The organism is Novosphingobium sp. MBES04, assembly GCF_000813185.1.
Taxonomy (GTDB): Bacteria; Pseudomonadota; Alphaproteobacteria; order Sphingomonadales; family Sphingomonadaceae; genus Novosphingobium; species Novosphingobium decolorationis.
Map to the genome: position 1 here is coordinate 1,624,529 of NZ_DF850489.1, position 55,480 is coordinate 1,680,008.

Consider the following 55,480-nt stretch of genomic DNA (forward strand, 5'->3'; position numbering starts at 1 on the left):
CGAACCGCCCATCGCGATATCGAGGCTCATCGCGTTCTCGAAGGCTTCGAAGCTGGCGATGGCGCGCGGCAGGACGCTCTCGTCCTCCTGCTCGTAGTAGCGCTGGCACAGGTCCACGGCAAGGCGGCCCGCTTCCTTGAACAGGCGTTCGCGGTCGGCGTGGGTGGCGAGCGTCGAGCCATTGCCCGGCAGCGAAAGGCCCAGCGCCTCGGTCAGGCAGTTCATCGAGTTCGCCGTAAACATGCCCGAGCACGACCCGCAGGTCGGGCAGGCCGAACGCTCGATCGCGGCAACTTCCTCGTCGGAGTAGCTCTCATCGGCCGCGGCAACCATCGCATCGACGAGATCGAGCGCGGTTTCCTTGCCCTTCAGCGTCACTTTGCCCGCTTCCATCGGGCCGCCCGAGACGAAGACGACGGGGATGTTGATGCGCATCGCGGCCATCAGCATGCCCGGCGTGATCTTGTCGCAGTTGGAGATGCAGACCATGGCATCGGCGCAGTGCGCGTTGACCATGTACTCCACGCTGTCGGCGATGAGATCGCGGCTGGGCAGCGAATAGAGCATGCCGTCGTGGCCCATGGCGATGCCGTCATCGACCGCGATGGTGTTGAATTCCTTGGCGACACCGCCCGCAGCCTCGATCTCGCGTGCGACCAGCTGGCCCAGGTCCTTGAGGTGGACGTGGCCCGGCACGAACTGCGTGAACGAGTTGACGACGGCGATGATCGGCTTGCCGAAGTCGCCATCCTTCATGCCGGTCGCACGCCACAGGCCACGCGCGCCTGCCATGTTGCGGCCGTGGGTCGACGTGCGGGAACGAAAGGCGGGCATGGGTACACTCCGAAAGGTCTGGCCAGCTACCTGGCCGCAAGGTCTGGGCTATGCGCGCCGGGACGTTCTCCCGCGCGCGGATCATGTGGCGCCCCTACGCCAAAAGGCGGATGGCCGAAAGGCATAAAATTTCACACGAAGGGCCAACGGCTTGCCGGATCGTACCCAAGGACGCGGCCTGCCTGCCGGGCTGCGACCGGGCCGAATAGTCAAATCCCACTGCCCAGCTTAACCCCATTGTGGACACTGCGATAGCTTGGCAGGATACCACGATGCCGAAGCCGACCGCAGTTTCATTCCTTCTTCTGGTACTTGGCGCATTCACATCTGGTTGTGACAAAGCGCCGGACCACTCGATGGCCTACAAAGAGTATCGGTATGAGGAGCCGAACTGGAAGAAATTTCGCTCGGTTCCGTTCAAGCAACGTACGGTAGAAGCGCCCGCGGGCTATCAGCCTGTCGAAGGCCGCTTCGTTTTCGCCGACCTCAAGTACGAAAGCGACCAGAGCCTTTCCAAACGCCTTGTCGGCGCCCTTTCCACAAGGATAGGCCTTGTCGATCGACACGTCGACAGATGGCAATACTACTCAGCAGATGATGACCCTATACAGCACATCACCCTTTTCGCTCGACCCGAGCCTTGGGGGTCGGCCTTCGGATTGTGCAGAAGCGAAAAATATGAAATTTCCTTCAATGATGACGGTACTATAAGCTCCGTAGACGTATCGCCGAGGTACGGTGTCGAAGGTCCAATTTTCCAAAAGGACAACTTTGATTGGGAGGACTTTCGGGGGAGAATGTGTGATGAGGTTCCAGCCAATCACACCCGATCATATTTTCCCGGAAGCGATAGCGTTCTTGACGCCCAAGACCTCGCCATTCTGCTCTCACTGGCGATTGATGAAGCAGGTCGAGATGGCATACTTCCGTATGGCCTCTCGTGCGCCACTTATGACGACAGAAAGTGCCTGGATGACAGCAGAACTTTTCTGAGTGGGCTCAGATTGCACGAAATAAATTCAGTCAGTTCGAAATATTGCACTGGAGATGCGTATGACTGCTTTACTGTCACGGTCAGAGAGGATCGGCTCGGGCCAAACCCGAAGCATATCACCATCAGAGGCACGTCCCACATGAATGAGTGGCATGTTCAGTCGATCAGCATCGTCGAAGGCTTTACCATGTCCTGAGCGGGTCATGCCCGCTTTCCACCCAAGCCCGTCGATCGCATCGCCGCAAGCAGCGCTGCCCCTCACTCCCGGAGACGCGCCCAGGGTTGCGAACAGGACAGGAGATCATGTATCCCCATCATCCGCCCCAAGGCTGGGTTAGCGCCCCCGCTGCACCGTCCAACGCATTCGCATTCCTAGGGGATGTCGCGCATTTTGCATCGCAGCAGATAGTTCGCTATCCTCTCTGCATGGAACCTGTCGATCGCCTCGTACTGGAACCGGAAGAGCAGGAGTGGCTGGACCTTGCGCGGGTCTGGATCAAGGGCCACTTCGCCAGCGATCCCGAAGATGCCTATTCCTCGGTCGATGGGAAACTGGCCGTGGTGCGCGCGAACCTTGCGCAAGGCTGGGTCGGCCCCGACGACACCTGGAAACTGCAGTCGCTGGGCATCGCTATGGGCGATGCGCTGGCGCAGGATCTCATGCTCGACTGGGTGACCATCGACGACGAGTTCGGACGCCAGCCCGCGCTGCACTGGCCGGGCACCTCGATCGTGTGCTTTCCCCTCACCATGATCGCCCAGCGCATCGAAGAGGGCGAGCATGTCGATATCGACACCATGTACGAGACGACCCGCGTGCAATTGAACGAAATAGCGTTCTCGGGCGATGTCGAATAGGCATTGCGATATACCGGCACTTGTATTTTCGCATGCTTCGTGTATATAAGGCGTCAAGTCGCCAATAATCGCGGTGACGATTGCCGAGATATATCACGATTTCGGCTTTCCCCTCTCGCCAGTTGAATTTGCCTTGGAGCTAGGCTCCTCGCAGATTTTTTATACGCCACGGCAACCACTTGGCGACAGACGCGTTCACAACACGCCGGAGCCTGATCCACCCGGACAGCTCCACCTTCCAGCGGACGTTCCGACCGTTTGCGCAGCGCTTTACGTGCCCGACCGCACCAGATGGGTCCATCCCGGTTCGGCTCGGTCTTGCAACACAGCTGCAAACAGGCTGTCATCCAAACGTCCACGAAGGCTGCTACACAGTCCTTGAAGACACCCGCGCCCGACACGGCGCACAGACCATTGAAGAAGGAGGCAGGACGAACCTGCCGCACGAAACGAATATGAAGTACAAGAACATGCACCTCGAGAGGAACTCCGCCCTGCCCCACCACCGCGCGATGGTTCGCGCCAGTGCAGCGCAGGATTCCAAGGGCAGCCCCGCGCTGATCCCGACGTCCGAACTCCAGCGGCTCGTTGCCGGGATGGTCGACTGACCAGGCCCAGCACCTGCCCCCTCGGACACAGCCGCTTCATCCGCCCATCCCGCCCCGCCAACCAGGAGAACACGACATGGACCTCAACAAGGCCTACGCCGCGCACCAGCGCGCCCTGATGGCGGCGGGCATGGCCACCGACCCGCAGGCGCGCCGTGAACGCCTCGCCGATGCCGCGCGCATCGCGACATGCATCGGCAGCTTCCAGCAGGACCTCGGCGCCGCCGCGGCCCAGGCCTGGATGCACACGCCCAGCGCTGCACCGGCCCACCTCGAAGCCGGCCTGCACGGCGCCGCCGCGCGCTAACGCACGGCCGGAACCTGCAAAGACCAGACGACGCGGACGGCCCGACCGGCACCCGCATCGCTGGCGGCACGCCCTGACGCCGTATCATAAGGCGCCGGAAGCACGACTTCCCGGCGCCTTATTCGTGCCGTCTGCACCCCCGCCTAGTACAGATCGCTGCGCAGGCGGCCGGAGTGGCGCGCCTCCTCGAGCCAGTCCTCGGACATCGATGCACGCAGAACCGCAAGCGCGGCCTCTCCCATGGCGAGCCGACCGCACAGCACCACGGCCCCATCCGGGGTCAGGAAATCGCGAAGATCGGCGCTGTTGGCCGCAAGGATGTCGGGAACGCGCACACCGTCCTGACGCGAGAGAGCCAGATCGAGGCGGTGAAAGCGTCCCTCCTCGTGCCACGCGCGCATTTCGCCAAGGAGACCGGAGGCATCCGCCTCAGCCCGCTCACCAAAGATGAGCCAGCACGCCCGGCCACTCGCCATGGCCTCGAGCAGGTGCGGGCGCAGCCCCGCCCAGCCCGAGCCCGCGCCGACAGCCAGGAGTGGACCTGTTCCCGGCGGTGGCCGGAAGCCCGCATGAGCGCGTATCCGGGCGCGGACACGGCCCGTCCCCACTGGCAGCGAGGTCAGCAGACCCGAACCGCGCCCGGGCACCCCCTTGTCGATCACACGGCGCACAAAGAGAACTAGCTCCTCTCCGCCGCACCGGTTGGCGATCGAGTAATCCCGCAGGTGCCCATCGGGCGTATGAAGTTCGAACAGGTCGCCGATGCTCCATTCGGGAAGGAGGCCATCTTCGGGGCGCAGGGCCAGGCGAAACAGACCTTCGCTCGCGCCTGTTTGCACCCCCTCGCCGAGGGGCCCGGCCACGCACGCACGCGAGGCGATCTGCCATTCGCGCGGCGCGCTATCGAGGGGGCCTTTGGCCATGCCCCCAACACCTTCCTGCATGAGCACCGCGTCCCACTGCGCCAGGTCATCGGGGGCAAGATCGTCCACCGTGACATGGGCGGTCACCTCGGCAGCCATGGCCTCGCACCAGGTCCTGAGGCGCTCCCCGAAGGCGCAGAAGTGCGTATAGCGTCGATCCCCCAGCGCCAGGATGGCCACCTGCACTCCAGTCAGATCGACGTCGTCCTCTGCAAGAGCACGGTCAAGATCCCCCGCATCGTCGGGCGCATCGCCCTCGCCACTCGTCGCGACCACGAAGAAGACCCGGTCTGCTCCGACGAGATCGGCCAGGTCGAGACGGTTCGCACACACGAGCCCCGCCTCCGGGTCCACACGAAGCACGGCCGCGTGCGTCGCCTCGGCTATTTCCTGCGCGTGCCCGGTCTGGGAGGCGTAGACGACGAGGTGGGATGCCCCGCCAAGCGCCACGCGCGGGCGCTTGCGCAGGCACAGCCAGGTCAGGCCCAGCCATAGAGCAATCAGGGCGGCGAGAATGAGCCAGTCGGTGGGGGTGTCACGCATGGGCCGGAAATGTCCTCAAGGCAGGAACGTAAGGGTGCGGTGGCAGGCGATCAGCCCCTCGGGGAAACACGAACATGGCCCAGCTCGCGGTGGCCCTGCGCGGAGGCGGCGCGGACCTGACCGCCCCGGATGACAACGGGCACGTTCACGACTTCGCGGCCCGCCTTCTCGCGTGCGGCCTCGACCACAAGTCGGTAGGTGCCGTCGCCCAGCCCGGCGAGGCCCTTGATCGCGATGGTATGGCGTCCCGCCGCGCGGGTGGGCGCGGAGATGCCGTCCGCCGGCATGGTCATGTCCCGCCCGCGCTTGCGCCACCACGTGCGCAGCTCAGAGAGCCAGCGCGACCCGATTCGGCTCTGATCATGGAGTACCGCAGAGACCGCCAGGGGCTTGCCGCTGGCCTCCTCCAGCCAGGCCGCGAGGTAGGGCTTGCGATAGTTGGGGTCCGAAACGCGGGGAAGCTCAATCGTGACCGCCCCGCTCTGCGCCTGAACACCGGCAGGAAGCGTGAAGGCGGCCGCCGTCAGGGTCGTGGTGGCCAGGGTGGTCTTACGCATTGAGGTGCTTTCCTTGAAAATGTGATGGAGCCGGAGCGATGCGGAGGCCCGGAATGCCCCGGCCGGACATAGCGTGGAGACGCCCGGGTGCCCCGCTGCGGTTCTCACCCAGCCGACGCGGCCCATCCTTAATATGCAAATGCGAGTCACTTGCATTAATGCGAGGTAGCTATCCAGAGCTGGAATTGAAGTCAACGTCCAGCCGGCCCACGGCGCAGCAGACCCACCCGCCTGAGCCTGTCGCAATTTCGGTGCGACGCCATCACTTGGGCCCCGCAGCCGCTCCTGGATACTCCCCGACCGTTCATGACGGCGTCACAGGTAAAAGCGGGCCCTGACATTCGCGCCTCCTGCAAGACCGACTTCGTCGGGTGCTCCCGCCACCAGCCCAGCCGATTGGACAATCGCCATAAATGCTCTTGCGAGTCATTATCACATATGTGTACGTGAACGTAGCTAATGCGAATCACTTGCCCTATTTTGACGGCCCGCCAGCATTCGGGCTCAGGGGGAAACACATTGCGACCTGACCTTCGTTCCGCCGCCACTCTTGGCGTTTCGGTTCTCGCTCTCGCGTCCATCGCGGCGCCCTCGCTGGCCCGCGCCCAGGACACGAACGAGCGGTCTGCCGAGCAGGCACGCGAGAAGGCGGACGGCGAATTTCTGGGCACGATCGACATCGGCGAAAGCACGCGGGCCATCCGCACCGACACCGCAACGCCCATCACCTCGATCAACCGCGAGGAAATCGAGGATCGCCAGGCCAATACGATTGCGGAGCTGATCGACTCGATCCCCGGTGTCACGATCGTCAACGGCTCGACCCCGATCGGCTCGGGCATCAACATCCGTGGCTTCGGCGCGACCGGCACCTACGGCACCGACCAGAAGGTTCTCGTCCTCGTGGACGGCGCGACCAATGGTTCCGAAGAGCTCTACCGCATCGGCACCCAGCTCTTCACCGACCCGCTCCTCTACAAGAGCGCCTCGGTGCTGCGCGGGACAGTGGGCAGCTTCGAATACGGGTCCGGCGTGATCGGCGGCACCGTGATCCTCGAGACCAGCGACGCCTACGATTACCTTGGCGGCAAGACCGGCTTCACGGTCAACCAGAACCTTTCGGGCGCCAGCAACGGCGGCGGCTTTGCGACCTCCACCACGCTGGCCGCGATGCCCAGCGAGAACGTCGAGTTCCTGGCCAACTACAGCTACCGCACGAGCGGCAACCAGGAAGATGGCCACGGCGAGCGGATCGAGAACAGCGCCTTTTCACTCCCCAGCTTCCTTGTGAAGGGCGCGCTCCACTTCGGCGCGGACAACGCGCATACCCTCAAGGCCAGCTTCAGCCAGACCACGACGGCCGAGCGCGACAAGCCCTACGACAGCTTCGGCACGACCGGGGGCGTCTTCGGCAACGTCGATCGCGACACCAAGTCCAGGAACCTTGTCGTGGGCTACTACTACGAGCCCCTCGGCACCGACGCGATCAACCTCAGCCTCGTCTACACCCGCGCGCAGCAGGACATCGAAAAGTCCTACATTCCCTACTCCTCGCCCGTCTTCGGAGAGGTGGGGACCCCGGTGACCGATGCCGACCAGCGCTATGTCACCTCCAAGGTGACGCTCAAGAACGCGGCGCTCTTTGCAACCGGCAACGTCCGCCACAACCTGCGCGTCGGGCTGGAGTACATCGACAAGGACCGCCTGGACGCGAGCTCCGCCCCGGGGGGCACGGACCGGCGCATGGCGGCCTTCGCCGTCGATGAAATCGGCCTCTTCCGCGGCTTCACGGTGACGCCTGCGGTCCGCTGGGAAACCTCGAACGTGAAGGGCGAGCTCGATGACGGCTCGAACGCCAGCTACACCAACGAGGGCCTGATGGGCGGTGTCTCGGCGCGTTACGAACTGCCCTTCGGATTTTCCGTCTTCGGGTCCTGGGCAAAGACCCGTTCGATGCCGATCATCGATGACCTCGAAAACGTCGCCTACATGAACCAGCCGGAAAAGAGCCGGAGCTGGGAAGCGGGGGCGGCCTTTGACCGCACGGGCATCTTCACGCCGAATGACCGCTTCGCCATCAAGGCCAACTATTACGACACCGACCTGACCGACAACACCTCGTATTCGGGGGTGGCCGAAGTCTATCTCGAGGGTGTCGAGATCGAGGCCTCCTATGCAACGCCGAGCGGCTTCTATCTCGATTTCAATGGCAACATCGTAAGCGGCACCCAGCTTTCGACCGGGGGCGCGCTGAGCGACTGGGGCAACCTGCCCCAGAACACCTACCAGCTGGCCCTGGGCAAGCGCTTCGGGGACCACCTCGACGTGCGCTGGGAAGGCGTGCTGGCCGAGGATCTCGATACCGATGGAACGGTCGAGCAGGGCTACGACGTGCACAACCTGCGCGCCTCGTTCTCGCCCGAAGTCGGCTTCCTCAGGTTCCTGACCTTCCGGGTCAGCGTCGAGAACATCTTCGACACCTACTACGTGCCCGCGCTCGCCACGCGCCCGGCCCTGGGGCGCAATTTCAAGGGCGCGGTTTCCGTCCAGTTCTGAGCGACAAAGGAGGCGCAGGCGATGTATCCGGCACAGGCATCACGGTGGGATCGGCAGCGACTGGCGGGGCTTGCCGGCTCGGCGCTGGTCAACGGCGGGGTCCTCGCGATCTTCGTCGGCCTTGCGAGCGGGGCCGTGCACGATACCGGCGCGGGCCCCTCGCTGACCGTGATCGCCTTCAGCCAGGCCGGGGAGACACAGGGCGCGGCCCAGAGCGCCGAGACCTCTGCCGCCGCGCCCTCCGCGCCGCGCCCTCCGCGCCCGCAAACGGCGCAGCCGGAGGTTTCCCAGACCGCTCCTGCCCGCAGCGCGCAGGCCCCTGCCCTCCCCGACCGGCGCACGAGGCCCCGCAGCGCGAAGATCGACCCGTGCGCGCGGACCTCGCCCTGATGCCCCCCGCCGTGCGGATCGCAGCCCCGGCCCCTTCACCAAGTTCCGCCAGCCCGCACGAGGTCGACGCCAAGCCCCCCGAGCCCGGGGCGGCCAGCAGCCGCGCACAGGCCAGCACGAACCCAGGCGAAAGCCGGGCGCAGGTCGGCGGCGGTGCGGCGAAATACGCAGCTGCCGTCATGCGCCACCTCATGCACTACCGCAGGCAGAATACGGTCGGGGCGGGCGCGGCCTACATTCATTTCACCGTGATCGAGGACGGGCGCTGCCGAGACATCGGCGTAGCGCGCAGTTCCGGCTCGTCGCGCTTCGATCACGCCGCGATGCAGCTGGTGCGCCGCGCCGCGCCCTTCCCCCAGCCCCCGCACGGTGAGCCCCGCAGCTTCAATTTCGAGATCACCGGCTCGTGAGCCGTCCCCCCAACACCAGGAGATTTCCCATGATCGCCCCAAGAGGCATCCGCTACGCGCGTACGCCCCTGGCGCTGGCCGCCTTGGCCGCGCTTCTTCCTCTTCCGGCGCTGGCCCATACCGGGTTCATGCTGCCCAATGTCTTCGTCGCCAACACCGAGCGCATGGTGACGCTGGAAAGCGCCTTCACCGAAGACTTCTTCCATCCCGAGATCGCCCTGGAATCGGAGGACTTCCATGTCATCGGGCCCGACGGCGAACGCACCGCCTTCGACCGGATCTCGGGTCACAAGCAGGTCACGATCCTCGAGGCCGGGATGGAGGGCGAAGGCACCTATCGCTTCACCAGCGGCGTGCGACGCGGTCGGACCGGCAAAATGGCCATGGCCAAGGGCGAATGGGTGCCGGTGCGCGGGGATGAACTTCCCGAGGGCACCCAATACGTGAAGACAAGCCAGACCGAGACCGTCTCGGACGTCTATGTCTCGAAGAAGGGACCGACCCGGGCGCCGGTCGATGTCCATGTCGGGCGCCTGGAAATCCACCCGATCACGCATCCCAGCGATCTCTATGTCGACGGGCCCTTCGCCTTCGAGGTGCTGTTTGATGGCAAGCCGCTCGCAGGCCAGGAACTGAGCCTGGACAGGGGCAACGCGCGCTACGAACAGGTCAAGCCGCACAGGGCCCTGACCACCGACGCGGACGGGAAAGCCGAACTCAGCTTCGAGGCCCCCGGTGTCTACATCCTGATGACCCGCCACCGCGCCGATGCCCCGGCGGGGGCCGAGACGGATATCCGCAGCTACACCACCAGCCTCACCTTCGAGGTCCAGTCCTGATCCTTTTGCGCACGGCGCGCCCCCACACACGAAGGAAGTATCCCATGACAACAAAGACAACCAAAGCGGCGCTGGTCGCCCTCACGGCCCTCGCGGCCCTGAGCGGGCCTGCACTGGCCCAGGACAGCGAGAGCACCGCCATCGGCACGCGCGCGACCGCCAGCGGTCACAGCAAGACCAGCTTTCTGGAGACCTATGACACGAATGGCGACGGCAAGGTCTCGCTGGCCGAGTTCACCGCCGGGCGCGAAGCGAAGTACAAGTCCTTCGACCTCGATGGCGACGGACAGGTCTCCGAGGCCGAGTACGTCGAAGAGTATCGCGCGCGCCTCGATGCCGAACTGGCGCGCCGCCGCAGCCTGCAGATCCGGCAGACATACGTGCGCTACGGCGTGCTCGACACCGATCACGACCAGAACATGAGCCTTGCGGAATTCCAGGAATCCGGCAACCGCATGTTCAAGCGCCTCGATACGAACGGCGATGGCGTGATCGACGAAAAGGACACCTCGGACCACTACTGATACCAGCCATCGGCGCGCGAGCGGCGTCCTGCCGGAGCCCCGGCCCTGGCAGGACGCGAGGAGACTATCCGGCCCCGATGCCGCCGTCGCGTGACCTATGGATTGGGAAGATAGCGCTTCAGGCGCTCGGGCCGCTGCGGGATCGGGACATCGGGATCAAAGACCGCCACCTCTGCCCCGCTCCTGGCGAAGATCTCCTGCAGCAGGGCAAGCGGGTTTCGTGTCATTTGCCCCGTCGTCAGGCGATCTCGAGAGCCACCTGGTTGCACACCCGAATGAGGCGTTCGGCCCATTGCGCCTGCCCCTGCTCGTCCGAAATCAGGTCCTGCCGGATCTCGAGATAGAGGTAGGGGCGCCCTTCGCTTTCGACGTGGCGTTCGATGGCCGCGTTGTAGATCTTGCCCGAGTAGGGCTCCTGATCGCCAACGACGAGCCCCTCTTCCTCGAACAGGCGCGTGGCGATGCGGGCGCCGCGATCGTCCGCATCGTAGAGAACGCCGCAGTGCCAGGGCCGGGTCTCGTCGGGCCTGGTTGCCATCTGCGGGGTAAAGCTGTGCAGGATCAGCGTGAGCTGGGGCGGCTGCTCGTTGAGGAGCGTGGTCAGCGCGTCATGGAAAGGATGGTGGAAGCGCGCGAGGCGCGCCTCACGGTCGATGCCGACATTGCCGGGAATGGCCGAGCCATCGCTCGTCTCGGGGATCGCGGCGGGATCGTCCACGGTGCGGTTGGTGTCGCAGACAAGGCGGCTGACATTGCCGAGCAATGCGGCGGTGCCGGGCCGCGCGCACATCCGCTCGGCAATCGCGGCAACGCCGATGTCGATGGCGATGTGCTCGTCCATCAGTTCGGGCGCGATGCCCAGGTCAATGTCGCCGGGCACGCGGTTCGAGGCGTGATCGGCAACGACAAGGATGCCCCCGAAGCGGGGCGTGCCGACGATGCGGTAGCTTTCGGTCTCGGTCGTGGTCTGCATGGCCCCTGTCCTAACGCAGCTTGCCCGCCATTTGCCACCAGTTCCCGTGCATTTGCGCCAGTTTTTCCGCCGCTTCGTCGCGCGCCTCATCGCTGTCGTAGAGCGCAAAGCAGGTCGCGCCCGAGCCAGACATGCGCGCAAGGAAGGGGCCCGTCGCCTCCAGCGCGGCCAGCACGTCGCCGATCACGGGGCACATTTCGAGCGCAGGGCCTTCCAGGTCGTTGCGGCCTGCAAGGGCAATCGCGCGCAAGGAACCTTCGGTCGGCATGGCGCCCCGGTCCACGCCGTCCCAGGCCTTGAACACAGGGCCTGTCGGCACCGCCTCGCGCGGGTTGACGAGAAGCACCGGACAGCCCGCCAGGTCGTTTTCGGCAACTTCGGCAAGGTCGGTGCCCGTGCCCGTCCCGATGCAGGCGCGCGAGAGGACGCAGGCGGGCACGTCCGCGCCCAGCTTTGCCGCGCGCGCGTGCCAGTCTTCGGGCAAGCCGTGCGCGCGCTCGACCATGCGGAACACCGCGCCCGCATCGGCGGAACCACCGCCCAGCCCCGCCGCGACCGGCAGGCGCTTTTCCAATGTCACCGACCACCCCTTACCGTGCGGCAAGGTGCCCAGCGCCTGCGCGACGATGTTGTCGAACGGGTTCATCAGGCTCCCGACGAATTCACCGCGGACTTCCAGCAGGTCCTCGCCCGCCGGGGTCACGGACAGCCGGTCGCCATCGTCGACGAAGGCGAAGAGCGTCTCCAGTTCGTGGTACCCGTCCTCGCGGCGGCGACGCACGTGGAGGGCAAGGTTGATCTTGGCGTAGGCGGTTTCGTTCATGCCCCTGTCCCTGAAACGACAGGAGCGCCGGGGCAAGCCCCGACGCTCCACAATCGTCCGTCATCCGGCGATAGGCCCGATCACATGTTGGGATAGTTCGGCCCGCCGCCGCCTTCCGGCGTGACCCATTCGATGTTCTGGGTCGGGTCCTTGATGTCGCAGGTCTTGCAGTGGACGCAATTCTGCGCGTTGATCTGGAGTTTGAGGGCATCGCCGCCCGCGCTCTCATCCGCCACGAACTCGTAGACGCCCGCCGGACAGTAGCGCGCCTCGGGCCCCGCGTAGACCGGCAGGTTGACCTTGGTCGGGATCGCCGGATCCTTGAGCTGCAAGTGGCAGGGCTGCTCTTCCTCGTGGTTGGTGAACGAGTAGGAGACGCTGGTCAGGCGGTCGAAGCTGATGACACCGTCGGGCTTGGGATAGTCGATCGGCTTGTAGAGGTCCGCGCGCTGCAGGCACGAGGCGTCGGTGTGGTGCTTCATCGGCTTGGTGATGCCAAAGCCGAAGAGCGTGCGCAGCCACATGTCCGCACCGGCGAGCACCGTGCCCATCTCGCCGCCCCACTTGGCGACGAGCGGCTCGGCGTTCTGGACGAGCTTCAGCTCATCGGCGATCCAGCTCGAGCGAACGGCATCGTCGTAGTCCTGCAGCGTGTCGTGCGCGCGCTCGGCCTTCACCGCCGCGGCGATGCTTTCGGCCGCGAGCATGCCCGACTTCATCGCGGTATGGCTGCCCTTGATGCGCGGCACGTTGACGAAGCCCGCCGAGCAACCCGCGAGCACGCCGCCCGGGAAGGCCAGCTGCGGGACCGACTGCCAGCCCCCCTCGTTGATGGCGCGCGCGCCATAGGCCACGCGCTTGCCGCCTTCCAGGATCGCCTTGATCTCGGGGTGCTGCTTCCAGCGCTGGAATTCCTCGAAGGGATAGATGTAGGGATTCTTGTAGTCGAGCGCGGCGACAAAACCCAGGGAGACCTGCCCGTTGGCCTGGTGGTAGAGGAAGCCCCCGCCCCAGGCGTCGTTCTCCGACAAGGGCCAGCCCTGCGTGTGGATCACGCGGCCCGGCACGTGCTTGTCGGGATCGATGTCCCACAGCTCCTTCATGCCCAGGCCATAGATCTGGGGCTCGCAGTTGGCTTCAAGGTCGTACTTGGCCTTGAGGCGCTTGGTCAGGTGCCCGCGCGCGCCCTCGCAGAAGACGGTGTACTTGCCCAGCAGGTTCATGCCCGGCTGGAAATCGCCCTTGGGTTCGCCATCGCGGCCCACGCCCATGTTGCCGGTCTGCACGCCGATGACCGCGCCGTTGTCATCGTAGAGGATCTCGGCCGCGGGGAAGCCGGGGAAGATCTCGACTTCCAGCGCCTCGGCCTGCTCGGCCAGCCAGCGGCACAGGTTGCCCAGCGAGCCGGTGTAATTCCCGTGGTTCGACATGAACTTGGGCTGGATCGCGTGGGGGATCGAGAACTTCTTGCCGCGCGTCAGGTGCCAGTGCCAGTTATCGGTCACCGGAGTTTCTGCCATCGGGCAGTCCATCTCGCGCCATTCGGGCAGCAGTTCGTCGAGCGCCTTGGGGTCGAACGTCGCGCCCGAAAGGATGTGGGCGCCAACCTCGGAGCCCTTTTCCAGCACGCAGACCTGAATTTCGGGATCGACCTGCTTCAGCCGGATCGCGGTCGACAGGCCGGCAGGCCCGCCGCCGACAATGACGACGTCATAGGGCATCTCTTCGCGTTCAATCATGGGGTCCCCTGATCCAATACACCGTTTTTGTTGCGCGCTTTACTCCCTTTGCCTTGATTGCTCGGTGCCGACAGGTCAATACCCCCCGCAATGGATCACGGGTCAAACCAGCACTTTCTGTCAGATATCACGAGCGCGCTCGACTGGTGGAGACTGGCGGGCGTCGATTGCGATTATGTCGACGATCCGCAGGACTGGCTGGCGCCGCCCGAAGAGGAACTGCCTCCGCCCAGCGAGTGGAGCATCGCGCGCGCCGAGAACGAGGCGAAGGCCGCCGCCGCGCCCGAGAACGCCAAACGCATCGACACCGAGGCTCTGCCTGCAACGCTCGAGGCCTTCGCGCCCTGGTGGAAGGCCGAGCCGCTGCTCGCCCCCGGCTCGCTGGAAACGCGCATCGCACCTGTTGGCAAGGCGGGGGCGCAGGTCATGGTGATCGTCGAGGCGCCCGAGCGCGAGGACCGCGAAGGACTGCTCACAGGCCCCCAAGGCCAGCTGCTCGATGCAATCCTCGCCAGCGTCGGAATTTCCCGCGAGGACGCCTATCTCGCCAGCGCCCTGCCCCGCGCGATGCCCGCCCCCGACTGGGCCGAGGCGCACGCACTGGGCCTGGGCGATGTGCTGATGCACCACATCGGCCTTGTCGGCCCGAAACGGCTTTTCGTGCTGGGAGGGAACGTTCCGGCGCTTTTGGGCCACGAATCACCGCAACGGGCTGCCGTTTCGCGAAAATTTAACCATCAAGGAACATCGATACCCTTGCTCGCGTCCTGGGGGCTGGACTCGCTGCTCAACCGGCCGCGCACCAAGCCGGTCCTGTGGAAGGCGATGCTCGACTGGATCGCCACCTGACAGGCCCTCCCCACGACATGATGGGGGAGCCGGCAGGCGGCGGGACAGGGCAAGGCGAAACACGCCGCACGAGGCCCCGCAAGGACCCGGCGGCACATATGCGAAACGGCATTTTTTCGGGGTACGCAACGTGAAACGAGTTTGGGGAACAGCACGCAGCCAGGCACAGGTCCGCAAGGCCACTGCGCAGCGTGATGCGAACGCAGGCACGATGACCAGGACGCTCAACCGCGCCGCGCTCGGCGCCGCAGGGCTTGCCGCGCTGCTGTGCAGCGTAGGCACCGCCCATGCGAACAGCGCCGCGGTCGACTATTTCCGCAGCCGGGGGACCACCAGCGTGGTGCCCTCGCTGCTCAGCCACGACGACCGCGACTACTACCGCGAGTACTTCGCGGCGGTCGAGGCCAAGGACTGGACCAAGGTGCAGCGCATGCTGGCCCAGCGCCCGGACGGCCCGATGCACCAGGAAGCCCGCGCCGAGTACTACCTCGCCGCCGGCTCGCCGAAGATCGAAGGGGCCGACCTTGCCGCCTGGCTGGCCGAGGGCACCCAGCTTCCCGGCGCCGACCAGATCACCCGTCTCGCCCAGCGCCGCGGCATCTCCTCCCGCCCGCGCTCCCCAGCAAGCAGAGCTTTGCGCGCCTGCCCACCCTGCCCAAGCGCGTGCGCCCCTCCTCGATCAGCGACGGCACCATGCCCGAGGCGATATCCTCGGCCATCGTCGACCACATCAAGGCCGACGATCCGGCGGGCGCGCGCATGCTGCTCGACGGGGTCGATGCCAGCCTGTCGGGCTCGGCCCGCGCGGAATGGCGCCAGAAGGTCGCGTGGAGCTACTACATCTCCAACCAGGACGCGCCCGCTTATGAAATGGCGCAGTTCGCAACGCAGGGCGTGGGCCCCTGGGTCGGCGAGGCGTGGTGGACCGCCGGGCTCGCGGCCTGGCGCATCGGCGACTTCGACGGCGCGGCCGACGCCTTCGCCAACTGCGCCAAGTCGGCCGAGAACGACGAACTCAAGAGCGCGGGCTACTACTGGAACGCCCGTGCGCTCACCCGTGCTCGCCGCCCCGAACAGGCAGCCGACGTGCTGCGCATGGCAGCCGCGCGCCACGAAACGCTCTACGGCATGCTCGCGGCCGAGCAGCTGGGCATGCAGCTTCCCTCCCAGCACGCGCAGGCCGACTTCTCGCAGGCCGACTGGCAGAAGCTGCGCTCCGTCCCCAACGTGCGCACCGCCGTCTCGCTCGCCGAGATCGGGAGGATGGCCTTGCCGACGAAGTGCTGCGCCACCAGGCCCGCATTGGCGAGGCTTCGCAGTACGCCCCGCTTTCGCGCCTCGCACGGGACCTCGGCCTCCCCCAGACCCAGCTGTGGATGGCCTACACGCCCCGCGCGGCGGCCACCCGGACCCGGCTTCGCGCTTCCCCACGCCCAAGTGGACGCCCGCCAACGGCTGGCGCGTCGACCCGGCGCTGGTCTACGCGCACGCACTCCAGGAATCGATCTTCCACGCCAGCATCGTCAGCCCGGCGGGCGCGCGCGGTCTGATGCAGATCATGCCCGCCGCCGCGCGCGATCACGCCGCTTCGCTGGGCGTCTCGGGCTCGGCCAGCGACCTCAACAAGCCCGACATCAACCTTGCCTTTGGCCAAAACCACCTGCTCATGCTTCAGAACGACAGCGGCACGCAGGGGCTGCTGCCCAAGGTCATGGCCGCCTACAACGCCGGGCCCGTGCCGGTCCGCCGCTGGAACAGCGAAGTGCGCGACGGCGGCGATCCGCTGCTGTGGATGGAGTCGCTGCCCTACTGGGAAACGCGCGGCTACGTGAATATCGTCATGCGCAATTACTGGATGTACGAGCGCCAGGCGGGCGGCGAATCCGAAAGCCGGATGGCGCTGGCCCAGGGCATGTGGCCCACCTTCCCCGGCCTGTCGGGCTCGAAGGGCGTGCGCATGTCGGCCAAGGGCGAGCTCGACACACCCCAGTCGCTGCACACAGGCGCCGTGCGCTTTGCCGACAGCCGCCGCTGACACTCGCTGAAACACCAGGACCCGTACCGCCTTGGCCATCGACACCGACCGCACCTTCAAGCCCATCAACATCGCGCTCCTGACCGTCTCGGACACGCGCGGCCCCGAGAATGACACCTCGGGGGACATCCTCGCCGAGCGGATCAAGGGCGCCGGGCACAAGCTGGTCGCCCGCGCGATCGAGCGCGACGATGCCCAGCGCCTCGTCAGCCGTCTCAACGACTGGATCGACGACCAGGGCATCGACGCCATCGTCTCGACCGGCGGCACCGGCCTTACCGGGCGCGACGTGACCCCCGAGGCACTCGACAGGGTGAAAGAAAAGGACATTCCCGGCTTTGGCGAGCTGTTCCGCTGGATCAGCTACCAGACCATCGGCACCTCCACCGTGCAGAGCCGGGCCATGGCCGTGCTCAGCCGCGGCACCTACATCTTCGCGCTTCCCGGCTCGAACGGCGCGGTCAAGGACGGCTGGGACGGCATCCTCGCCGAGCAGCTCGACGCGCGCAACCGGCCCTGCAACTTCGTGGAACTGATGCCGCGCCTGCGCGAAGTCTGAGCAGACCAAAGAGATATGTCCGAGGGCCATCGCCCTCGGGCTCCCCGAACTGTCCACCTCACCTTCCACGCTCCACCGTGGCTGAGACAGGTGAGGTCGCCCATTTTGGGGGCAAGGGGTAATAACCCCTTGGAAAACTTCCCTTACTCCCTTTTAGCGCACAATTAAGTGCACCGTGTCCTCGTGGCATCCACCAGCGCAAGCGGGCGAGCCCCGAACTCGCGTTGTTGATATGACTGTGGATATCCAGTTGATGGCATAAGGATAGCATGTCGATAGCAGGGGATAACCACGCGCCCGGCATGGCCGCGTGCGCCGATCAAGACGATTGCCGATCCCCCCTGATTGCAGGTAGGCTTGCCCCGGCGCCGCCTGGCGCTGTGGCTGGAGACCGCCTTGGAGCCTTCCCCCGACCCGTGCGCCCCTGCTCCCGATCCGGGCGATCCGGCCTCCTCGCTCCATGCGCTTGCGCAGGCGCTCGGCCTTTCGCGGCACTGGCGCGATGTCGAGGGCCGTGACCAGACCGTGTCGGATACCGCGCTCGCCCGCATCGTCACGGCTCTGGGGTATCCTTGCAACACCGATCAGGCGATCGCCCGCAGCCACGCGCGCCTTGCCATTGCGGCACGCAGCCTGCCCGCCATGCTCGTCACCGAGGTCGGTCGGCCAACCCCGCTTCCTGCCAGCCTCACCCACGCGCGGCTGACTTCCGAGAACGGCGAGGAGCAGGACATCGCGCTCGAAGCCGGGGTCCTGCCAGCCATCGACACACCGGGTTACCATCGCGTCAGCCTCTACGGCCACGAGCTGACCCTCGCGGTTGCGCCGGCCCGCAGCCCGACGCTGGCCGACGTCCTGCCTGAAGCGCGCCAAGGAGAGCGTCTCTGGGGCCCGGCGGTGCAGATCCCGGCCCTGCGTTCGGCGCGAAGCGGGCCGCCCTACGGCACGCTTGCCGATCTGGCCGAGGCCGTGGACATCTTCGCCGCGCGCGGCGCCGACGCGCTGGCCATCAACCCCGTCCACGCCCTCTTTGCCGGACTTGGCGAGGGGTACAGCCCCTATTCGCCTTCAAGCCGCCTCCACCTCAACACCGCGCTCGCCGCGCCCGAACTGGCAGGGCTCCCTCCGCTCGATCTGCCCGGTGTCCGCGAGGCTGCCTTCATCGACTGGGAAAAGGCCCTGCCCACCCAGCACGGAGCCCTGCGCGCGCTGTTCGACGGGCTCGATTCCGCGACGCGCGCGCGCATCGCCGCCGTGACCGCTGGGGATGAAAGCCTCCAGCGCCAGGCCCTGTTCGACGCGCTCGACACCCACCACCGCGCCAAGGGGCGCACGCGCTGGCAGGATTGGCCCGCCAAGCACCGCGATCCCCACGGCAAGGGCGCCGCGCATTTTGCCGAAACCCATGCCGAGGATGTCGCCTTCCACGCTTTCACGCAGTGGCTGACAGCCAGGGGGCTCGACGCCGTGCAGGCGCGCGCGAAGGCGGCGGGCATGGCGATCGGGCTCGTCGGTGATCTGGCCGTGGGTGTCCACACCGCAGGCGCCGATGCCTGGGCGCTGCAGGGCGCGATGCTGGAGGGGCTCACCATCGGCGCACCGCCCGATCCGCTCGGCCCGCTCGGCCAGAACTGGACGCTGACGGGCTTTTCGCCGCAGGGCTTGCAGCGCACCGGCTATGCGCCCTGGATCGCGATGCTGCGCGCGGCGCTCTCGCGTACCGGCGCGCTGCGCATCGACCACGCCTTCGGCATGGCCCGGCTCTGGGTGATCCCGGAAGGCGAAGGTCCGGGCGAAGGCGCCTACCTCTCCTACCCCTTCGAGGACATGCTGCGCCTCGCCGTCCTGGAAGCCCACCGCGCAGGCGCGCTCCTCATCGCCGAGAACCTGGGCACCGCACCCTTCGGTTTCCTTGGCGCGCTGGAGGAACGCCGCCTCCTCGACATGCGCGTGCTGTGGTTCGAGCGCGCCGCCGACGAAGGCTTCATCGGCGCGGGCGACTACCCCGCCGACAGCGTGGCGATGACCGGCACGCACGACACCGCGACCATCGCGGGCTGGTGGCGCGGGCGCGACCTCGACTGGGCGCAGGACCTGGGCCGCCTGCCCGAAGCCACCACGCGCGCGGACGCCGAAGCCAAGCGTGCGTGGGACCGGGGGCTCCTGTGGGCCTGTCTCACTCACGACGCCGCGCCGCGCCCCGAGCCCTGTGATCCCGCCCCGGTCCTGAAAGCCGCTCTCGCCCATATCGGCAGGAGCCCGGCCGGGCTCGCCATCGCGCCGCTTGAAGACATCCTGGGCGAGAGCGAGCAGCCCAACCTGCCCGGCACCGTCACCGAGCACCCCAACTGGCGCCGACGCCTGACGCGGCCACTGGGGGAATGGCTGGAGGAGACGCCAATCACCGAGAGGATCACGGCGCTGGACACGGCGCGCAAAGGTCCGGCCGATCCTCCGTCCGGTTAGACAGATCGGAAAAAGATGATTCCGAGGGCCATCGCCCTCGGGCTCCCGGAACTGGCGAGCTCACCTCTCGCACGCTGCCCTGGCTGAGAATGGCGAGGTCGCCGATTCCGGGGTCAAGGGGCGATGGCCCGCTTCAAAGCTTCAGCCCAAGCGAGAACCCTACCGAGGTTTCCGCCAGCGACACGTCCGCCTCGCCGCCGCCGAACGGCGCCGGGATCGAGCCCTCGCCGCGCACCGTCTGGCGCGGGGCGCGCATGGCGTAGCCGGTCACCTCGGTGCGGTCCGAGAGGGCGAACGTCGCGCCCAGCGTGTAGTGGCTGCGCACGACGCCCGGCGCGAAAATGTTGAGGAGCGTCTGCGCGCGCGGCACCGGGTTGTCCGAGCGGCCATAGCCTGCGCGCAGGGTCAGCCTGTCGGACGCGGTGTAGACAGCGCCCAGCTTCCACACGTCGACATTGCGCCAGCCAAAGCCGGGGCCGCCGTCGGACCCGAAGGGACGCCCTTGGAAGAGCACGTCGATGGGATTGCCGACCGCCGCGACACCCCCATAGTTGATGCGCTTGTAGTCCGCGCCCAGCGTCAGCGCCGGAACCGGCGTGAGCGCGGCGCCCAGCCCCCAGGCCTCGGGCACATCGAAGCTGCCGCCATCGGCGAAGAGCCCGGCGTAGCGATCGAAATCACCGGTCTTGACCTTGGACTGGTAGAACCCGCCGACCTTCAGGAACGGGTGAGCTGGCCGAGATAGCCGAGACGAACGCCTGCGCCCGCCGACCAGTCGGTGCCCCGGTTGGTGAAGTTGGCAGGGGCCTGCGAATAGCCAGCAAAAGGCTGTGCGCCGGTCATCTCGAAGCCCTGCAGCACGATCACCGGCGACACGCCGAGCGAATGGCCGGGTACGACCTCGACCGCCAGTGTCGGCGAAATCTGGATCTGCTGGAGGTTGACGCCGGCGGCCCCTTGTGCCCCGAAGCTGGCGAAGGGGTTGGCCTTGTAATGGGTAGTCATGCCCCCGTTGCCGTTGATCGCGAGGCCAAGCGCCACACGCTCCGACAGCGGGCGGACATAGCCGATCTCGGGGAGCACGAAGGGATTGCTCCCATTGCCCGAATAGCGCCCGTCAAGCCCGGCGCCATTGCCCGCAATCTCCGCGCCCCGGTCCGGCACGAAGATCTCGACGCCGATGTCGAGACGGTGGCCGAGCGAGGTGGCCGCAGCCGGGTTGGCGGCGATGGCGAGCGCGTCCTGCGGCATCGCGATGCCGACCCCGCCCGCACCTTTTGCCTTCGCCCCCGAACCGTTGAGGAAGTACCCGTCGGTCGCCTGCGCGGGGCTGGCGAAAAGGACAAGAGCGGCGGCGGAGACGGCAAGGGCCGCGCGCGGCGCGCGGGCACCGGCGGGGCGGGTCACGACGGTCAGCATGGAAGGTACGGCGATCCCTGAAAACGGTAGGTAACCGGGATCGAACACCGCCCCGGCTTGAGGGGGCCTGCCCTAACGAATTGCGACCTCTGGGAAAGGAAGATTCCCTTGTCGCCCGCAAACCGCGAGAGAGCGTGTCCTGCGGGCAACAAGGAGCGGAGCAGGCGCCCTGCCCCGACTTCTCGATCAGGTAATGACGTCGGGCGCGGTGCGGCCCGTAAAGCGGGCAATCCCGGCGACGGCCTCGGCCGCATCGATCTGGGCCTTCAGCATCGCGCCGGTCTCGGCATCGAGATCGCCTGAGGGCGGCACGTAGTTCTCGAGGTAGACACGCAAGGTGGCACCCGCCGTCCCGGTCCCCGAAAGGCGGAAGACCACGCGGCTGCCGCCCACAAAGAGGATGCGGATGCCCTGGTTGGCGCTGACCGAGCCGTCGACCGGATCGGTGTAGGAGAAGCTGTCGGCCTCCTCGACGACGAGATCGCCGAACTCCTGCCCGGGCAGCGCCTCCAGTTCGTCCATGAGCGCGGCCATGAGCGCGTCGGCGCCCTCCTTCTCGATCCCTTCGTAGTCGTGGCGCGCGTAGTAGTTGCGCCCGAAGCGGGCCCAGTGGGCCTTGGCGAGGTCATCGACCGAGATGTCGCGCACGGCGAGGATGTTGAGCCAGAGCAGGACCGCCCACAGGCCGTCCTTTTCGCGCACGTGGTCCGAGCCGGTGCCAGCGCTTTCCTCGCCGCAGATCGTCGCCATGCCGGCATCGAGGAGATTGCCGAAGAACTTCCAGCCGGTCGGCGTCTCGAAGGCGGGCACGCCCAGCGCCTCGGCGACGCGGTCCGCGGCCGCGCTCGTCGGCATCGAGCGGGCAATGCCGGTCAGGCGGCCCTTGTAGGCGGGCGCGCATTCGATGTTGGCGGCCAGCATCGCCAGCGAATCGGACGGGGTGATGAAACGCCCACGGCCGATGATAAGGTTGCGATCGCCATCGCCGTCGGACGCCGCCCCCAGATCGGGCGCGCCCTCGCCCATCATCAACTCGTAGAGGTCCTTTGCGTGGATCAGATTGGGGTCGGGATGGTGACCGCCGAAGTCTTCCAGGGGCGTGCCATTCACGACCGTGCCCTCGGCAAAGCCCAGGCGGCCCTCCAGGATCTCCTTGGCGTAGGGGCCGGTCACGGCGCTCATTGCGTCGAAGCGCATGGTGAAGCCCGAGGCCACGATCTTGCGGATCGCGGCGAAGTCGAACAGGTCCTCCATGAGGTCGGCGTAGTCGGCGACCGGATCGATGATCTGGACGTTCATGTCGCCCACTTCGACGATCCCCACGGTGTCGAGATCGACGTCCTGGGCCTCGATCGTCAGCCAGCGGTCGATCTCCTGCGTGCGGGCATGGATCGCGCCGGTCACGCCTTCAGGTGCCGGGCCGCCGTTGGCAATGTTGTACTTGATGCCGAAGTCCTCGTCCGGTCCGCCGGGGTTGTGGCTGGCCGAGAGGACAAGACCGCCGCTTGCCTTGTACTTGCGGATCACGTGGCTGGCCGCCGGGGTCGAGAGGATACCGCCCTGCCCCACCAGCACGCGCGCGTAGCCGTTGGCCGCGGCCATGCGGATCGCCTGCTGGATCACGGTGCGGTTGTGAAAGCGTCCGTCCCCGCCCAGGACCAGCGTCGCCGCCTCGCCCTTTTCGACCACGTCGAAGACCGACTGGATGAAATTCTCCGCATAGCCCGGCTGCTGGAATACCTTCACCTTCTTGCGCAGGCCGGAGGTTCCCGGCTTCTGCCCGTCGAAAGGCGTGGTGGGCATGGACAGGATCTCGGTCAAAACAGTCTCTCCAGACAACAGGAAGGCGTGCGCCACAGGGGAATAAATCGAAAGCCCCTGAATGTTCCATCCTGCAGATGGCATTTCTTTTTGTTTTTTCGAAGACTATTTGGAGAATTTACGTGCGTCCCGCGCATCCCGCCGACGGGATGGTCGCCATGCGCGGTCAGTTGCGGACCGGCTCGCCGCTGTGCCGGCTGGCCTTGGCCCTACTCCAGGCCGGATAATCGCCATGGCGCCGCTGGCGCAGGACATGGCGCACGAAGCCCACCCAGGCAAAGAGCACGCACAAGTAGAAGGGCAGCGTCGCCATGACATCGTAGGGCCCTCGGCCAAGTTCCCCTTCGCCATCGAGATACCGATAGGCGTAGGAGAAAACCGAGATCAGCTGGGCTGCGGTGAGCCAGAGTGGGTAGACCCGGTTCGCGTAAAGCGCCACCGCGCCCAGCGCGACGAGCAGCGCCAGGTCGACGACGACATGGCCCAGGTCCACCCCGCCCACAACGACTGCGCCGCCCACGAGCGAATGGTAGCCGACGTGGAACACGATCATGGCCCCAAGCAGCCCGGCCACCAGCTTCTCCGGCACCGCCCCCCAGCGCAACGCGGCCAGGAACAGGATAACGATCATCGCCGTCTGCAACTGGACCCGCAGGTCCATGAGTGTCTCGAACATGTCTGGGGCTCAGAACAGCTCGGCCAGCGAATGCAGCACGCCCAGGCCCGCGCCCGAGACCAGCAGCAAGCCAAAGGCGATCACCACGATCGCGGCCAGGCGCCCAAGGCGCGCATTCTCACCATCGAGCAGGGCTGGCACAGGCCCTGGCGTCCGCCCTCGTCCCGCCCACGAAACCACATTGGCGGCGCGGCCCCCGTGAAGGCCGACAGCCACACGTTCGGCCTGCGCCGAGGGCGGCTGCACCCTGATGGTCTGAAGTTGCCCCGCGCCGTGCCCGGCGCCAAGGTCACGGCCCGGCCAACGTTCGCAATCGCGGCAGGCGTCGGCGTCCATGCACGCCTCATCCGGCTTAGCCACAAGCTCGGCCGTATCTGCCCCCGGCCGCGCGGGGACTTGATCCTGGGCTTGCTCTTCGTCCTGCTCGTGGCGGTATTCGCGGTAGGCGCGCGCCAGTTCAAGGCGCGACAGCGATCCCGCGCGGGCACGGACGGTTTCAATTCGCTGGTTTACCGCACTGACGGAGATGCCGAGTTCATAGGCGATCTCCTTGCTCGTGAAGTTTTCCCCCACCAGCGCCAGCACTTCGTGCTGCTTGTCGGTCAGGTTCTCAAAGACATCATTCAGTTGCAAAGCACTTTCACATGCCGACACAGTTCCGCCCACCCAATACAGCCTCGCTCACCTGGCTTGTGTAAGAAGCACAACCACCCTCTCTCTCCAGAAGAGCAGCGTACCCCAGAGCCCCCCCTGACAGCCGGCAAACACGAACGCTTGTTTCGGACATTAAACTTCTGCACCGCGATGAATTCCAAGTTAAATTCAGGAAATCCATGCAATAGAAGCCAGCACGCAGGGGCGCGCCTGGACTTAGATGAAACACTTGTCGGCCACTTGTCCAGACCCAAATTTCGATTGCACAAACGACGAAGTGAAACTTTCTGTGGGTTGAACCGAGTTGCGAACACTAGTGTACGGACGCTTCACGTTACCTTTCTGCAACATAGAAACCCTGCAAACGTACCGCCCGTACCACGCAGAACGGCCTTGGTCCCCGTCACGACGAAGGGCCCGCCTCCTTGTCTGGAGACGAGCCCTTCGCGGAACCAATCCGTGGACCGGCACGCCCCGCGTCGGCTTGCGCCGAAGCCGGGCCGCCGGGCCGGGTCTTATTCCTCGCCCATGCGCAGCGCGGCGATGAAGGCTTCCTGCGGGATCGAGACGTTGCCGTACTCGCGCATGCGGGCCTTGCCCTTCTTCTGCTTTTCCAGAAGCTTCTTCTTGCGACTGATGTCACCGCCATAGCACTTGGCGGTCACGTCCTTGCGCATCGCGGCGATGGTCTCGCGCGCGATGACCTTGCCGCCGATCGCGGCCTGGACCGGGATCTTGAAGAGGTGGCGGGGGATGAGGTCCTTGAGGCGCTCGCACATGCCGCGCCCGCGCTCCTCGGCGACCGAGCGGTGGACGATGAGCGAAAGCGCATCGACGGGCTCGGCATTGACGAGGATGTTCATCTTGACGAGATCGCCCTCGCGAAGGCCGATCTGCTCGTAATCGAAGCTGGCATAGCCGCGGCTGATCGACTTCAGGCGGTCGTAGAAGTCGAACACGACTTCGTTGAGCGGCAGCTCGTAGGACACCTGCGCGCGGCCGCCGACGTAAGTCAGGTCGGTCTGGATACCACGGCGGTCCTGGCACAGCTTGAGGATCGCGCCGAGGTATTCGTCGGGGGTATAGATCGTCGCCTTGATCCACGGCTCCTCGATCGTCTCGATCCGGTTGGGGTCGGGATAGTCGGCCGGGTTGTGCAGCTCGATGGTCTTGGCATCCTCGTTCTTCGAGTGCGAGAGCTGGATGCGGTAGACCACCGAGGGCGCGGTGGTGATGAGGTCGAGGTCGTATTCGCGGCTCAGGCGCTCCTGGATGATCTCGAGGTGCAGGAGCCCCAGGAAGCCGCAGCGGAAACCGAAGCCGAGCGCCGCGCTGGTTTCCATCTCGTAGGAGAAGGACGCGTCGTTGAGGCGCAGCTTGCCGATCGAGTCACGCAGCTTTTCAAAGTCGGCCGCATCGACCGGGAAGAGGCCGCAGAAGACCACCGGCTGGACTTCCTTGTAGCCCGGCAGCGGGGTGGTCGAACCGTTCTTCACGGTGGTGATGGTGTCACCGACCTTGGCCTGTTCGACTTCCTTGATCTGCGCGGTGATGAAGCCGATCTCGCCGGGGCCGAGTTCGGGCAGGTCGACGCGCTTGGGCGTCATGCAGCCCACGCGGTCGATCAGGTGCTCGGTCCCGCCCTGCATGAACTTGACGCTCAGGCCCTTCTTGATGACCCCGTCCATCACGCGCACGAGGATGACGACGCCCAGGTACGGATCGTACCAGGAATCGACCAGCATCGCCTTGAGGGGCGCATCGCGCTCGCCTGTGGGCGCGGGGATCTTGGTGACGATGGCTTCGAGCGTCTCCTCGATGCCGATGCCCGACTTGGCGCTGGCGAGCACCGCCTCGGAGGCATCGATGCCGATGATGTCCTCGATCTCGGCGCGCACCTTCTCGGGCTCGGCGGCGGGCAGGTCGACCTTGTTGATGACGGGCACGATCTCGTGGTCGTGCTCGATCGACTGGTAGACGTTGGCCAGCGTCTGGGCTTCCACGCCCTGCGCCGCGTCCACGACCAGCAGCGCGCCCTCACAGGCGGCGAGGCTGCGGCTGACCTCGTAGGCAAAGTCGACGTGGCCCGGCGTGTCCATGAGGTTCAGCTCATAGGTCTTGCCGTCCTTGGCGGTGTAGGCCAGGCGCACGGTCTGCGCCTTGATCGTGATCCCGCGTTCCTTCTCGATGTCCATGTTGTCCAGAACCTGGGCGGACATCTCACGCTCGGTGAGGCCACCGGTGTACTGGATCAGGCGGTCGGCCAGCGTCGACTTGCCATGGTCGATGTGGGCAATGATCGAGAAATTTCGGATCAGGGAAAGGTCTGTCATGGAATCGCCGTTAGCAGCGGTTTGACGCGCTGTCAGCCTGCCTTGCGCAGCGAGCGTGCAGGATTTTCATCCGATCCGCCCTTCGGGGGCGTAAACAGCACCGCGCCGTTGGCATCAAGCGCGAGCGGAACCACGAATTCCACGCCCATGCGGTCCTCGCGGCTCCAGCGCGCATGGCGCCGAGCAGGTAGTCCCGGGCCAGGTGCACGGTAAACTTCGTGCCCACCGGCACGTTCCACAGGCCCTCGATCATGGCGCCTGTCTGCGAGATGTTGCGGATGGTGCCGTTGTAGGCATGGTCACCATGTTCGAGCACGACCTTGCGCAGCATGGTCTGGCGCGGGGCGCGGCTGGAGCGAGGCCCCTGTGCGACCGCCTCCAGGCCGCGGGCCAGGCGGGCATTGGCGTTGGCAACGGTCAGCGGCTTCTCATAGATATAGCCCTGCACGTGACTGCAGCCCAGCATGCGCACGAGATCCAGCTCGTCGAGGGTCTCCACCCCTTCCGCCGTCGTCTCCATGCCCAGCGCCTCGGCCAGGCTGACAATGGACGAGATGATCGCGCCGTTGCGGCTGCCCTTGATCGTTGCGCCGCGCACGAAGCTCTGGTCGATCTTGATCTTGTCGAAGGGCGCCTTCTTCAGATAGCCGAGCGAGGAATAGCCGGTCCCGAAATCGTCAAGCGCCAGGCGCACGCCCACGCCCTTCAAGGCGCTGAACATCGTCTCGGTCGACTTGTCATCGCCCAGGAACACGCTTTCGGTGATCTCCAGTTCAAGGCGGCCCGGCGCGATGCCCGCTTCGGCAATCGCACTCGTCACGATGGCCGGCAGAGCCGGGTTGGCAAACTGCAGCGGCGAGACGTTGACCGCCACGCGCACGCTCTCGGGCCAGCGGGCGAGGTCGCGGCAGGCGGTGCGCAGCGCCCACTCGCCGATCGGCGCCACGAGCCCGGTATCCTCGGCGATCGGCACGAACTTGGCCGGAGAGATATAGCCGTGGACCGGGTGCTTCCAGCGCAGCAGCGCCTCGAAGCCGGTGATTGTCTCGGTCGTGGTGCGAACCTGGGGCTGGTAGTGCAACTCCAGCGCGCCGTGGGTGATGGCATCGCGCAGGTCCTCCTCCATCTGCTGACGCTCCTTGGCGTCGGAGTGGAGGTCGTCGTCGTAGAAGTGGTGACGCCCGCGCCCGCCGCCCTTGGCCGCGTAGAGCGCAAGGTCGGCGTTGCGGATGATCTCTTCGGAGCTCGTACCGTTCTGCGGGCACGAGGCAATCCCCACCGAGGCACCGATGACCACGCGCGCGCCCTCGATCGAATAGGGCTGCGAGAGGTTCTCGATGATCCGGCGGGCCAGGTTGGCAAGCCCCTCGGTCACGTGATGGCCGGGCAGGATCACCTCGAACTCGTCGCCCCCCAGACGCCCCACGCGGCCATGCTTGCCCACGGTCGCGCGCAAGCGGTCGGCCACCTGGCGCAGCAGCGCATCGCCCGCCGGATGGCCCATCGTGTCGTTGACCTGCTTGAAGCGGTCGAGGTCGAGCAGGAACACGGTGCAGGCGCGGCTGTCGAGCCGGGGCGCGGCGAGGATCTTCTCCAGCCACTCGGACATCTGGAAACGGTTGGCAAGCTCGGTCAGCGAATCGAAACGCGCAAGCTGGGTGACATGCTGCTGCGAGCGGCGGGTCTCGGTGAGGTCGGTGCCCGAGCCGCGAAAGCCCATGAAATTGTCGAACTGGTCAAGCACCGGGCGCCCCGAGATCGACCACCAGCGCTCGTCCCCGGGGGCACCTGTCGTCGCCGCGCGGACCGAGAGGTCCTTGAACGAGGAGCGGGTCGAGAGATGGAAGACGAGCGTGCGCTCGTTCTCGTTCTCGTGGCCCCGAAGCAGGAACAGCGCCGAAAGCGGACGCCCGACAAGATCTTCGGGCGTCGTCTTCAGGAGCGCGCAGATATGCGCCGAGACATACGTGAGCTGGCCGCGCCGGTCGGTCTCCCAGAACCAGCCCTGCCCGGTCTCCTCGTATTCGTTGAGCAGTTCCTCGGCGCGGCGCTGCTCGCGCTCGCGCTCGGAGCGCGCCTCGATCTCGGCGCGCACATGCTCGCTGCGCTTCACCGCGAGGTAGAGGCCGATCGCGGTTCCGCCCAGGAGAAGCATGAACGAGGGCACCGAGCCCGAAATGGTCCAGGCCCCGCCCCACAACGCGACGGTGGCCACGATGATCGAGGTCAGCCGTCCTTCAAGCAGGACATTGGCCATGAGGATGAGGATGACGAAGCAGCTGGCGGTCGTCTCCCAGCCCAGTTCGGGCACGCGCTCGGTCCAGCGCGCACCGACATGGCCGAACAGCGCCATGGGCACTCCGATCGCGAAGATCAGCAGGAGATAGCGCTTCCAGCCGGTGCGGCCGATGTTCTGCTCCAGCCGGAACAGGCGCGTGCCGGCCAGGCAGATCGCAAAGCTGATGGTCAGAAGACCGGCGGAGAGCGGGCTCGGGAAGCTGTGCGAAAGCAGCCCCATCGTCATCAGGATCGAGCCCATGCAGATGACGATCAGGATCCAGTTGGCCGGAAGCAGATAGAGGAGCGGATCGCTGGTCGCAGCCATGCCCTCGGCAGCCACCGCGAAATCACCGGATTTCGCGCGCGCAGCCGCCACCTTCCCGGGCATCGCAGGCGTGCGTCGGCGGGCGCCGGAATCGCTGCGGGCGGCAGTGTCGCCCGAGCCTTTTCCAGCCCCTTCAATCGTTTGCCGTCGCGTTTCCGATTGCGTGGCACGCGCACGAGGCGCAGCGCTCCGGCGACCGGGTCCCATTCTGCTCATGGGATGGTCTTGCCGCAAAGCAATTGCGAAACGGTTAAATGTGAAACACCTGCGCGCTCTTCGCAGGCCTTATTCGTACGAAAATTCCCCCAGATGCACCGGATCGAAGCGTTAACGCGCCCGAGCCGCCGCCCTCCCCCCATGCAAAAGGGCCGGGAGGACAATGCCCTCCCGGCCCTCGAATGCCGTTCCTGAACGATTGTCTGCGATCAGACGCGCATGGGCATCAGGACGTAGAGCGCGGGGCTCTTGTCGTTCTGTCGGATGAGCGTGGGCGCCCCGGCATCGGCGAGGTGCAGCTCCACCGAATCGCCATCGATCTGGCCCAGGATGTCCTTGAGGTAGTTGGCGTTGAAGCCGATCTCGAAGCTGTCCGCGCCATAGCCGGCGGGCACTTCCTCGGCCGCGGTGCCGTTGTCGGGCGAGGTCACCGAAAGCGTGATGCGGTCGGTGTCGAGCGCCATCTTGACCGCGCGGGTCTTTTCGGTGGCGATCGTCGCGACGCGGTCCACGCCTTCGAAGAAGGCACGCGGATCGAGCGTCAGCAGCTTGTCGTTCCCGGTCGGGATGACGCGCGTGTAATCGGGGAAGGTACCGTCGATCAGCTTGCTGGTCAGCACGACGCCGATCTCACCGCCGAGCGTGAAGCGCACCTTGCTCGCCGACATGTCGATCAGCACGTTGGAATCGAGCGATTCCTCCAGGAGCTTGCGCAGTTCGGCGACGCATTTGCGCGGCACGATCACGTCGGGCATGCCATCGGCCCCGTCGGGACGCGCGATGGTGAAGCGGGCGAGACGGTGGCCGTCGGTCGCCGCAGCCTTCAGCTCGTCCTCGGTGACGTGGAAGAAGATGCCGTTCAGGTAGTAGCGCGTTTCCTCGGTCGAGATCGCAAAACGCGTGCGGTCGATCATCTGCGCCAGCGTGGCGGCCGGGATCTCGAAGCTGGTCGGCAGCTCGCCTTCCGCGATCATCGGGAAGTCATCGCGCGGGAGCGTGGGCAGCTGGAAGCGGCTGCGGTCGGCCTTGACGACGAGGCGGTTGTCCGCCGCCGCCAGGCTCACCTCGCTGCCGTCGGGCAGCTTGCGGGCGATGTCGAACAGCAGGTGTGCGGACACCGTGATCGCGCCGGGCTGCTCCACGTGGTTGGCGTTGAGCGTCTCGACCACCTGGAGGTCGAGGTCGGTCGCCATGATGCGCAGCGACGAGGTGCCCGATGCCTCGATCAGGACGTTCGAGAGGATGGGAATGGTGTTGCGGCGTTCGACAACGGACTGCACGTGGCTCAGGCAACGCAGCAGCGTGGAACGTTCGATGGTGGCCTTCATAACAGCCTCAGGTCCCCTTTGGTCGGCCCGGGAATGTTCATAATCCCCAAAAACAGGACAAATATCTCTAACGCGCGCAAGCCTCGCGGCAAGCGGGAACTGGTCCGCAGAAGGTGAATCTGGGGATAATTCGGGGGAGTTTCATGCTTTTTTCGCATGAGGGCACCGGCAAGATTGATCTTGCACTGCAGCAAGGAAGCGCCATGTTCGCTTCAAAGCCCCTGAGATGCCAGCGAAACCACGGGAGTCGAAGCGACGTGTCGAGTACCCTTCACATCCAGCGCAAGGACCACGACGGCGCCCTTGCCGCGATCGACCTCGAGGACTGGAAAAAGGCGGTCGCCACCATCGAGGACCTGCGCCTTGCCGATGGCGATGCGCAGCAGATCAACCCGCGCACCCACGAGATCGTCTCGATGCCCAACCGGGGCGGCGACGTCGAGATCTGGCGGCCGGACTGCGAGGACTGGTTGCGCGTGTTCTGGTACTCGCCCGCGGGCTACATCAGCTTCCCCGCCCCCGAACCGGGTGTGCGCGAGGAACTGCACCGCCTCTCGCTGGCGCGCAGCCTGGCGCTCAAGCTCGACGCCAAGATCTACAACGACGAGGGCGTGGAGACCGACTAGCGCGCCTCGCTCGCCTCAGAGATCGGCGCAGACGGAAGCTCCGCGCTGTCGAGGTTCTTCACCTGCCCCTGCGCGTCGATCACGAAGAGCCCCGATCCGAAATCCGGCCCCTCGGTGATGATGTGCACCATGTAGGGCTGGCCCGGCACGAGCGGCGGCGGCGGCGGCGCGCCTTCGCCAGCAGCGCCCAGCGCCTGCCCGTAGGCGAGCGGGAACGTGGCCGAACAGGCCTCCGGCGGCACCTCCTGCGACCAGACCGGCGCGTTTTCGAGCCCCGAGCCGTCGACACCCACGCCCATGACATCCTCGTCCGGGGCAACCGGGGTCACCGCGACCTGGCGCACGCAGCCCGGATCGCTCCAGCCGCCCCAATTGCCGGGGGAAAAGACGATGGAATCGCCCTCCTTCCCGGCCACAAGGTCGTAATACTGGGTGCAGCCTGTCAGCAGCAGGACAAGCGCAGCTGCGGCAGGACGCACCCGGTATCGCATCAGATCATCACCATGCCGCCATTGACGTGCATGGTCTGGCCGGTGACGTAGCCCGCTTCCTTCGAGGCGAGGAACACGGCGGCCGCGGCGATGTCATCGCCCTCGCCCATGCGGCCCATCGGGATCTTCGCGTTGAGCGCGTCCTTCTGGGCGTCGGGCAGGACGTCGGTCATTGCGGTGCGGATGAAGCCGGGCGCGATGCAGTTGACGGTGACGTTGCGGCTGGCGAGTTCCTGCGCGAGGCTCTTCGACATTGCGGTGATGCCGCCCTTGGCCGCGCAGTAGTTCATCTGGCCGGGGTTCCCGGTGGTGCCCACGACCGAGGTCACGTTGATGATGCGGCCAAAGCGTGCCTTCATCATCGGCTTGGTCACGCCGCGCATCAGGCGGAAGGTCGATTCCAGGTTGATCTTGATGACCTGGTCCCACTCCTCGTCCTTCATGCGCATGGCCAGGTTGTCGCGGGTGATGCCCGCGTTGTTGACGAGAATGTCGATCTTGCCGAGCGCCTCGAGCGCGGCGGGGACCAGCTTCTCGACCTGCTCGGCGTCCGAGAGGTTGCAGGGAATGGCGACGTGGTCGACTTCCTGCGGAGCCTGCGGGGTGTGCTCGTCCAGCTCGTCGCGGAAAGCGCGCAGCTTGTCCGCGTTGGAACCCGAGATCGCAAGGCGCGCGCCCTGCGCGGCCAGCTTGCGGGCAATCGCCGAACCGATGCCACCGCTGGCGCCGGTCACAAGGGCGGTCATTCCGTGAAGGTCAAACATGTCATTCCTCATTGGTTCTCAAGGCTTCCTCGCGAGGAAGCGCACGACGGCGCTTTGCCCGCGATGGTATTCGCCTTCCGTGATCTCGCGCACGACTTCCTCGGCGCAAATGGGTTCAAGCCCCGCAAATTCGGCCAGCAGGTCCGCGCGGGTCATCGTCCAGTCCTTCTGCGAGGGCGGCGGGCCGCCCGTGCCGGGCTGGGTGTACTTGTCAGGAGTATAGGCTTCGAGCAGGACCGTCCCGCCCGGCTTCAGCGCCCGGACGACGCGGGCGTGGACATCGCGGCGCAGGGGTGGAGGCAGGTGCGCGAAGATCGCGACCACGCTGTCCCACACGCCCGTGCCCATGTCGTAGTCCGCAAGGTCCACCGCGCGCGTCGCGATCTCGACGCCCCGCTCGGCGGCAAGCTCGCGCGCGCGTTCGAGCCCGACCGGCGACTGGTCGACCGCCGTCACGTCGAAGCCCTGCTGCGCCAGCCAGACCGCGTTGCGCCCCTGCCCTTCGGCAAGACACAGGCAGCGCCCCGCCGTCAGGTCCGCGACACGCTCGACCAGAAAGTCGTTGGGCTCGGTGCCATAGGCATGGTCGGCCTGGGCGTAGCGTTCATCCCACATGGGAGCACACTCCTTCAGGTATGAGGGTTGCCTTGCGCCGACCAGCTATAGCGCCTCAGAGAGACTTGGCCAGTTCCTCGATCTCGGCCATGCTCGAGGCGGTCAGCACGTTCACATCGCCCGCCGAGCGCTTGATCATCGGCCCCACGACCTTGCCGCCCAGTTCAACGAAATCGGTCACACCCGCCTCGGCCATCGCAATCGCGCTCTCGCGCCAGCGCACGCGCCCGCAGACCTGCTCGACAAGAAGGTACTGGATCGCGGGCGGATCGGTGACGATGGCCGCCGTCACATTGGCAAAGAGCGGCACGCTGACCGCGCCGGGGCGCGTTTCATCCAGCGCCTTGGCCATCGCGTCGGCCGCGGGCTGCATCAGCGGGCAGTGAAACGGCGCGGAGACCGGCAGCAGCACGCCGCGCTTGATCCTGTGGTCCTTGACCATGGCGACCGCGCGCTCGATCGCGCCCTTGTGGCCCGAAAGGACGACCTGGCCGGGATCGTTGTCGTTGGCAACGGTGCAGACCTCGACCTCGCCGTCAGGGCCGGTCGCGGCCGCTTCGGCAAGCGCGGTGGCCTTGGCGATGTCCGCGCCCAGCAGCGCGGCCATGGCGCCCACGCCGACCGGCACGGCGGCCTGCATCGATTCGCCGCGAAGCTTGAGGAGACGCGCGGTGTCGGCGAGGCTGAAGGCCCCTGCGGCGCACAGCGCGGTGTACTCACCCAGCGAGTGCCCGGCCACGAAATCGGCCTTGTCGGCAAGGCTGATGCCGCCGTCCTTTTCGAGCACGCGCAGCACGGCGATGGCGTTGGCCATGATCGCGGGCTGGGCGTTGGCGGTCAGGGTCAGCTGGTCCTCGGGACCTTCGGCCATGATCTTGAAGAGGTCCTGGCCGAGCGCGTCGTTGACTTCCTCGAAGACCTCGCGCGCGGCTGCGCTGGCCTCAGCCAACTCGACGCCCATGCCCACCTTCTGGCTGCCCTGACCCGGAAAAACGAACGCACGCATCAGCAAAATCCTTTCATCCCGGCGGTGTCTGTCCATGGTGAGTGCCGGGGAAACTCGCAGCGCTTAGTGCGCTCCGCGCCCAAGGGCAAGCCATCGGCGGCGGGCTTCACCGGGCGCTGGCCTGCCCGAAGGGCACGATCGTGTTGGCCGCATCGTGGCCGATGTCGGCCTCGCCCAGATAGGCAATGGCGTGGCGCTGACACCAGTGGCGCGCGATCTCGTCCGCGCTGGCGCCAAAGGGCCGGTCATTTTCGGGCACCGCGCTCACCCGGCCCAGACGCAGGCCCGCAATGCCGCCCAGGTGCGCGGTAAGGTGAAAGAACAGCCGGTCGACCGCATAGAGATACTCGGAGACTTCCTCGACCATGACCACGTGGCCCGCAAGGCCCGGCATCAGCGGTGTGCCCGCCAGCATGGCCAGCGTCATCAGGTTGAAGGCGACGACGGGGTGCTTTTCGCGCGCAAGGCTGGGTTCCACGTGCGCCTGCCCGGCCCCGGTCAGCCAGCCGAGCGCGCGGCGGATCGCCTCTTCCCCGCCCTCGCGGCGGATGTCGGCCAGCATGGGGCCGTGAACGGGGCGTCCGATCCGCGCGCGGTAGAGCCCGCCCAGAAGATAACCCGCGTCCGAATAGCCCAGGAACACCTTGTCCTGCGCGGAATGGTCCATCGCCGCGAGCGCGTCCTCGGCGACGCGGCACGCGCCATAGCCGCCGCGCGCGAACCAGATGGCATCGACGGAGGGATCGTTGGCGCATTCGACGAGGGCTGCCGTGCGCTGCCCATCGCTTCCGGCAAAATGCCCCTCCTCGGCAAAGCATTGCTCGTGGACAAGAAGCTCGACGTCCGGAAACTCGGACGCGGCCAGCGCGTGGACGCGCGTGGCATCCTCGCGGGTGATCGGGGTGGACGGTGCACAAACAGCGATACGCATGGTGATGTCCTTCCTATCCATGTTGTCATGCGCTGCAAGGGCGCATACCGATAGCGCCATGACCCAAAGCCCCGAGGCCGCCGCCGCCGTTCCCGCCACTGCCCCCGCCACGCCCACGACGCCCGCGGACCTGACGGCGCATCCCTGGTTCTTCTGCGGCATCGGCGGGTCGGGCATGCTGCCGCTTGCGCTGATCCTCAAGGGTCTTGGCGCCACAATCGCCGGCTCGGACCGGGGCCGCGACCAGGGCCGCAGCCCGGAAAAGTTCGCCTGGCTGGAAGAGCTGGGCTTCGCGCTCCACCCCCAGGACGGGAGCGGGATCACGCAAGGCGCCCAGACCCTCGTCGCCTCGGCCGCGGTGGAAGATACCGTCCCCGAAGTCGTGCGCGCGAAGGAACTGGGCTGTGCGCGCATGAGCCGCGCGCAGCTGCTCGCCACGCTGTTCAACGCGGCCGGTGAAGGGATCGCCATCGGCGGCACCTCGGGCAAGTCGACCGTCACCGGCATGACCGGCTGGATCCTCACGCAGACGGGCGCCGACCCCACGATCATGAACGGCGCGGTGATGAAGAACTTCGCTTCCGAGGACGCGCCCTTCGCCAGCGCGCGCGTGGGCAAGGGGGCGGCGTTCGTCTCCGAGGTGGACGAGAGCGACGGCTCGATTGCGCTCTACCGCCCCAAGGTGGCCGTCCTTCTCAACGTCAGCCTCGATCACAAGTCGATGGAGGAGCTGCGCCGTCTCTTCGGCGATTTCCTGGCCTCAGCCGAGATCGCCGCCATCAATCTCGACGATGCCGAAAGCGCCGCGCTCGCCCACCGCGCGAAGGCCGCGATCACCTTTGGCATCACCAGCCCCAACGTGCGCCTGCGCGCCAGCGAGATCGTCGAGGGGCCAACCTCGCTCCAGGCCACGGTTCACGACCGGCTGGAGGGCACGCACCACGCGCTCACGCTGCAGGTGCCCGGCCGCCACAACCTCTACAACGCGCTCGCCGCGATTGCCGCCAGCCACGCCGCCGGAGTGCCGGTGGCCGAGGCGGTGGCCGCGCTTTCCAGCTTTGCAGGGCTCGCCCGGCGCTTCGACATCGTGGGCACCTCGCCTTCGGGGATCACCGTCATCGACGACTTCGGGCACAACCCCGACAAGGTCGCAGCCACCCTCACGACGCTGAAATCGCACCCGGGGCGCGTGATCGCCTTCTTCCAGCCGCACGGCTATGGCCCCTTGCGGCAGATGGGTGCCGAACTGGCGGGGGTGATCGGCCGGAAGCTGGGCGCAAACGACGTCGCGATCCTGTGCGATCCGGTCTACTTCGGCGGCACGGTCGACCGCAGCGAGGGCAGCGAGCGGATCGTGCGCCTGATCGAGGAGGCCGGCGCGCGCGCCGAGTACGTTCCCGAACGCAGCGCCTGCGCGGACCGGATGGCCGAGATCGCGCAGGCCGGTGACCGCATCGTCGTCATGGGCGCGCGCGACGACACGCTGACGGTCTTTGCCCGCGACCTGCTCGCCCGCCTCGCCTGAGCAGGACGTTCGAGCCAGGTCGCCGAGCAGGCAGTCCTTCGCGCGAGCCGGACGACCTCAGGAAATGCGCGCCAGCGGATGGTAGAAGCCGCTCTCGATCCACGCGCCCGCCTTGGCTTCGAACACCTTGACGAGCGGCGCACAGGTGTGGGCATCGAAGGTCGCGCGGTCACGCCACTGCTCGGTGATCACGAAGCGGCGCGGGTCGTCGAGGTCCTGGTGCAGGTCGTAGCGTACGAAGCCTTCTTCCTGATGGACCTGGGGCACGAGCTCCAGCAGCGCGTCGCGCAGCTTGTCCTCGCAGCCGGGCTTGGCGATGTTGAAGGCCACGCAATAGACAGGCTGGGTATCGGTCGTGCTCATGGGTCATTCCTTTGTGCAGGCAGAGGGGGAGCCGCCCCTTGCGCGGTGCGGCGCATCCGCGTGAAGAGAGGCCGTTCTTTCAATCACCTAGCTGGGTAGCGCAGGGGCAAACGGACAGCCCTGCCCGGCTCCACGGCGCGTTGAGAAGTTCTCACCCTGCCCTTTCGGGAACCCCGGCCCGCTCGCGCGAGAGCGCGGAATAACGCCCCCTCGCGCGCCAGCCCCGCAGATATCCCTAAGGCCCCCAACCCGGCCTTAGCAGGCCCACCGCTAGAGGGGCGATGCCACGAACATTCGGGAGCGGATATGTCTTTACCTGCACAAGGTTCGCCGGTGTGGGGGCGACTGGCCAATGGCGGCCTGTCGCGCCTGCAGACGAGCCACCTGGGCACGCAGATGCTCATGAAGAGGCTGGAACTCAGCCCGGCCCCGGCCAGCGCCAAGGCCACCGAAATCTATAACTATTTCGTCAAGTGGGAGAGGTCCCTTGCAAATGAAGTCGCCCAGCTCAATCGTCTCTGAGGGCGGGGCCATCAACGGCCTCCTGCCTGTCGACACCGTTGTCGATCTCATCAAGGCCGGGGCCAGCCTCAGCCTGGCCGGCCGCAAGGCCGCGCTCGACCGGCTGCCCGCGGGCAACTGGATCGCGGGCACCTCGCCCTACTTCATGACCGCGCAAGGGGGCCGGATCGTCGATGACGACGTGCTCTTCGTGACCGACCTCGGCGCGATCGGCACGGTCACCTTTGCCACCTACGAGGCGCACGAACTGGAGCGTATCTCGGGCGAGGCGCCCGACAACGGCCTGGCGCTTGCCATCATTCCGGGCGGCTCGGCCTGCCACACCGAATTTGCCAAGAACGCGGCGAACTACCCGCTGGCCTTCATGCGCCCGACCGTGGGCTGGATCTCGGGACATGACCTGGAAAAGGAAGGCCATACCCCCTGGGTCTATGACGGCCAGGTTGCCAAGGCCTTCCCCGACCGCGTCGCGGTAGCGCAGCTCACCCTGCCCGACGGCGAGAGCCCGGTGATCGAGATCGTCAACATCTTCGCGCCCGACGGCGGCGACGTGATCCACTTCGAGGAGACCGGCTTCACGCCCGAGTGGTGCACCGTCAACGGCACCCGCCAGCGCTTCTGCGACTACGTGCTGGCGCGGGGCCGCGAGGGATGCGACCTGCCGCTGGTGGGCAACTACGGCGGCGCGCACGTCAACGCCTCGCTCAAGACCATCGATAGCGAAGCTGGCACAGTCGAACTGTTCGCGCCCGTCTTCCCCGGTGTCGACTACGCCTTCGCCGCGCCGGTGGCCGACTATGCGGGCGATTTCCGCCAGGCCCTTGCCGAACATCCCACGGCGGGCACGGTGTGGTCGTGCAACTGCATCCTCAACTTCATGTTCGGCAAGCTGGAGGGCGTGGCCATCGGCGGCGCGGCCGGACCCGTCACCTTCGGCGAGATCGCCTACCAGCTGCTCAACCAGACCATGGTCGTTCTGCGCAAGGAGTGATCCCTTCTCCAGTCCCCGCACACGGCCACGGCGCGCCGGGAGACTTCGGTTTCCCGGCGCGCATTGTTTCGTCGTCTCGCAGCGCCTTTACCGTGCGCGGCACCGCTTCGCGTAAGCCTACCTAAGCCCTTGCTTACGCTAAATTCCACAAGGTCGCGTAGGACCAAGGCTTCGAAATCCAACGAGGCCATGGCATGTCTGAACCGACATCGAAGATGGACATTTCCGAGCGGCTGGAAATGTTCGCACTGACGGAAACCGACCATTCCCGGTTCGGCGGGATCGCGCGGCTCATCTCCCGCGTCGGGCCCGCCGTCCTCGACAAGTTCTATTCCGTAGTGCGGGCCGACCGGCGCCGATCCGCCTTCTTCAAGTCGCAGAGCGTCATGGACCACGCCCGTGCCAAGCAGCTCGACCACTGGGTCGACCTGTTCTCGGGCCGGATCGACAGCAATTACATGGCGCGCGCCGAACGCATCGGGCAGGTCCACGCCCGCATCGGCCTGCCGCCCACGTTCTACATCGGCGCCTATGCGCAGATCCTCGCCGAAGTGATCGAACGCGACATCACCGCCGGGATTGCCGGTCCCCTGATGAAGACCCGTGCCAAGCGGCTGGGCACCCTCCTCAAGGTGGCGCTGCTGGACGTGGACATCGCCACCTCGGCTTATCTTGCCGCGCAGGATCACAGCCGCGAAACCACGCTCTCCTCGCTGTCCGTCGCGCTCGAGACCGTCGCGCAGGGGGATCTCACCACCCAGCTGGGCGAACTGCCCGCCGGTTTCGAGCAGATCCAGTCCGACTTCGCCGCGATGTGCGACTGCATCGCCCAGACCCTGGGCGCGGTCGCCGCCTCCTCCGAGCAGATCCGCGTCGGCGCCTCGGAAATCCGGGCGGCGAGCGATGACCTCTCGCAGCGCACCGAAAGCCAGGCCGCCGCGCTCGAGGAATCGGCCGCCGCGCTCGACCAGCTCACCAACGGCGTGCAGACCTCCGCGCAAGGGGCGAGCGAGGTCAACCGTTCGGTCTCCGAGGCCGAAGCCGAGGCGCGCGAAGGCGGCCAGGTCGTCGAGGAAGCGGTCGAGGCGATGGACGGTATCCAGAAGTCCGCCCAGGAAATCGGCGCCTTCGTCAACGTCATCGATTCGATTGCCTTCCAGACCAACCTCCTCGCGCTGAACGCCGGGGTCGAGGCCGCCCGCGCCGGCGATGCGGGCAAGGGCTTTGCGGTCGTCGCCAACGAAGTGCGCGCGCTCGCGCAGCGCTCGGCGGAAGCGGCGCAGAACATCAAGGACCTCATCGGCTCGTCCGAACAGCAGGTCGGGCGCGGCGTCGCGCTCGTGGGCCGTACTGGCGAGGTGTTCCGCCGCATTGTCGACAAAGTCTCGGGCATCACCGGGCTCGCCGCGCAGATCTCGGAGAACTCGCAGAACCAGGCCGGGCAGCTGGGCCAGGTCAATTCGGCCATTGGCGACATGGACCGCATGACCCAGCAGAACGCAGCCATGGTCGAGGAGACCACCGCGGCCGCACGCAACCTTGCCCAGCAGGCCGAGGACCTTGCCAAGCTGGTGCGCATGTTCAAGCTGGATATCGGCGCGACGGGCGGGAGCCCCTTGAGCGTCGTGCCGCCTGCCTCGGCGCCGGCGCCGCGCGCCCTGCCCGAACCGGCGGCCTATTCCGCGCCGCGCACCTCGGGCGCGCTCGCGCTCAAGCCCGAAGAAGCCACCGACGCCGACTGGGCCGAATTCTGATCAGGACGTGCCCGGCGAGGTCGAACCGCGAATAGCGCGCTTCGGACCGAGCCGGCCACGATCACATGGGCAAGGCGCGCGCTCAGATCCGCGCGACGACCTTATCCATCGCGCGAAGCCCCTTCTCGCTAATATGCACGATCGATCTTCGCCCGTCGCGCGGATCGTCCAGCCGCGTCAACAAGCCCTTGCGCAGCAAGACGTTGAACCAGCGCAGCGCCGTTGTCGGAGCCACGGCCGAGGCGATGCAGACCGACTTCACGCTGCACTCGCGGCCCTGCTGGTGCATCGCGTAGAGATCCAGAAGGATGTCCCAGGTCGGCTCCCCGAACAGGTCCTTGCCCAGGATCTCGTCGCGCAGACGGCGCACGCGGTAGAGGTTCGCGACCGCCTCCAGCCGTGACTTCGGCGTTGCCGGTGCATTCGCGCCTGCCTCCTCCTGCACCTCGAGAAGTTTCGTCAGTTCGTCAATGGCGGCGCGCGCGCGCATCATCGCCACATACCCGTCTTCATTCCGATTATCCATCGACATGCCCACACCACTCTCTCCGAACCACAACGATTAACTGCAGTTAAGCACAAATGAGCCGATCTACTGAATTAAATAAAAACAAGGTTAAATATAGACATATGTCCTAATTTCGCACAGCCATTATGTATACTATTAAACGATCAGTGCGCCGTCTCGCCGCCCTCATCCCTGGCGAACATGTGCAAGGCAAGCGCGATGATCGTGCCCAGCACCAGCCCGAGCAGCGCCGACACCACGGCGTAGGACACCCAGCCGGTCACCCCGCCCAGCGCCCCCGACGCCTGCGCCACCGCGTGCTCGACACCGTGGGCAAAATGCGCCGGAGCCGGCAGGCCCAGCTCCTCGAGGCCATGGAGGATGATGCCCCCGCCGACCCACAGCATCGCCAGCATGCCCACGAAGCTCAGCACCTTGAGTACAATCGGCATCGCCTTCAGCAGGAAACGCCCGACGGCCTGCGCCATTTCGGAAGGCTTGCGCGCCAGGTGCAGGCCAACATCGTCCATCTTCACGATGAGGGCGACCGCGCCATAGACGCAGAAGGTGATGACGAGGCCGACGATGGCCAGCGTGATCGCGCGCGTGACCAGCCCCTCGTCACTCACTTCGGACAGCGCGATCGCCATGATCTCGGCCGAGAGGATGAGGTCGGTGCGGATCGCGCCCTTGGTGCGCGCCTTCTCGAAGGCGACCGGGTCCTTGATCTCGTCCTCCAGCGTCTCGCCATGTTTGGTGCCCGAGAGCTTCTCGATCACCTTTTCCGCGCCCTCGAAGGAGAGGAACAGGCCGCCCGCCATCAGGATCGGGGTGATCGCCTGGGGCAGGAAGGCGCTCAGGACCAGCGCGATGGGGAGCAGGATCACCAGCTTGTTGAAGATCGAGCCCTTGGTGATGCGCCAGATCATCGGCAGTTCGCGGTCGGGCGTGAAGCCGGTGACGTAGCCGGGCGTCACCGCGGCATCGTCGATCACCACGCCCGCGGCCTTGCTCCCCGCCTTGGCCACGCCCGCCCCGACATCGTCGATCGAGGCAGAGGCCGCGCGGGCAATGACCGAAACGTCGTCGAGAAGGGCGACAAGACCGGTGGGCATCGTAAAGGGATCCTCATGAAAAACGGGGCAGAAGGCCCCTCGAGACGACATGCGGGGGATTTTTTCGGCAATCAAGCGAAAGCCGCCGGAACTCGCGCTTTTCCGGGGCCTTTCACCCCATCGCAGCGGCCTTGCGTGCGCCCCCGATCACGAAAAAACGCGAACGGCGCCTTAAAGCTCCCGACGCCTCACCGTTCTTCCCCATGACCGGAGCGAACAACCAAACGCTCTCACAACTTTCTGAAACTGGGGAATTAAATCATGTCTGTCATCAACACCAACATCTCTGCCATCCGTGCTTCGAACGCCTCGATCGCCGCCAACAAGATGCTCGGCGTGTCGATGGAACGCCTCTCGACCGGCAAGCGCATCAACTCGGCCAAGGACGATGCCGCGGGCCTTGCCATCTCGACCTCGATGACCTCGCAGATCCGCGGCATGAGCCAGGGCATGCGCAACGCCAACGACGGCATCAGCCTTGCCCAGACCGCCGACGGCGCGCTTTCGGAAGTCACCAACATGCTCCAGCGTGTTCGTGAACTCGCCATCCAGTCGGCCTCGGGCACCTACCAGGACAGCGACCGCACCGCGATGCAGCAGGAAGTCACCGCGCTGACCGAGCAGCTCGCCGACGTCTTCTCCCAGGCCGAGTTCAACGGCAACACGCTGTTCTCGACTACCTCGGGTACCGACCTGACTTTCGACATCCAGACCGGCGCCAATTCGGGTGAGACGGTCACCCTGACCTCCACCGCGATCAACGGCACGCTGATCGACGCCACGGCGCTCGACGTCTCGACCGCGGCGGCCGCCACGACCACGCTCGACAATGTCGACACTGCGCTCCAGGAAGTGAACGCCACCCGCGCCTCGCTCGGCGCTGGCCAGAACCGCCTCGAATCGGTGGTCAACAACCTCACCAGCACGGTGACCAACCTCTCCGACGCCCGCAGCCGCATCGAGGACGCCGACTACGCGGTGGAAACGACCGCGATGGCCAAGGCGCAGATCCTCAGCCAGGCCTCGACGGCGATGATCGCCCAGGCCAACCAGGCCCAGCAGAACGTGATGAGCCTCCTGCGCTAAGCGCGGCGAGCCTCAGACCAACCAGGTCCCGAAAGCACCCGGTGGGGAATAGTCCCCACCGGGGCAATCGCGTTGCGGCGTGCGAGCCGATGACGCTCAGCGGTCGCCGGGCAGATTGTCAGGCGTCGCAACGGCAGAGGCCGGCGCGCGGGCGCCTCCCTCCCCCTCTTGCAGCACGTCCGCCCGCGTGCGCCCGGCCGGCACGAAGTCCTCCGGGTTGCCCGGTGTTTCGGGCACCAGCCGCCAGACGGTGTTCGACAGGTCATCGCAGATGATGAGCGCGCCGCGCGGATCAAAGGTCACGCCTACCGGACGCCCGCGGGTCAGGCCATCCTCGCCGCGAAAGCCGGTGACGACATCGACCGGATCGCCTGCCGGACGCCCGTTGCTGAAGGGCACGAAGACGACCTTGTAGCCCACCGGATCGCTTCGGTTCCAGCTGCCGTGTTCGCCCACGAAGGCGCCTTGGGCAAAGCGCTCCCCCATGATCGGGGCGGAGAACGCGACCCCCAACGCCGCGACATGGGCGCCCAGCGCGTAGTCAGGCTTGATCGCCGAGGCGACGAGGTCGGGCCGCGCGGGCTTCACGCGGGTATCCACGTTCTGCCCCCAGTAACTGTAGGGCCAGCCGTAGAACGCCCCGTCGCGTACCGAGGTCAGGTAGTCGGGCACAAGATTCGCGCCCAGCTCGTCGCGCTCGTTGGCGACCGCCCAGAGCTCGTCGCTGCCCGGGCGGAAGGCGAGCGCCGTGGGGTTGCGGATGCCGGTGGCGAAGGGGCGGTGCATGCCGGTGCGCGCGTCGATCTGCCAGACCATCGCGCGATCCTCCTCCACGTCCATGCCCCGGTCGCCCACATTGCTGTTCGAGCCGATGCCGACATAGAGGAAACGCCCGTCCGGGCTCGCCGCCAGCGACTTGGTCCAGTGGTGGTTGATCTTCCCGGGCAGCTTGGTGACCCGGATCGGCGGCGCATCGGCCCTGGTCTGCCCGTCCCGGTAGGTAAACCGCACAAGCTCGCCCTGGTTGGCGACGTAGATCATGCCCTTCGCGAAGGCGAGGCCATAGGGCGCGTCGAGCCCGTCGGCAAAGACACTGCGCGCCTCGTAGGTGCCATCGCCATCGGCATCGCGCAGCAGCGTCAGGCGGTTTCCGCCCTCCACGGAGGTCTTGCCCTTGGCCTTGATGTAGCCTGCGATGATGTCCTTGGGTCGAAGCTTGGGCGCATGGCCGCCGCTGCCCTCGGCAACCAGGATATCGCCATTGGGCAGCACCAGTGTCTGGCGCGGCACCTTGAGGTCGGTGGCGATGGCGGTGATCGTGTAGCCTTCGGGCACCTGCGGCCGGGCATCGCCCCAGGACGCGGGATTGGCGATCTCCATGTTGGGCAGAAGTCCGCGCTGCTTTTCGGGAAGCTGCGGGTTCTCGCCATACTCGGGCGCCTCGCTGCCGCCCGAACAGGCCGCGAGCGCCGCGCAGGCCGCGAGCGTGCCGAAGTAGGAACCTGCCCTCATGCCGTCTCTCCCTTGCGCAGCGTGGCAAAGCCGAACCAGACCGCGACAAGCGCCAGGCCTGTCACAAGGATCGAGAGGACAAGGCCGGTTGGCATCGAGGCCCAGCCGTCCTTGGCGTGAATGAAGGAATTGACGAGCCCGATGGCAAAAGTCGCCACCACCAGCACCAGGTAGATGATGCCCCGGCCAAGGCCGCGAATGGTATCCACCAGCGCGAACACCAGCGCCAGCCCCAGGAACAGGAGCGCACCGGCGTTGAGCCAGGAGGCAAAGTTGGTCCACTGCACCTCGTAGCTGGCGGCATAGGCCCAGTCGCTCAGCAGCGTGCCCGCAAAGAGCGGCAGGGATCCGGCCAGAAGTGCAGCGTGCACCGGGTGCAGCGCGCGCGCCGGAGCGGGACGAAATCGATGAGAAGGAGGCATGGCGGCGATCCCATGTCAGGAGGAGGAAATGGCCGGGCTGCGCCAAGGGCGCCGCGCACAGCGACACCCCCTCACAAAGCGAGAACGACCGCCTTGTTCCAAACACCCTTCAAAATCGCCGGAATTCAATAGACTTGCGGAGGTTTCCTCGCAGAAACGGAGAGGAAAGAAGTAGGTAGATTCAAGGGGTCATCACCCCTTGCCCCCCAAATGGGCTACCTCACCCTTCTCAGCCGAGGTAGCGCGCGGGACGTGAGGTGGATGGTATCGGGAGCCCGAGGGCGATGGCCCTCGGACCTGATTATTCTTCTTTGGACCGAACCTCAGAATTCGACTTCAAGTTCTTCCATTTCCTCAGGTTCGGCCTTGGCTGCGGCGATCCACTCGGCCATCGGCGCCCACTCGGTGATGGTCTTGCAGTAGGCAAGGCACGGCGCGGAAACGGCGACCGCATAGGTAAGGAAGCGGGTGGCGACGGGCGCGTACATGGCATCGGCCACGGTGGGGTGCTCGCCGAAGAGGAACGGGCCGCCATAGGTTTCGAGGCACTCGGTCCAGACCGCCTCGACCCGCTCGATGTCAGGGCGCGCGCCCGAGAAGACGGGAAAGCTGTCGTGGCGCACCTTGAGGTTCATCGGCAGCGCCGAGCGCAGGTTGGTGAAACCCGAATGGATCTCGCCCGAGACCGAGCGGCAGTGGGCGCGCGCGATGCGGTCTTCAGGGAAGAGGTGGGCATCGGGGCATTCCTCATTCAGGAACTCGGCAATGGCGAGGACATCCCACACGCTCGCCCCATCGTAGGTAAGGCGCGGCACCAGCACCGAGGGCGAGAGCAGGAGCAGTTCGGCCCGGTTGTTGGCATCGTTGGGCGCGGGCTTCTCGATCACCTCGAGCCCGGCCAGGCGGCACATCAGCCAGCCGCGCAGCGACCAGGCCGAATAGGTCTTGCTGGAGATCGTGAGAGTTGCCTTCTCGGGCACCTTGGCCCCTGCCTTCACCTTGCCATCAGGCGTGGACGCCGTCTCAACCATGGCTCGTATCCTTCTTCCTCGTCTGGCCGCTCACCGGAGAGCCTATCACTCCTGCGGGCTTGACGCACTGCGGAAATGCCTCTCTTACGAAAGGCGGTTTCGCTTGCATCCGGCAATGATGCAGCGCAGCATGACGGGTGCATCGTGCCTGCGCAAGGGCGTGGCGTCACCCGGCAACGGAGCGCGGCGCATGACGCGCGGGACACTCGCGGAAGACAAGGGATAAGCCCCATGCTTTACGACGCCTATGAGGCCACCAACGATCTCCTCGCCCCCTCGCGGTTTGCCGCGAAGATGGCGCGGCGCTTCCGCGACGAGGCGCTCGATGGCGCGAAAGACATGCCCTTTGCCCGCCGCCTCTTCGCGCTGGCCGAAGTCTACGAAAAGGCCGCGATCACGCACACGCGCCCGTCCTACGGGATCGACAGCGTACCCTGCGGCAACCGGGAGACGCCGGTTGTCGAGGAAGTGCTCATGGACCTGCCCTTCGGCGACCTCCTCCACTTCGCCAAGCCCGATGTCGCGGTGCCCCAGCCCAAGGTGCTGATCGTGGCGCCGATCTCGGGCCACTTCTCGACCCTTTTGCGCAACACGGTCGAGACCATGCTGTGCGACCACGACGTCTACATCACCGACTGGAAGAACGCGCGCGACGTGCCGCTGTCCGCCGGCGATTTCGGGCTCGACGACTATATCGACTACATCATCACCTTCCTGCAGGAGCTGGGCGATCCGGTCGCGCGCAAGGGGGCCAACGTGCTGGCCGTATGCCAGCCTTGCGTCCCCGTGCTGGCTGCGGTGGCGATCATGGCGGGCGACGATGACCCCTGCCAGCCGCGCACAATGACGCTGATGGGCGGGCCGATCGACGTGCGCGAATCGCCTACGCTGGTGAACGAGCTTGCGACCACCAATTCTTACGACTGGTTCGCCGCGAACATGATCCAGACCGTGCCCTGGCGCCATCGCGGGGCCGGGCGGCGGGTCTATCCCGGCTTCCTCCAGCTCACCGCCTTCATGTCGATGAACATGGGTCGCCACATCGACCAGTTCCGCAAGCTCTACCAGGCGCTCGCCGACGAGGACACCGCCGCCGTCACCAAGATCGAGAGCTTCTACGACGAGTACTTCGCGGTGCTCGACCTCACCGAGGAGTTCTACCTCGAGACCATCGACAAGGTGTTCCAGCGCGCGCTCCTTGCCAAGGGCGAGCTGACCTTCCGGGGCGAGCCGGTGGACTGCGGCGCGATCCGCAAGACCGCCCTCCTCACCGTCGAGGGGGAGCGTGACGATATCTGCGCGGTGGGCCAGACCGCGGCCGCGCACCTCCTGTGCACGAGCCTGCGCCCGCACCTGAAGCAGCACCACCTCCAGCCGGGCGTGGGCCACTACGGCACCTTCTCGGGCTCGAAGTGGGAAAAGCAGGTCTACCCCCAGGTCAAGAACCTGATCCTTGCGATGAACTGATCGCCGCCCCTGCACACCGCTGGGACAATTTGTCCCGGCGATCATCGCCTTGCCCCGCGTGACAGGCCCTGTGTTCCACGCTAGGCGCATGACCGCCATGTACGCCCTTCGCTCCTTCCTTGCGCGCCACCTCTGGCTCTTCGCGCTCGTGATCGCGATGGCGCTGGCCATGAAGGCGCTGGTTCCGGCGGGCTTCATGATCGAGAGCGCGGGCGCGAAGGTCCTCACCGTCGAAATCTGCGACAGCCAGGGCCACACCCGCCTCCAGAAGATCGCGCTTCCGGGCAAGCCCGACACCTCTTCGCAGCAGCAGCACGCCAAGGCGGCGAAGGAATGCCCCTTCACCGCGCTCTCCGCCCATGCCCTGGGCAATGCGGACCCCGCGCTGCTGGCGCTGGCGCTCGCCTTCATCCTGGCGCTGGGCTTCCTGCCCACGCCGCCACTGCGGCTGATCCGGGCCCGCTACTGGACCCCGCCGCTGCGCGCCCCGCCCCACCTGTCCTGATCCCCTGAGCCCCGCACCACACGTCGGGGCCTCTTCCTCGCGAACATCGCCCCCGCGCTGCGCCGCCTCGTGCGGCCGCGCAGCGCTGTTCGCCCGATCTTAGCCTTCAGGACATTCCATCATCATGCAGACCTCTTTCGTGCGCGCTGCGCGCACCGCTCTTTACGCCAGCACCGTCCTCGCCCCCGCCCTTGGTGCCGTCACCGCCGCGAAAGCCGACGAGGCCCCGCCCCCGCTCACCGTGGTCGAGGGCCACATGCCCGATCCCACCGTGGTCGGATCGCACCTTTCCGAGCAGGACCTCCATGAAAAGGGCGCCGCGGCCAGCGACACCGCGCAGGTCCTTGCGCGCATCGCGGGGGTCTCGGCCAACACCGGCGGCGGCTTTTCGGCCATGCCCGCGATCCGTGGCCTCTCCGAGCAGCGCCTGCGCATCACCGTCGATGGCCAGCCGATCGACATGGCCTGCCCCAACGACATGAACTCGCCGCTCTCCTATACGAACCCGCAGACGCTGGCCGCGCTGACCGTGATCCCGGGCGTTTCCCCGGTGAGCCTGGGCGGTGACACCATCGGTGGCGTGATTGCCGCCGAGAGCGCAGTCCCGGTCTTCGCGAAGGACGGATCGCTTCTGGTGACCGGCCGCGCGGCGGGCTACTACCGCTCGAACGGCAACGCCTTTGGCACCTCGGTTTCGCTGACACTGGCGGGCGAGAACCTCTCGGCCACTTACACCGGCGCCTACACCCAGTCCGACAATTACAAGGCGGGCGGGCACCTGGGCACCGTCCATTCCAGCGAATACGCCAAGACCGACCACGCGCTGACCCTTGCGCTGCGCACCGAGGCGGGCCTCATCGAGCTCAAGGGTGGCTACCAATATAGCCCCTACGAAGGCTTCGTGAACCAGTCGATGGACATGACCGACAACCGCTCGTGGTTCGTGCAGGGACGCTTCCGGGGGGAGTACGACTGGGGCAAGGCCGACCTTTCGGCGAGCTACCGCGACACCGACCACACGATGAACTTCCTGGAGGACAAGCTCCCCGGCTCCATGCCGATGGAAACGCGCGTCCACACCTTCACCAGCGCGGCGAAATTCGAGATCCCGGTGAACGAGCACCATGTCCTGAAAACCGGGCTCGAATACCACCACCAGTGGCTCAACGACTGGTGGCCGCCGGTCGAAGGCTCGATGATGATGGGCCCCAACGCCTTCGTGAACATCAACGAGGGATCGCGCAACCGCCTGGGCGCCTACGGCGAATGGACCGGCGACTGGACCTCCAATCTCACCACCACGCTGGGCCTGCGCTATGACCGGGTGGAGATGAACACCGGCGATGTCGCCCCTTATGGCACGGGCATGATGCAGGCCGCCGACGTCGCTGCCGCCGCCGCCTTCAACGCCGCCGACCGACGCCGCACCGACAACAACTGGTCGGGCTCGGCCCTCGTGCGCTGGACGCCAAGCGCGGCGCTTTCGGTCGAACTGGGCTATGCCCACAAGGTACGCTCACCCAACCTCTACGAGCGCTACACCTGGGGGCGCGGATCGATGGCGAGCCGCATGATCGGCTGGTACGGCGATGGCAACGGCTATGTCGGCGACATCGCGCTCGATCCCGAACGCGCCGATACCTTCAGCGCCGCCTTCGCGCTCTCCCCGGCAAAGGACGTGCACCTGAAGGTCTCGCCCTACTACACGCACGTGAACGACTATATCGACGCGAACGTGATCGGCACGCTCAGCGAACGCGCCGTCCAGCTCCAGTTCGCCAACACCGATGCCGAGTTCTACGGCGTGGATGTCTCGGCCGACGCGGTCCTCCAGGGCAGCGCCGAACAGGGGACCCTGCTCACCGCAACGCTGGCCTATGTCCATGGCGAGAACACCGGGGCCGACGCGCCGCTCTACCACCAGATGCCGCTCAACGCCGCGCTCGCCCTCACCCACCGGACCGGCGCGCTGGAGCTGACCGGCGGCGTCGAGTGGGTGGACCGCAAGGACCGCGTCGACACCCGCCGCAACGAGCCCGAGACTTCGGCCTATGCCCTCGTCAACCTCGGCGCGGCCTATACCCTGCAAGGCTAGCGCCTCGGGATCGAGGCCACCAACCTCTTCGACAAGGGCTACTACCTGCCGCTTGGCGGCATGGCGCTGGGCGACCTTGCCGCGACCGACACTTGGCGCCCGGTCGCCGGACAAGGCCGCAGCGTGAACCTGTCGATCTCGACCGCGTTCTGATCGTTTCAGGCCAGACGAAAAAGGGGCGCGCCCGAACCACCGGCGCGCCCCTTTCGTGTTGCCTCAGATCACCTGGTCAGTTGGCGAGCGGCGCGGCGGCCGAGGCGTCCACCGGAAGCCCGCCCAACTGGTCGACCAGCTTGGTGTAGGCGTCGAGATAGGCCAGGACGATGATCTGGCCGATCTGCGTATTCTGGTACCCGCTCGCACCGGCCCCGGCGAAAGCCCCTCCGAATGAGGCCCCCGCGCCTGCGCCATTGAAGCTGACATCGGACTTGCGCGCATAGCCCTCGGTCAGGGCCTCCTCGACCGTGGTGCGGGCATTCACCACCGAGAGGGTTACGTTGGCCTCGCCCTTGCGCACGTTGAGGCCTTCGGCCATCCGGCCCACGCCGCGCCCGAAGATGCCACCGACACCGCCGAGCACGCCGCCCAGCGCGTTGCCGCCCGAATTCTTGTTGGTCGAGACGATGTCGGGCTGCAGGAAGTAGTCCGCTGCACGGATCTGTCCCTTGCCGATGTTCGATCCCGCCTGAAGCTCGCCCTGTTCGGCCAGCGCGCGTTCCATCGCGCTGTTCTCCAGCGAGCGCCCCCGATTGACCAGCGTGAAACAGCGCGACTTCTGCACGAAGACGCGCAGGATCGCCTCGGGACTGCCCAGGCTGTACTCGCGCCACCACTTCACGTCCGGCTCGATGATGGACACGGTGCCCAGGTTCTTCTGGCAGACCGGGATCTGCTGCTGCCCCTGCTCCTGCTGCTTGCGCGCCGAGGAGGTCCCTTGCGCGAACGCCGGCGCGGTCATGCCGCACACCGCCGCCGCGGCCATTACCCAAGCCCATTTCGTCATGTCGATATCCTTTCCTCCCGCAAAAATGGCCTGACGCACCAATAGCCGCAACAAAATACGGGACATGACGGTGTTTTCACACCTCTCAAAAGTATAAATTCGTGAATTTATACATGACTTACTTAAGGCCACCTTGCTCATGCACGCCGGAAAGGATCGGCCCTGCTGCATTCCCGAGGTATTACGGGGCCAGGCTCGCCTCGCCCGGCAACTGCGAGCGGATACGGACCGTCACCGCAGCGAAGGCCCGGCCACAAAGCATTTTCCTACCCCCCTTGCCCCAGGGTAGGACGGTAAGCATGTCCCTGCGCGTCCCGCGCGCGGCGGGAATGGCGGTCTCGGGGCATGGCCGGACGTGTGGCGCATGGGGGCAGATGTAAAAAATGCCTTCGGCAAGAGGGTCTGGCAGTGGCCCTCGCGGGGCGCGGGTTCCGCCTCCTTACGGCGAGGCCCTGGCTCACCCCCGCAGCCATGACCGTGCGATGCGCAAGAAGTACTGGGCGAATTGGCAAGACTTGATACTTTGATGATCTTCATGACCATTCGACGATGCGGGGCATTTCATGTTGAGACGGCGGCTGGTGCCAATTCCGGCAATCGTGATGGCGGCGTTTTTCGTGAGCGCTGCGTCCGATGACGACCCGATCATCGTCGAAAGATCTCGTGAAACGAATGTCGTTGCTGCCGGGGAGTGGGAAGTGCGGATCTCGCGTTCCTATCGCTTCGGCAAGAGCCTGGACGGAAAGAACGATACGCGAGCGCTCGGCCAGGAGCGCACGTTCAAGTTCTGTCTGCACGACACGCAGATTGAGCTGTTTGTCCGGCAACTGGTGGGCGAGGGGCAGTCGGACGCCGCCTCGAGCACCACGTGCCGCCCCATGCGCATGGACATAAGGGACGGGCACGTTCATGCGTCCCAGGTCTGCAACGGGGGAAGCGTCAGCGTTGAAGACCCGGAGACCAATCGGACCTCGACGCAACCCTCCAGATTGCACCTGAATGTCGATGGGGCATTCGATGACGCTTCGCTCAAGATCGATTTCGAGAGCCGGCGAGAACTTTTGGCGCGTGATGGTCTTGCTGCCCACCACCCCGATCTGATGCGCTGGTCCATCGCTGGCCGGAAAATGGGCGGGTGCTGAAACTCGCCTGGCATCGACGGCTTCATGCGCAAGGCCCGGCCGCACAGCAGTAAGGCGCAGACGGATAGGGGGACAGATGACACCTTTCCCCCTGGACAGTGTCAACTGTGTCAACCTGCGTGTCACCCTTCCGCGTCATCCATTGGCCCCGGGAATGTGCGAAGGCGACTTGCATTTGGCCCGCAATCGGCTAAAGGCGCCGCTTCCCACGCGTTCGCACACGGATTCGCGGGAAACGTGAAGAAAGCCGGAGGGGCCCCGCAATGGTGCGGCAAGCCAGCGATCGGTTAGACAGATAAAGGAAGCTGCAGTGCCGCTTTACGAGCACGTGTTCCTGGCGCGCCAGGATCTGAGCCAGTCGCAGGTTGATGCGCTGGCCGCCGCCGCCACCGAGATCGTCGAGAGCCACGAGGGCAAGGTCACCAAGACCGAGACCTGGGGCCTCAAGAACCTCGCCTACAAGATCAAGCGTAACCGCAAGGCTCACTTCGTGATGCTGAACATCGAGTGCCCCGGCGACACCATCGCCGAACTCGAGCGCCAGACGCAGATCAACGAAGACGTCATCCGCTACATGACCATCAAGGTCGAAGAGCACGAAGGCGGCCCTTCGGTCCAGATGCGCAAGAACGACCGCGACAACCGTCGCCGTCGCGACCGGGAGAACTGATCCATGGCACGTGCATTCTTCCGCCGCCGCAAGTCCTGCCCGTTCTCGGGCAAGAACGCGCCCAAGATCGACTACAAGGACGTGCGTCTCCTCCAGGGCTTCATGTCCGAGCGTGGCAAGATCGTTCCCAGCCGCATCACCGCGGTGTCCGCCAAGAAGCAGCGTGAGCTGAGCCAGGCCATCAAGCGCGCCCGGCACATCGGCCTGCTGCCCTTCATCGTCAAGTAAGGGAGGAATTACCTCATGGATATCATCCTCCTCGAACGCGTCGAGAAGCTCGGCAACATCGGCGACGTCGTCACCGTCAAGGACGGTTTCGCGCGCAACTTCCTGCTGCCGAACAAGAAGGCCCTTCGCGCCAACGAAGCCAACAAGAAGGTCTTCGAAGCGAACCGCGCCAAGATCGAAGCCGACAACGCTGAGAAGCGTTCGGCTGCCGAGAGCCACTCGAGCAACGTCGAAGGCAAGCAGGTCGTCCTGATCCGCGCCTCGTCGAACTCGGGCCAGCTCTACGGTTCGGTCACCGTGCGTGACATCGCGGAAGCCCTGAACGCCGAAGGCGCGCAGGTCACCAAGCAGATGATCGTGCTCGAGCACCCGATCAAGACCCTCGGCGTCTTCGACGTGCGCGTCTCGCTGCACCCCGAAGTCGCGGTCAACGTCCAGGTCAACGTCGCACGTTCGACCGACGAAGCCGAACTGCAGGCCCAGGGCGTCAACGTCATGGAAGCCATGTTCGAAGAAGACACCAGCGGCTTCACCGAAGCTTACGATCCCAACGCCGAGCCCGGCGAGATCGCAGTCGAGGAAGACGCTCCTGCCGAGGACGGCGAAGAGCAGGCCTGAGCCTCCTCTTCCTGACCTTCAGGAAACGAAAGACCCCCGCGCCGGAGCGGCTGCGGGGGTTTTTTCGTGGCGCCTCCACCTGTTGCACCCGCGCAACGCTTATCCCCCTGGCCGAACGCGATGCCCACGCCTGCCCTTGCACTGCAACATGAATTGCGTAACTACAGGCGATGCAAAACAGAATAGATCAGATCCACGCGGAATTGGTCCGCGTCTATGAAACCGCCGTCGCCACCCTCAAGGCCGACATCGCCGCCTTCGTCGAGCACGGCACCCTTCCCCCTCCCGAACGCCGCAGCCAGCGGGAGTGGACCTACCCCGAACTCACCGTGCGCTATGCCGGAAACGAGCGCGAAGCCGTCTACGGCCGCGCCTTCGGCCGCCTCGTCGAGACGGGCACGTACGCGACCACGATCACAAGGCCGCACCTCTTTGCCGATTACCTGAAGGAGCAGCTCACCCTCCTCGATGCCGAATACGAGATCGAGATCGAGGTCGGACGCTCGGACCAGGAAATCCCCTTTCCCTACGTTCTGGACGGCATTGGCGTGGGCACCGCCACCCCGCAGCAGCTTGCCGCCCACTTCCCGAGCACCGACCTTGCCATGATCGGCGATGAAATCGCCGATGGCCTGATGATCTTTGACGAGAACGATCCCAAGCCCCTGGCGCTCTTCGATGGGCTGCGCACCGACTTCAGCCTGGCCCGCCTTGCGCACTACACCGGCACCAGCCCCGACCACTGCCAGAAGTTCATCCTTTTCACGAACTACCACCGCTACGTCGATGAATTTGTCGACTGGGCGGGCACGCAGATCGGCCAGGACGGCTTCACCGCGCTGGCCGGTGCAGGCGGGCTTTATCTCGACGAGCCGACCGACAACGCCCGCGCGCGCCTGTCCGACACCGCCTGGCGCCGCCACCAGATGCCCGCCTACCACCTCGTGCGCGAGGACAAGTCGGGCATCACGCTCGTCAACATCGGCGTTGGCCCCTCGAACGCCAAGACGATCACCGATCACCTCGCAGTCCTGCGCCCCGAAGCCTGGCTGATGATCGGCCACTGCGGGGGCCTACGCGAAACGCAGCGCATCGGTGACTTCGTGCTCGCCCACGCGTACCTGCGCGACGACAAGGTCCTCGATCCCGTGCTCCCGCCCGAGATCCCGCTGCCGGCCATCGCCGAGGTCCAACAGGCGCTTGCCGAAGCAGCCGAGATCGTCAGCGGCGACAGTGGTGCCAACCTCAAGAAGCGCATGCGCACCGGCACTGTCGTCACCACCGACGACCGCAACTGGGAGCTGCGCTACACCGCCTCGGCCCACCGCTTCAGCCTCTCACGCGCCATTGCCATCGAGATGGAGAGCGCGACCATCAGCGCGCAAGGGTACCGCTTCCGCGTCCCCTACGGCACCCTGCTGTGCGTCTCGGACAAGCCGCTCCACGGCGAACTGAAGCTGCCAGGCCAAGCCAACCGCTTCTACGAGGAAGCCATTGCCGGACACCTCAAGATCGGTCTCCACGCCTGCGCCCTGCTGCGCGCCGAGGGCGACAGCCTGCACAGCCGCAAGCTGCGCGCCTTCGACGAACCTCCGTTCCGGTAAGCCTCGCAGGAACAGCAACGAAAAAGGCCGGGACGCGTTGTTCGCGT

General features: G+C 66.1%; 53 protein-coding genes and 1 pseudogene (1 of these 54 only partly in view). 27 read left to right on the forward strand and 27 right to left on the reverse strand.

Annotated elements, in window-relative coordinates:
* Positions 1 to 834: the beginning of a dihydroxy-acid dehydratase gene (gene ilvD, locus MBENS4_RS21085; protein ID WP_039394470.1), read on the reverse strand. The gene continues 1,023 nt to the left of window position 1, outside the view; 834 of the gene's 1,857 nt are visible here — the first part of the coding sequence; it begins with the start codon at positions 832 to 834; its stop codon lies beyond the left edge, outside the window.
* Between the two features lie 272 nt (positions 835 to 1,106).
* Between ilvD and MBENS4_RS21090 the strand changes: the two genes are divergently transcribed.
* The 4 genes from MBENS4_RS21090 to MBENS4_RS21100 all read left to right on the forward strand — a co-directional run bounded on the left by MBENS4_RS21090 (position 1,107) and on the right by MBENS4_RS21100 (position 3,601).
* Positions 1,107 to 2,024, forward strand: a complete 918-nt coding sequence (locus MBENS4_RS21090) for a hypothetical protein (protein WP_144401023.1) — start codon at positions 1,107 to 1,109, stop codon at positions 2,022 to 2,024.
* 230 nt (positions 2,025 to 2,254) lie between these two features.
* Complete coding sequence (locus MBENS4_RS21095) at positions 2,255 to 2,686, forward strand: DUF3806 domain-containing protein (RefSeq protein ID WP_039394474.1); 432 nt, start codon at positions 2,255 to 2,257, stop codon at positions 2,684 to 2,686.
* A gap of 455 nt (positions 2,687 to 3,141) precedes the next feature.
* On the forward strand, positions 3,142 to 3,294 hold the full coding sequence (locus MBENS4_RS25965) for a hypothetical protein (protein ID WP_159108113.1): 153 nt from the start codon (positions 3,142 to 3,144) through the stop codon (positions 3,292 to 3,294).
* A gap of 76 nt (positions 3,295 to 3,370) precedes the next feature.
* Positions 3,371 to 3,601 (forward strand): hypothetical protein, encoded by a 231-nt coding sequence (locus MBENS4_RS21100; RefSeq protein ID WP_052322588.1) that lies wholly within the window; start codon positions 3,371 to 3,373, stop codon positions 3,599 to 3,601.
* Between the two features lie 143 nt (positions 3,602 to 3,744).
* Here MBENS4_RS21100 and MBENS4_RS21105 read toward each other — a convergent pair whose 3' ends face one another.
* Positions 3,745 to 5,067: an NADPH cytochrome P450 oxidoreductase family protein gene (locus tag MBENS4_RS21105; protein WP_052322589.1), complete on the reverse strand. Its 1,323-nt coding sequence runs from the start codon at positions 5,065 to 5,067 to the stop codon at positions 3,745 to 3,747.
* Between the two features lie 50 nt (positions 5,068 to 5,117).
* Entirely contained in the window at positions 5,118 to 5,624 is a 507-nt protein-coding gene (locus MBENS4_RS21110; RefSeq protein ID WP_039394476.1) for a DUF2271 domain-containing protein, read from the reverse strand.
* 519 nt (positions 5,625 to 6,143) lie between these two features.
* Here MBENS4_RS21110 and MBENS4_RS21115 point away from each other — a divergent pair.
* The 5 genes from MBENS4_RS21115 to MBENS4_RS21135 are packed head-to-tail and all read left to right on the forward strand — an operon-like array spanning position 6,144 to position 10,343.
* Complete coding sequence (locus MBENS4_RS21115; RefSeq protein WP_052322590.1) at positions 6,144 to 8,180, forward strand: TonB-dependent receptor plug domain-containing protein; 2,037 nt, start codon at positions 6,144 to 6,146, stop codon at positions 8,178 to 8,180.
* A gap of 21 nt (positions 8,181 to 8,201) precedes the next feature.
* Positions 8,202 to 8,570 (forward strand): hypothetical protein, encoded by a 369-nt coding sequence (locus tag MBENS4_RS21120; RefSeq protein WP_039394479.1) that lies wholly within the window; start codon positions 8,202 to 8,204, stop codon positions 8,568 to 8,570.
* Complete coding sequence (locus MBENS4_RS21125) at positions 8,549 to 8,980, forward strand: TonB family protein (RefSeq protein WP_052322591.1); 432 nt, start codon at positions 8,549 to 8,551, stop codon at positions 8,978 to 8,980. Before MBENS4_RS21120 ends, MBENS4_RS21125 begins: the two co-directional genes overlap by 22 nt.
* Positions 8,981 to 9,009: 29 nt before the next feature.
* Entirely contained in the window at positions 9,010 to 9,819 is an 810-nt protein-coding gene (locus MBENS4_RS21130) for a DUF4198 domain-containing protein (protein WP_039394482.1), read from the forward strand.
* A 44-nt stretch (positions 9,820 to 9,863) separates the two neighbouring features.
* Positions 9,864 to 10,343: an EF-hand domain-containing protein gene (locus MBENS4_RS21135; protein ID WP_052322592.1), complete on the forward strand. Its 480-nt coding sequence runs from the start codon at positions 9,864 to 9,866 to the stop codon at positions 10,341 to 10,343.
* Between the two features lie 95 nt (positions 10,344 to 10,438).
* Here MBENS4_RS21135 and MBENS4_RS27260 read toward each other — a convergent pair whose 3' ends face one another.
* From MBENS4_RS27260 to MBENS4_RS21150, 4 genes are all read right to left on the reverse strand, one after another.
* Positions 10,439 to 10,570 carry a hypothetical protein gene (locus MBENS4_RS27260; RefSeq protein WP_255352688.1) on the reverse strand — a complete coding sequence of 44 codons (132 nt, stop codon included), beginning with the start codon at positions 10,568 to 10,570 and terminating at the stop codon, positions 10,439 to 10,441.
* Positions 10,571 to 10,581: 11 nt separating this feature from the next.
* Positions 10,582 to 11,316, reverse strand: a complete 735-nt coding sequence (locus MBENS4_RS21140) for an N-formylglutamate amidohydrolase (RefSeq protein WP_039394485.1) — start codon at positions 11,314 to 11,316, stop codon at positions 10,582 to 10,584.
* A 10-nt stretch (positions 11,317 to 11,326) separates the two neighbouring features.
* Positions 11,327 to 12,139: a 4-(cytidine 5'-diphospho)-2-C-methyl-D-erythritol kinase gene (locus MBENS4_RS21145; protein WP_039394487.1), complete on the reverse strand. Its 813-nt coding sequence runs from the start codon at positions 12,137 to 12,139 to the stop codon at positions 11,327 to 11,329.
* A gap of 80 nt (positions 12,140 to 12,219) precedes the next feature.
* Complete coding sequence (locus tag MBENS4_RS21150; protein WP_039394489.1) at positions 12,220 to 13,878, reverse strand: electron transfer flavoprotein-ubiquinone oxidoreductase; 1,659 nt, start codon at positions 13,876 to 13,878, stop codon at positions 12,220 to 12,222.
* Positions 13,879 to 13,968: 90 nt separating this feature from the next.
* Between MBENS4_RS21150 and MBENS4_RS21155 the strand changes: the two genes are divergently transcribed.
* From MBENS4_RS21155 to malQ, 4 genes and pseudogenes are all read left to right on the forward strand, one after another.
* Entirely contained in the window at positions 13,969 to 14,727 is a 759-nt protein-coding gene (locus MBENS4_RS21155) for a uracil-DNA glycosylase family protein (RefSeq protein WP_039394492.1), read from the forward strand.
* 211 nt (positions 14,728 to 14,938) lie between these two features.
* Positions 14,939 to 16,762 (forward strand): annotated as a pseudogene (locus MBENS4_RS21160) (lytic transglycosylase domain-containing protein).
* A 31-nt stretch (positions 16,763 to 16,793) separates the two neighbouring features.
* Positions 16,794 to 17,321, forward strand: a complete 528-nt coding sequence (gene moaB / locus MBENS4_RS21165; protein ID WP_039394496.1) for a molybdenum cofactor biosynthesis protein B — start codon at positions 16,794 to 16,796, stop codon at positions 17,319 to 17,321.
* A 396-nt stretch (positions 17,322 to 17,717) separates the two neighbouring features.
* Positions 17,718 to 19,787 carry a 4-alpha-glucanotransferase gene (malQ, locus tag MBENS4_RS21170; protein WP_052322683.1) on the forward strand — a complete coding sequence of 690 codons (2,070 nt, stop codon included), beginning with the start codon at positions 17,718 to 17,720 and terminating at the stop codon, positions 19,785 to 19,787.
* A 133-nt stretch (positions 19,788 to 19,920) separates the two neighbouring features.
* Here malQ and MBENS4_RS26970 read toward each other — a convergent pair whose 3' ends face one another.
* The 8 genes from MBENS4_RS26970 to dnaN form a co-directional block, all read right to left on the reverse strand.
* Entirely contained in the window at positions 19,921 to 20,562 is a 642-nt protein-coding gene (locus MBENS4_RS26970) for an OmpP1/FadL family transporter (RefSeq protein WP_340140865.1), read from the reverse strand.
* Entirely contained in the window at positions 20,505 to 21,206 is a 702-nt protein-coding gene (locus MBENS4_RS26975) for an OmpP1/FadL family transporter (RefSeq protein ID WP_242405036.1), read from the reverse strand. Before MBENS4_RS26975 ends, MBENS4_RS26970 begins: the two co-directional genes overlap by 58 nt.
* Before the next feature lie 186 nt (positions 21,207 to 21,392).
* A complete protein-coding gene (locus MBENS4_RS21180; protein ID WP_199904457.1) occupies positions 21,393 to 23,009 on the reverse strand; it encodes an alpha-D-glucose phosphate-specific phosphoglucomutase in 1,617 nt (538 codons plus the stop codon).
* A 184-nt stretch (positions 23,010 to 23,193) separates the two neighbouring features.
* On the reverse strand, positions 23,194 to 23,703 hold the full coding sequence (locus tag MBENS4_RS21185) for a hypothetical protein (protein WP_052322593.1): 510 nt from the start codon (positions 23,701 to 23,703) through the stop codon (positions 23,194 to 23,196).
* A gap of 9 nt (positions 23,704 to 23,712) precedes the next feature.
* Positions 23,713 to 24,369: a helix-turn-helix domain-containing protein gene (locus MBENS4_RS21190; RefSeq protein WP_242405037.1), complete on the reverse strand. Its 657-nt coding sequence runs from the start codon at positions 24,367 to 24,369 to the stop codon at positions 23,713 to 23,715.
* Positions 24,370 to 24,872: 503 nt separating this feature from the next.
* The gene (gene lepA / locus MBENS4_RS21195; protein WP_039394504.1) at positions 24,873 to 26,690 is read right to left on the reverse strand and encodes a translation elongation factor 4; all 1,818 of its coding nucleotides are present in this window, start codon (positions 26,688 to 26,690) and stop codon (positions 24,873 to 24,875) included.
* Positions 26,691 to 26,700: 10 nt separating this feature from the next.
* On the reverse strand, positions 26,701 to 29,358 hold the full coding sequence (locus tag MBENS4_RS21200) for an EAL domain-containing protein (protein WP_445321526.1): 2,658 nt from the start codon (positions 29,356 to 29,358) through the stop codon (positions 26,701 to 26,703).
* A gap of 362 nt (positions 29,359 to 29,720) precedes the next feature.
* Positions 29,721 to 30,839, reverse strand: coding sequence for a DNA polymerase III subunit beta (gene dnaN / locus MBENS4_RS21205; protein ID WP_039394510.1), 1,119 nt, complete (start codon positions 30,837 to 30,839; stop codon positions 29,721 to 29,723).
* Positions 30,840 to 31,096: 257 nt separating this feature from the next.
* Here dnaN and MBENS4_RS21210 point away from each other — a divergent pair, with 257 nt between their 5' ends.
* Positions 31,097 to 31,465 (forward strand): hypothetical protein, encoded by a 369-nt coding sequence (locus tag MBENS4_RS21210; RefSeq protein ID WP_039394513.1) that lies wholly within the window; start codon positions 31,097 to 31,099, stop codon positions 31,463 to 31,465.
* Here the strand turns inward: MBENS4_RS21210 and MBENS4_RS21215 are convergent.
* The 5 genes from MBENS4_RS21215 to MBENS4_RS21235 form a co-directional block, all read right to left on the reverse strand.
* On the reverse strand, positions 31,462 to 31,956 hold the full coding sequence (locus MBENS4_RS21215) for a hypothetical protein (protein ID WP_039394516.1): 495 nt from the start codon (positions 31,954 to 31,956) through the stop codon (positions 31,462 to 31,464). The two genes, MBENS4_RS21210 and MBENS4_RS21215, sit on opposite strands and share 4 nt — an antisense overlap.
* Positions 31,956 to 32,720 carry a 3-oxoacyl-[acyl-carrier-protein] reductase gene (gene fabG, locus MBENS4_RS21220; protein ID WP_039394519.1) on the reverse strand — a complete coding sequence of 255 codons (765 nt, stop codon included), beginning with the start codon at positions 32,718 to 32,720 and terminating at the stop codon, positions 31,956 to 31,958. The genes MBENS4_RS21215 and fabG overlap by 1 nt, the downstream gene beginning before the upstream one ends.
* Positions 32,721 to 32,738: 18 nt before the next feature.
* On the reverse strand, positions 32,739 to 33,335 hold the full coding sequence (locus MBENS4_RS21225) for an SAM-dependent methyltransferase (protein ID WP_039394522.1): 597 nt from the start codon (positions 33,333 to 33,335) through the stop codon (positions 32,739 to 32,741).
* A gap of 55 nt (positions 33,336 to 33,390) precedes the next feature.
* Positions 33,391 to 34,341, reverse strand: coding sequence for an ACP S-malonyltransferase (gene fabD / locus MBENS4_RS21230; RefSeq protein WP_039394525.1), 951 nt, complete (start codon positions 34,339 to 34,341; stop codon positions 33,391 to 33,393).
* Positions 34,342 to 34,447: 106 nt separating this feature from the next.
* Complete coding sequence (locus MBENS4_RS21235; RefSeq protein WP_039394528.1) at positions 34,448 to 35,272, reverse strand: LD-carboxypeptidase; 825 nt, start codon at positions 35,270 to 35,272, stop codon at positions 34,448 to 34,450.
* A 58-nt stretch (positions 35,273 to 35,330) separates the two neighbouring features.
* Between MBENS4_RS21235 and MBENS4_RS21240 the strand changes: the two genes are divergently transcribed.
* The gene (locus tag MBENS4_RS21240; RefSeq protein WP_084592275.1) at positions 35,331 to 36,797 is read left to right on the forward strand and encodes a glutamate ligase domain-containing protein; all 1,467 of its coding nucleotides are present in this window, start codon (positions 35,331 to 35,333) and stop codon (positions 36,795 to 36,797) included.
* Between the two features lie 57 nt (positions 36,798 to 36,854).
* Here the strand turns inward: MBENS4_RS21240 and MBENS4_RS21245 are convergent, their stop codons facing one another.
* A complete protein-coding gene (locus MBENS4_RS21245; RefSeq protein WP_039394530.1) occupies positions 36,855 to 37,160 on the reverse strand; it encodes a putative quinol monooxygenase in 306 nt (101 codons plus the stop codon).
* Positions 37,161 to 37,466: 306 nt separating this feature from the next.
* Between MBENS4_RS21245 and MBENS4_RS21250 the strand changes: the two genes are divergently transcribed.
* The 3 genes from MBENS4_RS21250 to MBENS4_RS21260 all read left to right on the forward strand — a co-directional run bounded on the left by MBENS4_RS21250 (position 37,467) and on the right by MBENS4_RS21260 (position 40,427).
* Positions 37,467 to 37,682 carry a hypothetical protein gene (locus MBENS4_RS21250; RefSeq protein WP_039394532.1) on the forward strand — a complete coding sequence of 72 codons (216 nt, stop codon included), beginning with the start codon at positions 37,467 to 37,469 and terminating at the stop codon, positions 37,680 to 37,682.
* On the forward strand, positions 37,654 to 38,673 hold the full coding sequence (locus MBENS4_RS21255; RefSeq protein ID WP_039394535.1) for a DUF6976 family protein: 1,020 nt from the start codon (positions 37,654 to 37,656) through the stop codon (positions 38,671 to 38,673). The genes MBENS4_RS21250 and MBENS4_RS21255 overlap by 29 nt, the downstream gene beginning before the upstream one ends.
* 194 nt (positions 38,674 to 38,867) lie before the next feature.
* Positions 38,868 to 40,427 (forward strand): globin-coupled sensor protein, encoded by a 1,560-nt coding sequence (locus MBENS4_RS21260; RefSeq protein ID WP_039394538.1) that lies wholly within the window; start codon positions 38,868 to 38,870, stop codon positions 40,425 to 40,427.
* Between the two features lie 82 nt (positions 40,428 to 40,509).
* Here the strand turns inward: MBENS4_RS21260 and MBENS4_RS21265 are convergent, their stop codons facing one another.
* Both MBENS4_RS21265 and MBENS4_RS21270 read right to left on the reverse strand, forming a co-directional pair.
* Complete coding sequence (locus tag MBENS4_RS21265) at positions 40,510 to 40,953, reverse strand: MarR family transcriptional regulator (protein WP_144401026.1); 444 nt, start codon at positions 40,951 to 40,953, stop codon at positions 40,510 to 40,512.
* Between the two features lie 146 nt (positions 40,954 to 41,099).
* Positions 41,100 to 42,050: a DUF808 domain-containing protein gene (locus MBENS4_RS21270; RefSeq protein ID WP_039394541.1), complete on the reverse strand. Its 951-nt coding sequence runs from the start codon at positions 42,048 to 42,050 to the stop codon at positions 41,100 to 41,102.
* Between the two features lie 261 nt (positions 42,051 to 42,311).
* Here MBENS4_RS21270 and MBENS4_RS21275 point away from each other — a divergent pair, with 261 nt between their 5' ends.
* Positions 42,312 to 43,136 carry a flagellin N-terminal helical domain-containing protein gene (locus MBENS4_RS21275; protein ID WP_039394544.1) on the forward strand — a complete coding sequence of 275 codons (825 nt, stop codon included), beginning with the start codon at positions 42,312 to 42,314 and terminating at the stop codon, positions 43,134 to 43,136.
* A 96-nt stretch (positions 43,137 to 43,232) separates the two neighbouring features.
* On the opposite strand, the gene MBENS4_RS21280 is transcribed toward MBENS4_RS21275, so the two are convergent.
* The 3 genes from MBENS4_RS21280 to MBENS4_RS21290 all read right to left on the reverse strand — a co-directional run bounded on the left by MBENS4_RS21280 (position 43,233) and on the right by MBENS4_RS21290 (position 46,101).
* Positions 43,233 to 44,648: a PQQ-dependent sugar dehydrogenase gene (locus tag MBENS4_RS21280; protein ID WP_052322595.1), complete on the reverse strand. Its 1,416-nt coding sequence runs from the start codon at positions 44,646 to 44,648 to the stop codon at positions 43,233 to 43,235.
* Positions 44,645 to 45,070 carry a DUF2231 domain-containing protein gene (locus MBENS4_RS21285; protein ID WP_039394547.1) on the reverse strand — a complete coding sequence of 142 codons (426 nt, stop codon included), beginning with the start codon at positions 45,068 to 45,070 and terminating at the stop codon, positions 44,645 to 44,647. The genes MBENS4_RS21280 and MBENS4_RS21285 overlap by 4 nt, the downstream gene beginning before the upstream one ends.
* Before the next feature lie 323 nt (positions 45,071 to 45,393).
* Positions 45,394 to 46,101 carry a glutathione S-transferase gene (locus tag MBENS4_RS21290; protein ID WP_084592276.1) on the reverse strand — a complete coding sequence of 236 codons (708 nt, stop codon included), beginning with the start codon at positions 46,099 to 46,101 and terminating at the stop codon, positions 45,394 to 45,396.
* A 231-nt stretch (positions 46,102 to 46,332) separates the two neighbouring features.
* Between MBENS4_RS21290 and MBENS4_RS21295 the strand changes: the two genes are divergently transcribed.
* From MBENS4_RS21295 to MBENS4_RS21305, 3 genes are all read left to right on the forward strand, one after another.
* Positions 46,333 to 47,568, forward strand: coding sequence for a polyhydroxyalkanoate depolymerase (locus MBENS4_RS21295; RefSeq protein WP_039394550.1), 1,236 nt, complete (start codon positions 46,333 to 46,335; stop codon positions 47,566 to 47,568).
* Positions 47,569 to 47,656: 88 nt separating this feature from the next.
* Positions 47,657 to 48,073, forward strand: coding sequence for a DUF2946 family protein (locus tag MBENS4_RS21300; RefSeq protein ID WP_084592277.1), 417 nt, complete (start codon positions 47,657 to 47,659; stop codon positions 48,071 to 48,073).
* Between the two features lie 124 nt (positions 48,074 to 48,197).
* Positions 48,198 to 50,168 (forward strand): TonB-dependent receptor plug domain-containing protein, encoded by a 1,971-nt coding sequence (locus tag MBENS4_RS21305; RefSeq protein WP_242405038.1) that lies wholly within the window; start codon positions 48,198 to 48,200, stop codon positions 50,166 to 50,168.
* Positions 50,169 to 50,397: 229 nt separating this feature from the next.
* Here the strand turns inward: MBENS4_RS21305 and MBENS4_RS21310 are convergent, their stop codons facing one another.
* Positions 50,398 to 51,171 carry a CsgG/HfaB family protein gene (locus tag MBENS4_RS21310; protein ID WP_039394554.1) on the reverse strand — a complete coding sequence of 258 codons (774 nt, stop codon included), beginning with the start codon at positions 51,169 to 51,171 and terminating at the stop codon, positions 50,398 to 50,400.
* 602 nt (positions 51,172 to 51,773) lie between these two features.
* Here MBENS4_RS21310 and MBENS4_RS21315 point away from each other — a divergent pair.
* The 5 genes from MBENS4_RS21315 (at position 51,774) to MBENS4_RS21335 (ending at position 55,433) form a co-directional block, all read left to right on the forward strand.
* Positions 51,774 to 52,313 (forward strand): hypothetical protein, encoded by a 540-nt coding sequence (locus tag MBENS4_RS21315; RefSeq protein WP_144401027.1) that lies wholly within the window; start codon positions 51,774 to 51,776, stop codon positions 52,311 to 52,313.
* Positions 52,314 to 52,623: 310 nt separating this feature from the next.
* Complete coding sequence (gene rpsF, locus MBENS4_RS21320) at positions 52,624 to 52,983, forward strand: 30S ribosomal protein S6 (RefSeq protein WP_039394560.1); 360 nt, start codon at positions 52,624 to 52,626, stop codon at positions 52,981 to 52,983.
* Between the two features lie 3 nt (positions 52,984 to 52,986).
* Positions 52,987 to 53,211, forward strand: coding sequence for a 30S ribosomal protein S18 (gene rpsR, locus MBENS4_RS21325; RefSeq protein ID WP_039284546.1), 225 nt, complete (start codon positions 52,987 to 52,989; stop codon positions 53,209 to 53,211).
* 15 nt (positions 53,212 to 53,226) lie between these two features.
* Positions 53,227 to 53,829: a 50S ribosomal protein L9 gene (gene rplI / locus MBENS4_RS21330; RefSeq protein WP_039394563.1), complete on the forward strand. Its 603-nt coding sequence runs from the start codon at positions 53,227 to 53,229 to the stop codon at positions 53,827 to 53,829.
* A 170-nt stretch (positions 53,830 to 53,999) separates the two neighbouring features.
* Positions 54,000 to 55,433, forward strand: a complete 1,434-nt coding sequence (locus MBENS4_RS21335) for an AMP nucleosidase (RefSeq protein ID WP_039394566.1) — start codon at positions 54,000 to 54,002, stop codon at positions 55,431 to 55,433.
* Positions 55,434 to 55,480 lie beyond the last annotated feature (47 nt).

Excerpts from the sequence above, each read along its gene's own strand:
- MBENS4_RS21090 (WP_144401023.1), top strand. The coding sequence starts at position 1,107 with ATGCCGAAGCCGACCGCAGTTTCATTCCTTCTTCTGGTACTTGGCGCA.
- MBENS4_RS21095 (WP_039394474.1), top strand. The coding sequence starts at position 2,255 with ATGGAACCTGTCGATCGCCTCGTACTGGAACCGGAAGAGCAGGAGTGG.
- MBENS4_RS25965 (WP_159108113.1), top strand. The coding sequence starts at position 3,142 with ATGAAGTACAAGAACATGCACCTCGAGAGGAACTCCGCCCTGCCCCAC.
- MBENS4_RS21100 (WP_052322588.1), top strand. The coding sequence starts at position 3,371 with ATGGACCTCAACAAGGCCTACGCCGCGCACCAGCGCGCCCTGATGGCG.
- MBENS4_RS21105 (WP_052322589.1), bottom strand. The coding sequence starts at position 5,067 with ATGCGTGACACCCCCACCGACTGGCTCATTCTCGCCGCCCTGATTGCT.
- MBENS4_RS21110 (WP_039394476.1), bottom strand. The coding sequence starts at position 5,624 with ATGCGTAAGACCACCCTGGCCACCACGACCCTGACGGCGGCCGCCTTC.
- MBENS4_RS21120 (WP_039394479.1), top strand. The coding sequence starts at position 8,202 with ATGTATCCGGCACAGGCATCACGGTGGGATCGGCAGCGACTGGCGGGG.
- MBENS4_RS21130 (WP_039394482.1), top strand. The coding sequence starts at position 9,010 with ATGATCGCCCCAAGAGGCATCCGCTACGCGCGTACGCCCCTGGCGCTG.
- MBENS4_RS21135 (WP_052322592.1), top strand. The coding sequence starts at position 9,864 with ATGACAACAAAGACAACCAAAGCGGCGCTGGTCGCCCTCACGGCCCTC.
- MBENS4_RS27260 (WP_255352688.1), bottom strand. The coding sequence starts at position 10,570 with ATGACACGAAACCCGCTTGCCCTGCTGCAGGAGATCTTCGCCAGGAGC.
- MBENS4_RS21140 (WP_039394485.1), bottom strand. The coding sequence starts at position 11,316 with ATGCAGACCACGACCGAGACCGAAAGCTACCGCATCGTCGGCACGCCC.
- MBENS4_RS21145 (WP_039394487.1), bottom strand. The coding sequence starts at position 12,139 with ATGAACGAAACCGCCTACGCCAAGATCAACCTTGCCCTCCACGTGCGT.
- MBENS4_RS21150 (WP_039394489.1), bottom strand. The coding sequence starts at position 13,878 with ATGATTGAACGCGAAGAGATGCCCTATGACGTCGTCATTGTCGGCGGC.
- MBENS4_RS21155 (WP_039394492.1), top strand. The coding sequence starts at position 13,969 with ATGGATCACGGGTCAAACCAGCACTTTCTGTCAGATATCACGAGCGCG.
- MBENS4_RS26975 (WP_242405036.1), bottom strand. The coding sequence starts at position 21,206 with ATGCTGACCGTCGTGACCCGCCCCGCCGGTGCCCGCGCGCCGCGCGCG.
- MBENS4_RS21180 (WP_199904457.1), bottom strand. The coding sequence starts at position 23,009 with ATGCCCACCACGCCTTTCGACGGGCAGAAGCCGGGAACCTCCGGCCTG.
- MBENS4_RS21185 (WP_052322593.1), bottom strand. The coding sequence starts at position 23,703 with ATGTTCGAGACACTCATGGACCTGCGGGTCCAGTTGCAGACGGCGATG.
- lepA (WP_039394504.1), bottom strand. The coding sequence starts at position 26,690 with ATGACAGACCTTTCCCTGATCCGAAATTTCTCGATCATTGCCCACATC.
- MBENS4_RS21200 (WP_445321526.1), bottom strand. The coding sequence starts at position 29,358 with ATGCCCGGGAAGGTGGCGGCTGCGCGCGCGAAATCCGGTGATTTCGCG.
- dnaN (WP_039394510.1), bottom strand. The coding sequence starts at position 30,839 with ATGAAGGCCACCATCGAACGTTCCACGCTGCTGCGTTGCCTGAGCCAC.
- MBENS4_RS21215 (WP_039394516.1), bottom strand. The coding sequence starts at position 31,956 with ATGCGATACCGGGTGCGTCCTGCCGCAGCTGCGCTTGTCCTGCTGCTG.
- fabG (WP_039394519.1), bottom strand. The coding sequence starts at position 32,720 with ATGTTTGACCTTCACGGAATGACCGCCCTTGTGACCGGCGCCAGCGGT.
- MBENS4_RS21225 (WP_039394522.1), bottom strand. The coding sequence starts at position 33,335 with ATGTGGGATGAACGCTACGCCCAGGCCGACCATGCCTATGGCACCGAG.
- fabD (WP_039394525.1), bottom strand. The coding sequence starts at position 34,341 with ATGCGTGCGTTCGTTTTTCCGGGTCAGGGCAGCCAGAAGGTGGGCATG.
- MBENS4_RS21235 (WP_039394528.1), bottom strand. The coding sequence starts at position 35,272 with ATGCGTATCGCTGTTTGTGCACCGTCCACCCCGATCACCCGCGAGGAT.
- MBENS4_RS21240 (WP_084592275.1), top strand. The coding sequence starts at position 35,331 with ATGACCCAAAGCCCCGAGGCCGCCGCCGCCGTTCCCGCCACTGCCCCC.
- MBENS4_RS21245 (WP_039394530.1), bottom strand. The coding sequence starts at position 37,160 with ATGAGCACGACCGATACCCAGCCTGTCTATTGCGTGGCCTTCAACATC.
- MBENS4_RS21250 (WP_039394532.1), top strand. The coding sequence starts at position 37,467 with ATGTCTTTACCTGCACAAGGTTCGCCGGTGTGGGGGCGACTGGCCAAT.
- MBENS4_RS21255 (WP_039394535.1), top strand. The coding sequence starts at position 37,654 with ATGAAGTCGCCCAGCTCAATCGTCTCTGAGGGCGGGGCCATCAACGGC.
- MBENS4_RS21260 (WP_039394538.1), top strand. The coding sequence starts at position 38,868 with ATGTCTGAACCGACATCGAAGATGGACATTTCCGAGCGGCTGGAAATG.
- MBENS4_RS21265 (WP_144401026.1), bottom strand. The coding sequence starts at position 40,953 with ATGGATAATCGGAATGAAGACGGGTATGTGGCGATGATGCGCGCGCGC.
- MBENS4_RS21270 (WP_039394541.1), bottom strand. The coding sequence starts at position 42,050 with ATGCCCACCGGTCTTGTCGCCCTTCTCGACGACGTTTCGGTCATTGCC.
- MBENS4_RS21275 (WP_039394544.1), top strand. The coding sequence starts at position 42,312 with ATGTCTGTCATCAACACCAACATCTCTGCCATCCGTGCTTCGAACGCC.
- MBENS4_RS21280 (WP_052322595.1), bottom strand. The coding sequence starts at position 44,648 with ATGAGGGCAGGTTCCTACTTCGGCACGCTCGCGGCCTGCGCGGCGCTC.
- MBENS4_RS21285 (WP_039394547.1), bottom strand. The coding sequence starts at position 45,070 with ATGCCTCCTTCTCATCGATTTCGTCCCGCTCCGGCGCGCGCGCTGCAC.
- MBENS4_RS21290 (WP_084592276.1), bottom strand. The coding sequence starts at position 46,101 with ATGGTTGAGACGGCGTCCACGCCTGATGGCAAGGTGAAGGCAGGGGCC.
- MBENS4_RS21295 (WP_039394550.1), top strand. The coding sequence starts at position 46,333 with ATGCTTTACGACGCCTATGAGGCCACCAACGATCTCCTCGCCCCCTCG.
- MBENS4_RS21300 (WP_084592277.1), top strand. The coding sequence starts at position 47,657 with ATGACCGCCATGTACGCCCTTCGCTCCTTCCTTGCGCGCCACCTCTGG.
- MBENS4_RS21305 (WP_242405038.1), top strand. The coding sequence starts at position 48,198 with ATGCAGACCTCTTTCGTGCGCGCTGCGCGCACCGCTCTTTACGCCAGC.
- MBENS4_RS21310 (WP_039394554.1), bottom strand. The coding sequence starts at position 51,171 with ATGACGAAATGGGCTTGGGTAATGGCCGCGGCGGCGGTGTGCGGCATG.
- MBENS4_RS21315 (WP_144401027.1), top strand. The coding sequence starts at position 51,774 with ATGGCGGCGTTTTTCGTGAGCGCTGCGTCCGATGACGACCCGATCATC.
- rpsR (WP_039284546.1), top strand. The coding sequence starts at position 52,987 with ATGGCACGTGCATTCTTCCGCCGCCGCAAGTCCTGCCCGTTCTCGGGC.
- rplI (WP_039394563.1), top strand. The coding sequence starts at position 53,227 with ATGGATATCATCCTCCTCGAACGCGTCGAGAAGCTCGGCAACATCGGC.
- MBENS4_RS21335 (WP_039394566.1), top strand. The coding sequence starts at position 54,000 with ATGCAAAACAGAATAGATCAGATCCACGCGGAATTGGTCCGCGTCTAT.